This is a genomic window from Thiorhodococcus minor (assembly GCF_010820565.1).
Classification (GTDB): domain Bacteria; phylum Pseudomonadota; class Gammaproteobacteria; order Chromatiales; family Chromatiaceae; genus Thiorhodococcus; species Thiorhodococcus minor.
The window spans coordinates 1-51,830 of record NZ_JAAIJQ010000040.1 but is presented as its reverse complement, the minus strand read 5'-3'; the positions used below and the strand labels follow the sequence as shown (position 1 = coordinate 51,830).

Genomic DNA, 51,830 nt, shown 5'->3' with positions numbered 1-51,830 from the left:
GGTGATGAACGCGCTTTTTCGGGGGCGGGCCGGTGGCCCCGGGGGAAGTGGACGTTGTGGGGGGCGGCAGGGGCCTGGGGGGGGGGGGGGGCCCCCCGCCGGGGGGGGGGGGGGTCGGGGGGGGGGCCCCGCCCCCACGTCGCTTCGCCTGAAGGATGCGCGGCGTCTACTCAACCGACTGGGCGGTCCGATGATCAAGGCCGTCTCGGCCTGCTGCTGCGTCTTCTCGGCCAACGTCTCGATCAGCCCCAGCAACTGCTCGACGAGAGGCGTGCGCTCCGTGGCGGGGATGTCAGGCAGGTCGATCACAGCAGGGCTATTCGAGACAAGTCAGGGCAAGGAAGCAGGGTGTCTAACGCCATGGTAACGCACCACCACCCCGCGACCGCCACGACTTATTGAGAAGTTACCGAAACATGACTTTAACCGCTGATCAATGAAGTGGTTTTCCGAAGATCGGTTCTGGAGCTTCAGCCTAGTTGGAAAGCTGAGATGGCGCTTGCACTTTGCCGCTTCGGGCGCTTAAACGAACGGCCATGAGCCGCTCCGCGAGCCTTGAGCCGGGGTCGCGGAGCTGGCGCCCAGACCTAGCTCCCTGCCAGCCGCACCCCGACTAGAGCCCGCGCATCCACGCCGGGCGCAGCGCCGCCGTCTCCGGCCGCGCGATCGCGGTCCGGACCTGATGGAGCAAGCGCGCCTTGTCCGCTCCCAGGGTCCCTTTCAGCACCAGCCAGTTGGAGGCGTGATCCGCGCGGAAGATGGTGCGCCGCAGCTCCAGCGCGGCTAGGAACGTCTCCATTTCCGCGAGGAGCCCGGCTTGCGACAGCGCCCGCCAGTCCGGCCACTGTTCCCGGAAGCGCGCGCCGCCGTCCGCGAGCATCACGACCAGCGTCGAGAGGTATTCCGGCTGGGTCGCGTTGATGAGCCGCGCCGAATTTTCCGCGTGCGGCTGGCTCAGCGCCTCTCCACCCAGCCCGTTGAGGATCATGACCGAGCGGCGAATGCCCGCCGCGCCGAGCTTGTCGAGGGCCGCTTGGGTCGACGCGAAGGTCTCCCCCTTGTTGACCCGGGCCAATACGCTGTCATCTCCAGATTCCGCGCCGAGGTAGACGCGCTCGAGACCCGCATCGCGCAGCGCGCGCAGCTCATCGACCGACTTGCGCCCAAGGTTTCGCGCCAAGCAGTAGCTGGATACACGCCGCACGGCGGGCAAGTGCCGCCGGATCGCTTCCAGGTAGACCATGAGGCGGCGCGTCGGCAGGACCAGGGCGTCGCCATCGGCCAGGAAGACGCGCCGGGCGGAGTCGCCAAGCCGCGCGCCGCAGCGCCGGATGCCTTCCAGCACCTCGGCCTCGCCGCGGGCACGGAAGCGCTTCTGCGGCGGGCTGTACATCTCGCAGAAGCTGCACTTGCTCCAGGAGCAGCCGTCCGTCACGGGGAGGATGAGCGAATCCGCCTCGCTCGGCGGACGGTAGACGGGCTCGATGTAGCGAATGGGCAGATCGTCGCTCAGGGTGGAGTCCTCCGGGAGACAGGCAAGAAAGTCGGTTGGTGGCAGCGGCGTTTCGAGGTGCTCAGGCGCCGTCGCGCCGGAGCGACGCTCGCACGGAGCCTGTGCAGGCCCTGCGCGCTCGGGCAATGGAGCCCGTGGATTGCATTGTGAATGGTGCGGACGGCCCAACGCTAGATGCCAGGCAGCGGCCGATGCCGCGAAGTACGGATTCACACCTGATTCTTGGAGGTCTCGCTATGGAATACGATCGTTCCTTTGCACTCGTCGAGGCGGTCATTCTCGTCGGACTCTTCTTCTGGCTCCGTTACATCAACTCCCTGGGCTCAGGCGGCAAGGCGCGTGAAGAGGTTGAGCAGCGCGCCGACGCGAGCCGCGAGCCCTGACCCGGCCCGCTGGGGGTGTCGGCCTCCAGGCCGGCACGGGTGTTGAGCTGGAGACCCACACTCCCAGGCGCCCAACTTAAGGCGGCCGGAGTGCCCTCGATGGGCTCCGGCCGTTTCATTTCGGCGGCTGGCCTCAGCGCAGGCCCATCATCCGAGTTCCGGCGCTGTGAAAGTATTCCGAGCACACCAGGAAACTGCATTCCCAGGCTGGAGCGCCTGCCCGAGCGCAGATCAGGCGCCACGGCCAAATGCGCTGCCTGAATCAGCATGATCTGGCGTCTTCCGGCCTCGGGCCTCCTGCGTCGGCCCGGCTTCAGATAAGGATTCACGCGCAAAGTCTCCGTTTCGTCATCCGGCCGTCGGCCGAGTGACGCCAGCGGGGTCTATATTTGGCTGAGAGCGGCCCGCGCGCCATCTTTTCGGCGCCACCGCCTTTTCGGTGCTCGGACTCATCGCCACAGAACGACAAGCAGACAGTCTTCTCATGGAATTCAAAGACTATTACCAGCTCATGGGCGTCAAGCGTGATGCCACGCAAGACGAGATCAAGCGCGCCTATCGCAAGCTGGCACGCAAGTATCACCCGGATGTCAGCAAGGAGCCGGATGCCGAGGCACGCTTCAAGGAGGTCGGAGAGGCCTATGAGGTCCTGAAGGACCCGGAGAAGCGCACCGCCTACGACCAGCTCGGCGCCAACTGGAAGGCCGGTCAGGACTTCCACCCGCCGCCGGACTGGGATCAAGGCTTCGAGTTCCACGGCGGCGGCTTCACCGGCGCGGACGCGGACCATTTCAGCGACTTCTTCGAGAGCCTGTTCGGACGCGGCGGCTTCGGCGGCGCCCGTGCCGGGCACGCCAGGCGCGAGTTTTACGCCCGCGGCGAGGACGCCCACGCCAAGGTCCTCATCGACGTCGAGGATGCCTATCGCGGCACCACCCGACCCCTGACCTTGAGGCATACCGAGCTCGGCGCCGACGGCAGGCCGCACCTCAAGGAGCGCACGCTCAACGTCTCCATCCCCAAGGGCGTCCGTCAAGGGCAGCACATCCGGCTCGCCAAGCAAGGCGGCGCGGGGATCGGCAAGGGAGCTGCGGGCGACCTCTACCTCGAGGTCGAGTTTCGCCCACATCCGCTCTACAGCGTCGAGGGCAAGGACCTCTACCTCAACCTGCCCGTGGCGCCCTGGGAGGCCGCCCTAGGTGCCACCCTGAAGGTGCCGACACCGGACGGGACGGTGGACTTGAAGCTACCGCCCGGGTCCTCCGGCGGCCGCAAGCTGCGGCTGAGGGGGCGCGGGCTGCCGGCGAAGGAGCCTGGCGATCTCTACGTGGTGCTGCAGATCGCCCTGCCGAAGGCCGACTCGGAGGCCGCGAAGAAGGCGTACGCAGACTTCGAGCAGGCGCTCGCGTTCAATCCGCGCGCACACTTGGGGATTTGAGCCATGAAGACGACGGACATGATGAGCCTGCTCGCGGGGGAAGTGCTCGATGAAGACATCGAGCTGTCTCTGAGCGAGCTTTGCCGCGCCTGCCAGCTCCCGGCGGAGCGCATCTTCGAGCTGGTCGAGGAAGGCGTCGTCGACCCGCTGGGCCGCGATCCCCGGCAGTGGCGCTTCCAGGCCTTCAGCATCCGGCGCGTGCGCTGCGCGCATCGGCTGGAGCAGGACTTGGGCGTCAACGCCGCCGGGGCGGCACTGGCGCTCGATCTGCTCGAAGAGCTCGAGCGGCTCCACGTGCGGCTGCAGCGTCTGGAGAGCTGAGGCGATTCCCAAGAGTCTCGTGCCGAGCGCGATTCGATCAGGCGTCGCCGGGCGGAGATCGCGTGGTAGGGCCGCCCCGGCGCGACGAAGCCGGCTCCGACCGCCCAGTCGCGGCGCGGCGCCGCTCCCACGGATCGAGCACAGACTTCGGCGTCTTCTCCGGGGTGATGGCTCCCGGCGCTCGCCTGCCGGTGTCGGCCGGCATCACTCCGCGCTGCCCCTGAAGCGCGGCCGGCTGAGGACGGGTGCCCTCAGCACCTCGCTCAAGGTCGTGAGCGGACGATGGCCCGCGCCACGGCCTTACACGTACACTAGGATCCATGAATCCCGTGGATCACCTACCGGATGCGGTCCTCGTCATCGACCTGGCTCGGAGCCGCATCCTCGACGCCAACCCCGCCGCCGCGTCCCTGCTCGCCCGTCCTCTCGACGACATCAAGGGGCTGGCGCTCGCCGCCCTCGACCCGGAAGGAGACGCCGCAAGCACCTGGGAGGCCGCGCTCGCAGCGCGTCAGGGTGAAACCCTGCGCTTCCAGACCACCTTGAGCGCTGGCCAGGGAGGTCGAGTCCGGGTCGAGCTGCATGCGCGCTGCGAGCACACCTCGGCCGGACGGCACCTCTTCTGCGTCGCACGCACCCAGAGCCGGCAGCCCAATCCCGAGCCGCGCATCCATGGCGTCATACATGACGCGAACATCGGCTACTACCGCATCCATCGCCGCAACCGCCAAGAGCGCTGGCTGCGCGTCGCCCTCGAGAGCATGCGCGACGCCTTCGTCCTCATCGAGAGCGAGAACGACCGCGTGATCGAATGGAATCCGGCCGCCGAGCGCCTCTTCGGCTATTCGCGCGAGGAGGCGCTCGGCCAGCGCCTGCACCACTTGATCGGCCCACAAGCTGACAGAGGCTTCGCGCGCAAGGGCCTCGCCGCCTTCGCCATGACCGGCCAGGGGCCGCGCGTCGGCCGAACGCTGGAGCTCGACTGTCTGCACAAGGACGGGCACCGCTTTCCGATCGAGCTCTCGGTCTCCGCCATGGAGCTACAAGGGCGCTGGTGCGGCGTCGGCATCGCCCGTGATATCAGCGAGCGCAAGCGCTTCGAGCACCAGCTGCGTTTGCAGGCCCTGGTCCTCGATCAGGTCCAAGACGAGGTCACGGTGACGGATCTCGACGGCATTATCGGCTACGTCAATCAGACCCAGGTCGAGACGCTGGGCATCTTGCCCGAGACCCTCATCGGCAAGCACATCACCATCTACGGCGATAGCCCAGCGGCCGATGCCACCCAGGCAGAGATCGCCGAGGCGACCCGCTCTCAGGGGCATTGGAGCGGAATCGTCATGCATCGGCGCGGGGACGGCTCGCAGATCGCCGTCGAGCTGCGCACCCGATTGGTCAGGGACGACAATGGCCATCCCGTCGCCATGGTCGGCGTCGGCACGGACGTCACCGAGCGACGCCGCGCCGAGGCTGCCCTGCAGATCAGCGAAGAGCGCTATCGCGTCGCCTTCGAGACCAGCTTGGACGCCATCGCCATCAATCGGCTCGACGATGGCCGCTATATCGACGTCAATCGCGCCTTCCTCGAGACCACGGGATACAGCCGCGACGAGCTGCTCGGCCATTCGTCGCTGAAGCTCAATATCTGGGTCGACCCCGAGGATCGCCGCCACATGGTGGAGCGCCTGCGGACAGATGGCTCCTACCGCAGTCTGGAGGCCCGCTTCCGCTGCAAGGATGGCCGCATCATCTGGGGAATCATGTCGGCCAACATCATCGCGCTGGGAGGCATCCCTTGCCTCCTATCGGCGACGCGCGATATCACCCAGCAGAAGACCGAGGCCGAGGAGCTGGCACGCTACCGCAAGCACCTGGAGGAGCTGGTCGCGGAGCGCACGCAGCAACTGGTCGTGGCCAAGGAGGCGGCGGAGGCAGCCAATGTCGCCAAGAGCGCCTTCCTCGCCAATGTCTCCCACGAGATCCGCACCCCATTGAATGCCATCACCGGCATGGTGCATCTGCTCAAGCGCTCGCGCTTGAGCGCCGAGCAATCCACGCGCCTGGATCAGATCGAGCGTGCCGGTAGGCACCTCCTGGAGATCATCAGCACGGTGCTCGACCTGTCGAAGATCGAGGCGAACCGTTTCACGCTGGAAGAGGTCCCTGTCGACATCAACGCCGCCATCGACAATGTCGTGGGCCTGATCCGCGATCGGGCCGAGGCCAAGGGCCTGCGGCTCCGCGTCGAGGCACCCCGCCTCCCAGAGCCCCTGATCGGCGACCCCACGCGCCTGCGGCAAGCGCTGCTCAACTACGCCAGCAACGCGGTCAAGTTCACGGACGCCGGCACCATCACGCTCCGGGCCATCGTCGAGGACGCCTCGGAGCAGAGTCTCATCGTCCGCTTCGAGGTCGACGACACCGGCATCGGCATTGCCGCCGAGGTCATCCCCAAGCTGTTCTCGGCCTTCGAGCAAGCGGACAGCTCGACGACGCGCAAGTATGGCGGCACCGGGCTGGGACTCGCCATCACCAAGAAGCTGGCGCAATTGATGGGCGGCGATGTCGGGGTGTCGAGCCGGCCGGGCCAGGGCAGCCGCTTCTGGCTCACCGTCCGACTGCGCAAGACCGACACGGCCGCGGGTCTCCAATGCCTGGTCGCCGCAGACGCCGTCGAGACACTGCTTGCCGAGCACTGCGGCGGACGCCGTCTGCTGCTAGCGGAGGACGAGCCCATCAATCGCGAGGTCCTTCTCGCGCTCCTTGGCGAGCTGGGGCTGGAGATCAGCGTTGCCGAGGACGGCGTCGAGGCCGTCGCGCATGCGAAAGACAGGGACTTCGACATCATCCTCATGGACATGCAGATGCCCCGCATGGACGGGCTCGACGCAACGCTCGAGATCCGCGCCCTGCCCAAAGGCGCCAGCGTGCCCATCATCGCCTTCACGGCCAACGCCTTCGCCGAGGACAAGGCGCGCTGCCTGTCCGCCGGGATGAACGACTTCCTCAGCAAGCCCGTCGAGCCCAACGCCCTGTTCGAGACCCTGCTGCGCTGGATGGGACCACGGCAGCACTGATGGGCGCTTCGCGCCGCCATGACGCGACACAGTCCACACAAATCCGTAGGCTTACGCGGTAGACTGTAACGACGGGCGCCATAGGGATGCAGGATCGAGGAGGAGTCGTTCGCGGTGAGCAGGTATTGGAGGCATCTCGACCGATGAGCCTTCCGAGTCCGAAACGCCCAGGCCGACGCGGGTCCAGCCTGCGGCGCGGCCGTGCACGGACGGCGCCGAGGCCGGCCTGCGGCATCCGTCTTCAACGACTTTCGATCCGATAGAGAGCCCGTGTCCAAAGCGAGCTACAGCGCATCCTTGTCGAGCAGCCTCGCCCCAGATCGGCGTACGCAGCAGCGTCTGAGCGTCGAGGTTCCCGTCGCCGTCACCGTTCGCAGCCTCGACCTGCGCCTCAGGGGCGTCACCAAGGACCTGTCCTGGGGCGGATTGCTCGTCAATCTTGCCGAGCCCCTTCCCGAGGGGACGCGCGCCCTGCGGGTCACGCTTCCTTGGAAACGCGACGAGCGCATCAACGCGATCGCCCAAGTGCTGCGGACCAAGCGCCTGCAAGACGGTCGCACACTGGTCGCCTTGCGCTTCATGACGCTGTCACCGCGCAGCCATATGCGCTTGGAGCAGCTGCTCCAAGCACTCAGCACCTCCGCGCCCGAGGAGCGCGAAGCCGGCTTGGTCCGCGAGCTCGAGGTCAGCGTCAACGACCTCGACGAGCTGCGCGACATGATGGAAACCATCGCGACCGGCCGCTATACCTGCACCGTCTTCGAGGCCTACACCAAGGATCAGAGCCTCTGCTTCGTCCTCGCGGGCACCGAGGAATGGACCGGCATTCGCCTGCGCGCCAGGGTCGTCGACGTCAAGCCGACCGCCTTGTCCGGCTATCTCGACGTACCCCTGTATTCCGCAACCCTGCAGTTCGAGCATCCCAAGGAATCCCTGGCGAAGCTCATCGACTACATCATCGGCCAGCTGCCCGAGCCCAGCCAGGCGTCGACCATGGTCGAGTGGTCGCAAATGGTGCACTCGCAGCTCATCAAGCCGCTGAAGGTGTCCACGGAGCCGGCCCCGCGCCCGCTCTCCAAGCGGCCGGTCAGGAGCGTCCTGCACTCGGTGCTCGAGACCGACTTTCCCGAGGCGCTCAACTACCTCCTGCTCGGCTGGGGCGATGTCGATGCCTTCGAAATGATGTTCCGCGAGCTGACCATGGGCGACCGCTTCCAGCTCGGCGGCTGGCCAGCCGACGCCTGGGAGGAGCTGATGCTCCTGCAAGACATCCACGACCACGTCTTTGGCGTCACCGGCGAGCGCCACAAGTTCAGCCTCTTCTGACGCCCAGCACCGCTCGGCCGCACGCCGCTTTCTGGCTCCCAAGCCCCAGCGTCGCGCAGTGGGAGCGCGGCCCCGGCGCGACGGAGCCCGCTCCGAGCCTGAGGTATCGCCACAAGAGCGGCCTGGACAGCGAGCCGCACGGCGAGACGGCTGGGACTCCTAGCCGGGCTCCACGCTGGAAAGCCGCATTAGACCACTGAACCTCATGTCTTTAATCTGGGGATACCACACCTGAAAAGAGCTGTTGAACCGCAAAGCAAGCTAAGAGCGCAAAGGATTTCAATGCGTTGCGGAGTGGATCTTACTCACCTAACGGGTGACATGGATGCATTGAGCAACCCTCTGTTTTACTTAGCGTCCTTTGCGCCTCTGCGGTTCGAATTGCCGGATCTAGGCACAGGCTCCGAGCCCTCCCAGTCGCGTCGGTGCGCCGCAGCCACAGGGCCAAGGAGGTGTCGGCCAGAGCCCGTCCGGGCTCAGCGGGCTGACCTCAAAGCCCGGCCGGCCGTCCGCCGGCTCCAGCGCGCCGTGCTGTTTGGCCAGGAAGAGTCGTTCCCCAGCGGCCGAGTAGGCGCGCACAATAGTGCGCGCCACACAGGCCTCTTCGCCGTAGGAGACTTGGTAGACATGGGTGTGCCCTTTGCGTCCGAGCGTGTCGGCCATATCTGCCCCCCTAGGGCGACCCGCAGCGGAAGCCTGAGACGGCTCGCGCTCGGGCGAGCTGCGCATCCGCAGCGATCGACTGGATTGAGCCCTGGATTTCAGGGCCGTGCGACCTGAGCACCCTTTGCGCCGGGCTGGAGCAGCTGAGGTGGATCGCGACTCACCAGCTCGCCAGGCCAGCGCGGCATGCCGCACCCAGCTCCGATCTCGCCACGGCTGCGGAGGACGCTCATGCTGGGAGTGTCGGCCTCCAGGCCGACACCTGATGGCGCTCGCGCTCAAGACTCCCGGGACCGCCAGGTCCCGCAGTTCGAGCGAAACCAAATCGGGGCGTGAGCGCCCCATCCACCAGCAAGCCTAGCCGGCGAAGATCGCGTGAAACCTGACGCTGTTGACACCTCAGCCCCCGCCCGCGTCCGTTGGCGCCATGGGCTCCTTGTCAAGCGCTCGGCACCCGCTGTCGGCTCCAACAGAGCCAGATCCAAAATCAGGCCAGAGATTGCGAATGGCAACGAGCACAGGGCCACGATGAGCGAGCGATTCCGGGCTTGGCCCAGAGGCGACCGCCGATGAGTCGAGGGTCCCCTGACAGGCCGCCGCGGGTCGGCCGGATTCCCCGGCGCTCGCTCTCGCTCAGGCTCAGCGGCACCTTCATCGCGCTCCTGATCGCGGCCGCCATTCCCGTCGGCTATCTGTTCGACCGCGGCCGCACAGAGGCGATCTCGCACAGCCACCTCGAGCACATGGAGCGTCAGGCAGAGCGAGCGGCCGACGAGGTGACGGGCATGATCGAGCGCCTTCGCAGCGACGTGCGCTTCCTGGCCGGAACGCCACCCATTCGAGGAATCCGGCGCGCACTCGACGGCGGAGGCATCGATCTGCAGGGGAGCTCGTCGCTACAACAGTGGCAAGAGCGGCTGCACCAGCTCTTCCTCGCCTTTGCCAAGGCGAAGCCGCACTACGTCAGGCTTTGCTTCGTCGACATCCGCGACCAAGGCGTCGAGCTGGCCCGGGTCGAGCGGGATCCAGACGCCCGTGACGAGCGGCCGGACGACTGCGTTCAGCCCGCCCTCGATCTGCCGCACGGCCCGGCTTCTCCGATGCAAGCCGACAAGGTCTACCTGTCTCGCCTGAGCCCCCGGCAAGCCCCTGGCCAAGCGCATACCCCCGTGACCTCTTTGCTCGTCGCCGCCACGCCGATCCAGGGGCCAGGGGGCAGGCGCCTCGGGGCCTTGCTCGTGGAGATGGACTTACATCAGGCGCTCGCGCGCGCCTGTGCGACCGCGGACGCCGCCGAGTCGCTCTATGTCCTCGACGAGAACGACCACCTCCTCCTGCATCCTGACGCACAGCGTCCCCTCCCCGCCAACCTCGACACCGGGGAGCCACGCAAAGTCGTCGTCATGCGCCCCTGGGACCCTCAGGACCCGCAGCTGCAGCTGCGTTTCGTCGTGACCGACGCCAGCCATCGGCCCGAGCAGATGGAGGGATTCATCCGCCGCGACAGCGTCCTCGGCATGGCCGCCCTGCTCGCCTTGGCCATCGGACTCGTCATCTGGACGGTCCACCGCGAAACCGCCTCTCTGCGAACCTTGGCCGTGGCCGCACAAGACATCGCCGACGGCGACTACAGCGCGCCCTTGCCGCTTACCGACAGCGGCGAGGTAGGGAGCCTCGCTCGGGCCTTCCGCGACATGGCCTCGGAAGTGCAAAAGCGCGAGCGCGCGCTCGCCGAGCTCAATCGCGACCTCGAGCAGCGCGTGCGGGAGCGCACTACCGAGCTAAAGCGGCAGCATGATCTTCAAGGATCGATCCTGGAGAATGTCGCCGACGGCATCCTGGTGACGGACGCGCGCGGCCGCTTCCTGCTCTGGAATGCCCGTGCGATTCAGCTCATCGGCGCGCCCCCCGTCGACATGGCTGCGGAGGAGTGGGCATCCAGCTACGGCATCTTCAAGGACGAGTCCGGCGAGCTGCTGACCACCGAGGCGCTTCCGCTGATGCGTGCCATCAGAGGCGAGTCCAGCGACAACCTGGAGCTCTTCCTCCGTCATCCCGAGCAGGCGCAAGGACGCTGGATCGAGGTGACCGCGCGACCGCTGCGGGATGCCGCGGGTGCCACCACGGGCGCCGTCGCCATCCTCGTCGACAGCACGGAGAAGAGGCGCCTCCATGAGCGACTGCAAGCGCATCGCAAGAAGCTGATCGAGATCGGGCGCCTCATGCTGGGCTCCGAGATCGCCTCCATGACGGCCCATCAGCTCAGCCAGCCGCTCGCGGCCATCAGCAACTATGCGACGGCGGCCGTGCGGATGTACGAGAACGGCAATCTGAGCGCGGAGGACCTGCAGGCGGCACTGACACGCATCGAGCAGCTCTCCAACGACTGTGGCACCATCTTGGACCGGCTCAGAGAGCGGATTCGCCGCCGCGAGCCCGAGCAGGTGCTTTTCAATGTCGGCACGGCCGTGAGCGCCTGTCTGGACTCGCTGCGAGACCGTCTACTCATCCAGGGGGTTGCCGTGCAACAAGCCGGCTCAGGCGGCACGCTGCCCGAGATTCTGGGCGATCCCATCGCCCTCGAGCATGCCTTGGTACAGCTCGTCTCAAACGCGCTGGATGCCATGGAAGAGCGCCCGAATGGCCAGCACAAGCTAAGCGTCAAGACCGACTTTGCGCGGGAATCCGACAGCATCATGATCGAGATCGGCGACACCGGCCCCGGCATCGACAGCGCCATCGCGGGTCGACTCTTCGAGGCCTGGGAGACCAGCAAGCCAGACGCACTGGGCATCGGTCTATCGGTTGCGCAGACCATCGTCGCGACCTTCGGCGGTGAGATTCGCACCCAGCCCGCAGCGGCTGGCGGCGCAGTCTTCCGGGTTGCGCTGCCCGTGACCCGAGGACAGCAGGCGTGAGCGCGGCCCCCATCGCCTACGTCGTCGACGACGAGCCGGATGTGCGCCAATCGCTGGCGCTGCTGCTGCGCTCCGTGGCCATCGACGTCGAAGCCTACGCCAGCGCCCGCGACTTCCTCGCCAGCTTCGGCGGGGCCAAGGGCCGGCCAGCCGTGCTGCTGCTCGACGTGCGCATGAGCGAGATGAGCGGCATGACGCTGCTGGAATGCCTTCGCGTCGAGCACCCCTGGCTGCCCGTCATCATGATCACAGGGCACGGCGACATCGACATGGCCGTCAAGGCCATGAAGCTCGGCGCCAAAGACTTCGTCACCAAGCCCTTCAAGGGCCAAGACATGCTCGACCGCGTCCAGGAAGCCCTACGCGACTCTCCGAGCCGCGAGGACGCCGCCGTCGCGCCGCAGACAAAGGGACCCGACGCGCGCCTCGATACCCTGACGGCCCGCGAGCGCGAAGTCTTCGACCGCTTGGTCGCCGGCGACGCCAACAAGACCATCGCCTATGATCTCGGGATCAGCATCCGAACCGTCGAATCGCATCGCGCCAACATCATGGGCAAGCTCAACGCCAAGAGCCTGGTCGACCTCGTCCTGGTCTCGCTGGAGCGCTAGCATCGCCAGCGCGACTCCATGCCGCGCACCCAAGCTCGGCCCTCCGCCATCACACCGGCAAATCGGCTGTAGGCTGGACGAGCGCGAGCGAAGTCCACCGAGCCTTGCGCTGGCATCGGGCGCGGCCGAGCTGGCCGAGCGCATCCAGGCCACCGGCGCGAGCGACTCGCGAAGCAGTCACCTACCGGCTATCCGAGCAAGCGGAACCTGATAATCGGCGGATGCTCTGGTTGTCGGCCTTGGCGAGCAAGAGCGAAGCGCGGTCTGCAAAGCTGCCGCAAGACGATCATGGTGAAATGACCCGCATGACAGACCAAGCCACCCCACCCTCCAGGCCAGCCAAGAGCCGCTGGCGCGGCTGGGCCGTCAACATCCTCCTCATCGCGCTCGTCTTCGGCGGCGTTCAATGGTGGAAGGCCCGCCCCCTGGCGCATGGCCAGGCACCCGCCCTCGCGGGGATGGATCTCGCGGGACAGCGCCTGGATCTGCGCGACTATCGGGGTGAGCCCGTCCTCGTCCATTTTTGGGCGAGCTGGTGCCCCGTGTGCCGCCTCGTCGACGGCGCGGTCGCCTCCATCGCGGAAGATCACCCCGTCATCACCGTCGCGCTCCAATCCGGCGGGCCGCCCGAGATCCGCGCCTTCCTACGAGAAGCCGGCCTCGACCTGCCCGTCATCCCGGATGCCTACGGCGAGGTTTCCAGCCGCTGGGGCGTCGCAGGCGTGCCGGCCACCTTCGTGATCGACGGCGATGGCCAGATTCGTTACGCAACCGTCGGCGCCAGCACCGGGCCCGGGCTGCGCCTGCGCTTGTGGATGGCGAACCGGGCCGATTAGGCAACCAAGGGTGGACGAGCGCGAACGAAGTCCACCAAGCCTCACGCCGACGTCGACGGACTGCGCCGCGCTTGTCCGCCCACAGGAGACGCCAGACCAATCCGATGCGCGAAACCCAGGCTTGCGAGGCCGCTCGACACCAGGGCGCCCTCCCCGTTCGACCGCCTCCAGCATCTCTCGGTCCGCGCTGTGCCCGCTCGTTCCCGCGCTCCGGCGTGCGCATGCAGTCCGCCCCCTCCAAAGATCGCATCTTGCCGTCGATTGGGCCAACGCAGGAGGCCCAACAATCAGCGCCTTAGGCCGACCGCCATATTGGGCTTCGTACCTCAGCCCAACCTACGCAGAATTTCTTCACAGTCTCTGGAGCGTCGGAGGCAGAGCGGGAGGTAACAACCTGCCGCCTCTTGTTGGACTTCGTATCTCGACCCAACCTCGCGCTGCCGGAGCCGAGCGCAGCAACAGACGGCTCAACCTCACTTCTTGCTCGGGTCGACCGAGCCGCCGTGCCGGCCGTCAGCGGCCCGGCCGCCACACGACGGTGCTCTCGGCAAGGGACCGAATGTACTAATCTGTAAAGTGAAGAGTCCCTTATCGCAGGAGGCAAACGGGAATCCGCATTGCTCAGCGCGAGGTTATCGGTAGCAGCAGAGCTGAGCATGCGCGGCGCAGGCTGCATGACCGAATTGGGGCGTTGAGGGTTGGAGCGTCAGGCGTCTCCTATCGGTTGGGCAAGCGCAGTCCACCCTGGCCGGGGTGGTGACTGGGGCCGAACGTCACGACCGCCCTGGATCGCCCAAGCCCAGTCATCAGCGATCACGCCCTTATTCGGAGCCTCGAGCCATGACCCAAATTGGTGAAAGCGCTTTGGATGGATCCCCAGACGGCCGCCAGAATACAGCACCCGAGCAGCGCCGCTTTAGGCGTGTGCCGTTCGAGTGCATCACAGCCATCTACCCGTCGCAGGAACTGCGCTCGAAGAACAAGCCAACGGTCAATATGGGTTATACCCTCAATATCAGCGAAGCCGGCGCAGCCATCCGCACCTTTCGTCCAGCCGCCGCGGGCGCTCGGGTCACACTCGAGATGCGCTTCGACGCTGACGGCACACCAGTGCTGGTCCAGGGCATGGTCGTCTGGTCGAGCGAGATCGACTCCTTTCGACACAGCCATCTCGGCGTTCAGTTCGTTCCGCCCGGAGACTATGCACGTGGCCGCATCCAAGAGGTGCTATCTGCGTAAGGCGCCGCAGCCTCTTGCACGCTCATCAGGAAGTGTCCGTCAACTGCTTCCCGCTTTTCTGATCGCGAAGCTCCGGCTTCGTGACCTCGGCGACGAAGCTCTGCGTCAGGACGCCGACCACTTTCGGCCCCTTCACCGGACCGAAAACAGCGCTTACCCTCAGACGCGCGAAGCGGAGCCTCGTCTCCTGAGTGGCCCAACTGGAGCTGCGTCACCAGAGGCCCAAATCGGAAAACAAAACATGGAAAGCTCCTTAGGCAACATCACAGGCCGAAGGCTGAGAAACATGGCACACTCGGCATCGGGCGTGAGCCGTTGCGCCGCATCGCAATCATGAATGCGCACCCCGGACCGAGGGCCATGATGAAGGTGTCGAACCTCGCAACCTCCGGAGCACCGCGTTGAACAGCGGCAGGGCGAAGCTCGATCAGCTGCTTTCGAGGCCCGACATCACCGAGATCATGATCAACGGCCAACGAACCTTTATCGAGGTCCAAGGCAAAAAGCAGCAATCGGACCTCGTGTTCTCGGAGCAGGATCTCGCGGAGATCGTCGAGGCGCTGTTCACCAAGAGCGGCAAGGCCGTCTCACCACGCTTCCCCTTTGCCGATATTACGCTCCCGGACGGGGCACGCATCAATGTGATCATCCCGCCCCTGTCCCGCTACGGGACCGCGATCACCATCCGAAAATTTTCCCAAGATCTGCAGGGCCTGGATGACCTCATCGCGGCCGGCAGCATGAGCCGGAAGATGGCCGATTTCCTAGTCGCCTGCCTGAAAGGCCGCCTGAATATCCTCTTCAGCGGGGGGACGGGTACCGGCAAGACGACCACGATGGAGATGTTGTCCAGGTACATCGACGAGCGCGAGCGCATCATCACCATCGAGGACACCGCCGAGCTCAAGCTGCATCACGACGACTGGGTCGCCCTGGAGACGCGGCGCGGGGATGAGGATGGCCGGGGGGAAGTGACGCTACAGGATCTGATCAAGAACGCCCTGCGGATGCGCCCCGATCGCATCATCATCGGCGAGATCCGCGGCGAGGAGGCGCTGGACTATCTGCAGACCATGGCGACCGGGCATCGCGGGACACTCGCCGTCGTTCACGGCAGCTCGCCAAGGGAGATCATGGCCCGCCTGGAGACGATGATCCTCACATCCGGCATCGACCTGCCTCATGTCCAGATTCGGCAGATGCTCGGGACCTTCATCGATATCATCGTACAGCAGGAGCGTTTTCCGGACGGGGTCAGGAGAATAACCCACATCACAGAGGTGGCTGGGGTGCGACAACAGGACGTCGAGCTTCGGGATCTTTTCCTCTATCAAGGCTCGGAGGTCAGAGATAGTCCAACTGGCAGCTTCAAGACAGCTATTAGCAGCTTTCCTCGGTTCTATAGCGATTTTGTGCGATGTGGTTTACTTTCCGAGAACTTCTTCGCAAACTGACCTCTCATCATCAAAAGACGAGCACTGGCACCTCGGCTCGCACGCCGAAGTTTATTCCTCCCGTGCCACCCAACGTAACTTCTTTACAGCCGGGTCGGAAATACATAGTCTTCTGTGTTGCCCCTCCCGCCTCGAACGTCGCAGGAACCATCTGTCCCTCGTCATTCTTCATCTGAAGATCGAAATGCTGAACAAAAGAATTCCACCGCACCTCTCCGTCAGCGCTACTTGAGCTCCAGACAGTCACGGGATCTGTGCTCCAGTCCTCCATTTCCCACGGAGCCGTATTATCGATGCCGTCCACCCCTTCAGAGTCGGGATTCTTATCAAACATCCAAAGAACCTCAACCTGCACGGCACCGTACAACGGCGCACAGTGCCCAGTGAACTTACAATTCTCAATCACAGGCATCGTCCAAACTATCGGCTTATCCGGCCAACCATCTGCATCAGTATCAAGATTGCAGTTGCTTTGCCAACGCTCAAACAAATCAGAAAACACGTTTTGATCTTGCCCATTCTTTACCTGCATATCCTCCCCGACGTAAAGCTCCCAAGGATTGCCGCTGCTAGTATCGCTGCAAATTCTATCGACAAAAGTGCCATAGCCAGTAAAACCACCTTGATCATTGGCTTTCGCGCCGCTGCACACGTCACTCGACCCAGGGGTGTTCCCTGGCTGAAGATAGTCTGTCCAGCCGCCGCTCTGATCCGTCTCCGGGATCAACCGGCCAACATGGCAACCGACATCGATCGTTTCCTGGCACATCGCGATAGGAACGTCCACTTCGTCTGGCGCGATTTTTCCCGCGAAACCGATATAAGCCACAGCAGTAGCCCGCCCCTGATAGGAATCTAGCTTCGCAAATAAGCCGAACAAGCTTGGATTCAAGCGTGAAGCCTGAACGCGCACGGCGTTAATGTCGTCAGTGTCGCTATTCAAATCGTCCAGATCCTCACCAGGGGGATCGAAAAGCGGACGAAACTTTCCGTTTGTGTCGCTCAAAGAGGACGGCGAGGTGGTAGCATTTGGAGTGAAAAAGCCCCCCCTCTTGATCTCGTTAGCTTCGTCGGTACTTTCGTCGGGCACTTGCTGAAAGGCCCAATGTCCGCGTTCGACCGTAATCGTCGCGCCCGCGTCGGCCAAGTTGTCTTCAGCAAGGGAGCGCGCCGCGTTGTCGGCCGATGTGATGCCCGAGCCGCATTGATCATCCGTGTGATTCAGTAGTCCATCATCGCAATAAAGCATCCTTGCGCCTTCCAAAGCAGCCGCATCGACGGACCGCTGAAGAGCCGCCTGCCACATCAGCACATTACCCATATCAACCGCAAAGGCTCCCATCGCGAGCAATGGGACGATCACCAGAATGAAGTGAACAAGTGAGGCGCCCCGTTGTTGACGCTTGTGCAGACGAACGGTCATGATCGCTCCCTCACCGATATCAATCTACCAACGCACGCATGCCAGTTTGTGCCCGCAAACTCATTTCTTCCCGCAATGAACTAGAGAGTAAGAAATCCGGTATCGCAACGAACTGAAAGGGACAATCAATGGTGGCAATTACTCGATCACCTACCTCGGGATCGGAGTCTGATACACCGCAGCAACAGTCATTCTGCACAGCGTCACAGTCGTTACCATTGGCACAAACGTATGCGGCCCTACCCCATGGGATGGATGAGGCTAGAACAGCGTTGACTGAGTCTTTCCAATCAGCGTTTCCACTAATAGCTTCGCGGGCGCCTACCCTGCTCGCCTCGAGAACAATGCTCTTATCGGAGTAAGCAACACCAAGCTCGACGAATATAAGTGCAAAAAAGATCAACCACGGTGCCAGCAACGTAAACTCGACGATCTCGTTTCCGCGCTGTTTCTTTCTTGATGAATGGGCTTTCACGCACCACCTCACTAAAGATCCGCCTCTGTACTGACACCCCAGACCTCGCCATCCGCGTCTCTATAACCCACTCCCGCAGTGAGGCTCGGGCTCACCAGACCGATGAGGCTGGTCAAGGTGAAATAACGGTGCTCGTTTCTTAGCTTCAGAGAAGTCGTGGCAGACGAAATGTTGCGCCATATCCGGTCTGGACTTGTGCCTTCAGGTGCGTCTGCCGGGGACAATGCAACAGCAGGGGAATCGAACTCTCCATTGCGAGGGTTAATTGTCAATAGAGAAAAATAGTCGATCGTGGAATCAATTAGCTGCTCATGGACTGCGATCTGCTGTCTCGGATTATTAGGTTTCCAAGCCCCAGCATCGTTATGGTAGTAGTTGTCAGGATCGATCCAAAACAACGTCCCCTGCCGTGCAGCGTAACGGGCCCCTTGATTCAGAATCTGCTGATCGAACATCAGCACGGAGACGTCGATGATTATGAAACAAAAGAGCAAAAACGGGAAAATCAATAAGGCGAATGCGACAAGCTCATTACCTTGCTGACGCTTCCGCCGCCCAGCCCATCGCTTCAGCCGCGCTTCCGATCGTCTTATGTGCATCATGATTGTGCCTCAGAAAGGCTGATCATCCCTAAAGATGCCACATGATGTGGCTAGCAGTCTTTGAAGCAAGATACTCGGTAGCGACGCAGCAACTCGGCAAGCATCACACCCACGTCATCACGGCCCCGCATGCCCCTGCAAAATCGCAACCCGACGCTCGTTCTCATCGGCCAAGGCGTAGAACTGGGGAGAAAGCCGCTTGGCCTCGGCGAAATAGCGACGCGCCGTGTCCAATCTACCCTCCATCATGGCAATATAGCCTATGTCATTATAGGCCTTAGGAAGCTCTTCGACTTTTGAAAGCGCCTCGACGGCCTGCTCGTATCGTTTCTGGCGGGCATAGACCAGGGCAAGATTGCGCCAGGCGCGCTCATAGCGGGGATCGAGCAGCAGAGCTTTCCGATAAGCGGCAATGGCCTGCTTCCAGTTGCCCTCGAGATAGCGCGAATACCCGAGATTGTTGTGCAGGGACGCGACCCTTGGTGTCGCGGCGAGGGCCTTCTCGTAGTGGGCTTGGGCACTGGCGAAGTCGCGGTCCAGGTCCGCGATGACGCCGAGCGCGTTGTGAGCCTCGGCCAGTCCGGGCTCCAGGCTCACGGCCTTCGCCAGATTCTGTTTGGCCTCCTCGTACTTGCGCTGCTTGAGGAGTAGGACCCCGAGACCGGCCAGCGCCTGCGGGCGGTTAGGATCGATCTGCAATGACCAGCGATACCCCATTTCGGCGAGTGCCGCCTTGCCGCGCACGGCATGAATGCGCCCGATCTTCTCCAGTGCCTCCGCGCTGCCCTCATCCAGCTCCAGGACGTGGATGTAGTGGAACAGCGCCTTGTCCAAGTCGCCGTCGAGGGCGGCGATGTCGCCACGCCGCATCGCCTCCGCCGCCGACCCGGAAGGCAGCTCGGTACCGAAGGCGACCTTGGACTTGCCCTCGTAGAGCACGTCGTAGAGCCCCTCGGAAGGCCCGTCGGCCTTGTCGCCGCCGAGCGACGCGCAGCCGCTGAGCAAGAGACCAACCGGAAGGGCCAGGGCCAGCAGCCAGCGGAAGGAATTCGGTGACCGTCGCCGCATTGGTGGTCCTCACTGAGCGGTTGAAGATTGAGTGCTAGTTTCCGAAGTCACCGAGCACACTTGCCTTAAACGCACGGATGGCGCCCAAGATCGCCGGACCGAGCACCACGAGCAGGAAGCTCGGCATGATGCAGAGCACCAGCGGGAAGATCATGAGGGTGCCGACCCGTGCCGCCTTCTCCTGGGCTCGCTGGAGGCGCTTGTCGCGCAGCTCGTCGGCGTAGATCCGCAGGGTCTCGGCGATGCTGGTGCCGAAGCGCATGCTCTGCAGCAGCATGGCGACCAGGGTTTGGATGTCCTCCAGCCCGGTGCGCTCTTCGAGATCCCGGAGGGCCGCGCGGTTGTCCATGCCCGCCCGCGTCTGCATGGAGAAGAGCGACAGCTCCTCGGCGAGGTCCGGGTGTGTAATGGTGATCTCGCTCGAGACACGCTGGATTCCGGCGCTCAGCCCTAGGCCAGCCTCGGAGCAGACGACCAGCAGGTCCATGGCATCCGGCAGCCCCTTGCGCAAGCGATCCTGCCGGCGCTGGGCGCGCCTACGCAGGATCAGGTCGGGAATCAGGTAGCCCAGGAGACCGGCGAGCAGCAGGTAAAGCAGCAGGTCCTCCAGCGCCATGGTGCGGCCCGTGAGCTTGAGGGTGGCGAAAAGGACTGTCGGGACGAGCAAGGTCGCGAGGAGCTTGAGCCCGTAGAACACCCGGATGGTGCCATCCTCGTTGTAGCCGGCGTAGCGCAGGATCTCTTGCGTGGAGCCGCGCTTGGAGGCGCTTCGGGGCATGAAGATGCCGCCAAGGGCCGCAATCAAGCCAGGGCTGGATTCCTTGGGCGCGGGCATTCCAGGCACTTGCTTGACGGATTCGACCCGCCTGCGCAGCGGATTCCAGGTACCACTGGCGACGAAGTAGAGCGCAAGCGCCAGAATGAAGACGGCCACGCCGATGAGCACGGAGTAGAAGGTCTGCAGCCCTGCGGGGTCAGTTCCGAAGAGCTCTTGCAGCACGGGGAGATTCAGCAGCCAGTCGAACATCACCAGTCTCGCTCAGACATCGACCTTGGTGACGGCGCGCAGCCAGATCACCCCGATCACGAGAAGAACGAAGGCGTAGGCCACGAACCGGCGGCCCTCCGGATCTTCGGTGAGCATGGGGATGAACTCGGGATTGATGAGCGTCAGCGCCCCGACCATGAAGAACGGCAGGAGGGAGAGAATCCAGGCCGCGAGCCGTCCCTCGGCGGTGAGCGTGCGCAGGCTGCGCTGAAAGCGGAAGCGCGTGCGCATCATCTCCGCCAGCTTGTCCAGCAGCTCCGCGAGATTGCCCCCAGTTTCGCGCTGAATCATGACCGAGGTCACCATGGCCATAACCATCACGCTGGGTACCCGCTCGAGCAGACCTAGCATGGCGCTGCGGGCGTCGCCACCATAGTTGATCTCGGTGAAGACGATGCCGAACTCCTTGCCGGCGGGCTCCTTCATCTCCTGTGAGACCAGTTTCAGCGCTTCCGTGAAGGGCAGACCGGCGCGCATGGCGCGGGCCATGATGGTCAGCGCATCGCCGAACTGCTCCTCGAAGCGGTTGAGCCGCTTGGCGCGCTTGCGCTGCATCCAAAACAGCGGCGAGCTGCCGGCGATTAGCGCAAAGACGGGAGCAGCCAGCCCCCAGCCGAACAAGTAGACGGCAAGCGCACCACCGGCCACCAGGAAAGCCAGGCAGACCATCACCAGGCGATGCGGATACTGCTCCGAGCCGGCTTGGTCGAGCAGCGTCTGCAAGCGGTCCATCCCCGGCAGCTCCAGCAACCGCAGCTCGAGTGGCGACAGATTCTTGATGTACCGCTCGCGCACCAGCGACACATGGCGCTCCGCGCGCGTGTCGGTCGAGAGGTTCCTGATCCGCTCACGCAGGCGCTTACGCGACTGGCTGCTGCTGCCCATCAGGGGTCGCACGAAGGACTGGCTGAGCAGCAGGCCGACGATGAACACCATCAGCAGGAAGATATCCTGGTCAGACATGAAAAGCTCCCTGCGCTATTTGGTGTAGCCTGGGTCGAAGACGCTGACTTCCAAGTCCAGACCGCGCCGGTTCAGCTGATCGAAGAACTTGGGCACCACGCCGGTCGCCATGAAATGGCCGCGGACGCTGCCGTCGCGGTCGACGCCCTCGCGCTCGAAGCGGAAGATCTCGGACATGGTGATGATGTCCCCTTCCATGCCATCGAGCTCTTGGACGCTGACGATGCGGCGGCGTCCGTCTTCCTGGCGCTCGAGCTGCACGACGACGTCGAGCGCCGAGGCGATCTGAGCGCGGACCGAGCGGCTCGGCAGGTTGACGCCAGACATGGCGACCATGCTTTCGATTCTGGTCAGACCATCGCGGGGCGAATTGGCGTGAATGGTGGTGAGGGAGCCGTCGTGGCCGGTGTTCATCGCCTGCAGCATGTCCAGCGCCTCGGCGCCGCGCACCTCGCCGACCACGATCCGGTCCGGGCGCATACGCAGGCTGTTCCGGACCAGCTCGCGCTGGCTCACCTCGCCGCGGCCTTCGATGTTGGGCGGGCGTGTCTCCAGACGAATGACGTGCGGCTGCTGCAGCTGCAGCTCGGCGGAGTCCTCGATGGTGATCACGCGCTCTTCCGGCGGGATGAAGCCGGACAAGGCGTTGAGCAGGGTGGTCTTACCGGTTCCCGTGCCGCCGGAGATCAGCACGTTGAGGCGTCCCTTGACGATCGTCCTGAGCAGGGTCGTGATGGTCGGCGTCAATGCGCCAAGCTCGACGAGGCGCTGAACGGTCAAGCGCTCGGCGGGAAAACGGCGGATGGACATCACAGGCCCGTTGAGGGCCAGCGGCGGGATGATGGCATTGACGCGGGAGCCGTCCTGGAGCCGCGCATCGACCATGGGCGAGGACTCGTCGATGCGCCGCCCGACGCGCGAGACGACGCGGTCGATGATGGTCATGAGGTGGCGCTCGCTATCGAAACGGGCGCTGGAGAGCTCGAGCCTGCCGTTGCGCTCGACATAGATCTGGTCGGGTCCGTTCACCAGGATGTCGGAAATGCCGTGATCGGCGAGCAGACCCTCGAGCGGACCGAGACCCAGGATCTCGCTCTCGATCTCCTTGACGATCCGCTGCCGCGTCAGCGCATTGAACGGCAGGGACTGCTGCGTCATCAGACGCTCGCAGACGTCCTGGATCTGGCTGCGCGCCTCCTTCTCCTCCATGCTGGCCAGCAGCGAGAGATCCATCATCTTCACGACCCGCTGCAGGAGGTCTTGCTTGACTTCTTGCTCGTTCAGGGACAGGCCAGCGCCAAGACGCCCGCCGAGTCCGCGCCGGTGCAGCGGATTGTCTTGTCCAAGCTCGTTGCTGCTGCGTTCGGAAAAAAGCGGGGAGCGGGCTTGAGTCGGATCCATGGGTCAAGTACCTGGTTAGTGAGCGCGCGGCAGCCAAGCGAGCGGCCCGCGTCGGGGCGGCGTTGAGCCGGGCTTGTCGACTTGCGCGAACGACTCCTCGAGCGCTAACAGAGATTTGCAGAACGGCGAGCGCGGTGCGTGCTGGAGCAGCGGTATACCTAGATTGATGCTCTGGGAAACATTGGCGTAGTCGTTCGGAAGCCCCTCGACCCGCACCCCTGGAAGAGCGCCACTGAAGTCCTTGAGGGTCAATTCGCCACGTTTCTGATAGCGGTTGACGATCACCAGAAGCCGATCCGGCGTGATCCCCAGCACACCGTCGAGGACACCCACGAGCCGCTTGATCTCTTGCAAGTGGGCGACGGTCTGCTGCACCACCAACATGACGCGGTCGGAGCGGTCGAGCACGGCAGCGCTTGCCTGATCGATGCGCCTTGGCAGGTCGATGACCAGGTCCTCGAAGGCCTCGTCGAGCACCCCGAACAACTTGGCAACGCGCTCTTCGTGGATGTCATCGGGAAGGACGAGACCCTCGGCCGCGGCCGAGAGCAGATAGAGACCGCTGGGGTGCTTCTGGGTATAGCCTTGCAGGGCCGACTCATCGAGCGAATCGACCATCTCCAGCGCGCGGACCAGACCGCTGCGCGATTGGAGGTTGAAATAGGTGCAGAGGCTGCCGAACTGCATCTCGAAGTCGAGCAGTACGACACGGCGGTCCCGACGCTCCGCGAGGATGTGGGCATAATTGGCGGCGCAAATGCTCGCGCCGCTGCCGCCCTTGCCGTTCATGAAGGTGGTTACGCGCGCCGAGAGTCCGCCGTGGCGGTCATGCTCTTCCGTCGCGAGCCGATCCAACGCCGGAATCAGCTCGTCGCCTGTCGGTGGAAGGGTGAAGAAGTCCCGCCCCCCCAGCCGCATGGCCATCCGCAACAGCTCCGTATCGCCCGGAGGTCCAACCACCAGCAGAGGTTTGCCCGACGGCGTCTCCTTCGGGAAGCAGGCACTGAGCATGCCGCGCCAGTCCTTGTCGAGCACAAGCACCACGGCATTGAACGCGCTCTCAAGCTCCGAGATGGACTTGTCTTCGCCGTTACCGATGGCGCGGGCGGTCACCAGGAACTGACGCTGATTGGATAGCAGGGCCTCGAGCTCAGAGAAGGCTAAATTTGGGCGTCCGGCGAGCAAGATTTTTAATGGGTGACGCATATCGATCCAACAATCCATTCATGGGTGGGGCGGCGTCGATCACAGATCAGTCCGGCTTCCCGCTGGAGGGTGGACAAGCGCAGAGACTGTGAAAGTATTCCGGGCGCACCGCGAAGACCGCATCTTGCCGTAGGTTGGGCCGACGCAGGAGGCCGAACAATCAGCGCCTTAGGCCGACCGCCATGTTGAGCTTCGTACCTCAGCCCAACCTACGCAGAATTTCTTCACAGTCTCGCAGCTCAGTCCACCAACGCCGGCACGGGATTCAGTGGACTTGGCGATCGCTCGTCCACCCTAAAGAGTCCGACTGCCGATCAAGGCCGGTGGCGCCTTTCAGCCGTCCCGTTCCAGTGGCGGATGCTCCCGGCGCTGGCGACTCAGAAGAACGCTCGACCTCAGTTACCGACGTTGATGCTGAGCGTGTCATCCACTGCATTGAAATCACCGACATCGCGCCGATAGGCCTGCAAGGCCGTCATCGCCTTCACACCACTCAGTCCCGGCGCATTGCTGGCAGGGTCAGCGGTTTGCATAGAGAGGCTCTGACGAACGGACTCGCCGAACTGGGGTGAATATCCCTCCCCTCCATCCGTGGCACAGCCAACCATGAGCAGGGTAGCAGAACAACAGAGAAAGAAAGGCGTCATCAAGCTGCGGCCACCTTTGGCGATCATAGCCTTCCCCCGTTTCAGAGATCGTGACCGAAGTAACCTTCACTGCCGCTGGTGTCGGGACTCATCCCGCCACCCGTGCAGGTGAACGCGGTGCGCTGGCTGCGGTCCTTGCAGGACTCGAGCCGCCCCATGAGATAGAACTCCAAGTCGTCGGGCTCGACGAAATCGTCGGTGGGCAGACGGACGTAATCAGGACTGTAAGATCGCGCGAGTCGCGGCGTGACGAAGATCATAAGCTCCGTCTGTCCCTTGACGAACTCTTGACTGCGGAACAGCGTTCCCAGGACGGGGACGTCGCCGAGTCCGGGAAACTTATCGACGTTCTCGCGCAGCCGCTCGCTAATGAGGCCGGCGATGGCGATGGTCTCTCCCGTCGTCACCTCGACCGTCGCATTGGCGCTTCGCTTGGTCAATGCGGGAACGAAGAAGCTCGCACTGGTACCAGTGCCAACCGTGACGGCGTTCTCCGAAGTCAGCTCGGAGACCGTGACGTTGACTTTCACGCTGATCAGCCCCGAGTCCAGTACGACGGGGATGAACTGCAAACCCACTCCATAGTCCTTGTATTCGATGGTGGTATTGCCGTTGTCTTGGGGGACGGGAATCGGAAATTCGCCACCAGCGAGAAAATTGGCCTCTTGGCCGCTCAATGTGGTCAGGTTCGGCTCTGCCAAGATCTTGGCGAGTCCGTTGTTCTTGGCGGCATCGATCACGACACTCAGCAGGTAATCGCTGCCCAAGGAATTCAAGAAGAGCGCGCGGTCCTGAGAGCTGAAAGCAGGAATGCCTACCGACCAGTTGTCGTCCACTGGGATGGTGGTACCAGTACCGCCCGTTCCGATCCGAATCGCTTGGTCGCCGCCGAATAAGCCGGTGAAGTTGATGTCGAGCCGCTTGACCAGGCTCCGGGTGATCTCCGCAACCCTGACCTCAAGCATCACCTGCTGCGAGCCGCCGACCTGCAGCAGATTGAGCACGGCCGCGCCATTGCTGAAGCTGCTGGCCAGTTGCTGCGCGGCGGCGGCCTTTTCGGGACTCGAAACGGTGCCGCTCAGCACCAGACTGCCCTGCGCCGAGCGCACCGCGACCTGCTCTCCGGGCATCACTTCATAGAGGCGGCTCTTGAGCAGCGCCAGGTCGGGCGTCACTTCCAGGACGATCGGCCGACCGATCAGCTTGCTGTCCGCCCCCCAAAGAATCATGTTGGTAACGCCCAGATCCTTGCCGACAACGTAGATCTGGGCACTCTTCCCGCCGCCGCCCGGATCGATGACGATGATGTCCGCAATGTCTTGATCGGCGACCGAGACTTGCTCGATCTTGGGCAAGTTGGAGGTCAGTTTGACCACACGCGACTGGCTCAACGCCACTGTGACCAAATCGCGGTCGGAAGTATCGGCGACCGGCGTCACGCGATTCGCGGCGCGAGCCGAGTACGGAGTGGACGGAAGCAGCACCGCCATCATCAGGCCAATGCATGCGAATAAGGTGATTCCCCGCAGGCTACCGAGAGAGCGGCAGCGCTTCGTCCTTTGCCTCTCGGTACGCTGTTTGTGATGCCCTTGTTTCATGATTGGCTCGTCCTAACTCCTTCGGAAACTCTGGCGATGCCGCGATGGCCGCTACCGCAACCGGCGTCTCGCCGGAAAAGGCCCTGGCAGAAAGATAGCCCAGCTCTTAAGGCTTGGCCGACTGCAACGGCACTCCGCTGTGCTCAGCGACGCAGCTCCGCGTCCCGCGCGAAATCAAGTCCGGTGAACTCGCGCTGCTTGTGCAGTCGTCGAATGACGAGCACGGTCTCTGGCTCGTAAGGTGCTTTCGCCTGATTCGACGCAACGGCTGGAGGTGCGGGTGGTGGCTGAACGGATTCTTCCTGTTCGGTTTCGGCGACAGTCGGCGGCGCTTCGCGGTTATCCTCCATGGGGTTGCGCAGGGTGAACTGGACCTTTCCCTCATTCGTCGCTTCCGCGATCTCTTCAGCCTGGTTGGGATCCACTTGCAGGGTCACCGCCCGCACCAGCACCGGGTCGTTCTTATCCTGGGAGGCGGTCTGATCGACGGCCAGCACCTTGAGATTGCGGAGCATGGTTTCCGTCCTGGCCCCGCCCGAGCCCCCCTTGATCGAGATCAGATCCACCCGGTTGCCCGGGAGCATGAATCCCGCAACGCCAATGACATCATTGACCCGGACGGTGATCGCACGCTTGCCCTCAGGGACAACAGCAGCCAATGCACTACCGCCCAGATGCTCGACCACGCGCCCCTCGATGAGCGGCTCGCCTTTGAAAAGAGTAGTAGCCGCGACACGGCCAATGACCTGCTGAGGATCTCGAAAGACCTTTTCAGGCAAGGCAGCCGCCGGCAGCCCGACCATCTTGATCAGGGTGGCATCGATCTGAGTGCCAAAGGGAATATCGGCGGCCGCGGCCACCACGTCCACCACCTCGACCTTGGCGCTGGCCAGCCGCCCCTCCATCCAGCGGTTGGCGGCAACCATCGCAAGCCAGGCGAGCCCGACCGAGACCAATAGAACCAGGATGCCACGCAGATTCATTCCGAGTCTCCTTGAGTGCGGTCTCCAACCGCCGCGCTTGGGGTCACGAAATAGTTCTCCCAGGCCCAGCGCAAGGCCGTCTCATCAATGGCCTGAGATCCCTGATAGCGGCTGAAGTCTAGCGCCAATCCAAGCAGATCGCGTGGATGGCAGGGCAGCAGAGGTACCCCTCTTGGCCCATACAGCTCTGCGATCAGGAAACTCACCAAATCGGCATTCCAGGGAACCGAGCTTTTCTCGCACTCCTGGCGAAAAATCGCCTCGTATTCTTTGCGCGTGCTCGGTACGAATGCGATCTTGTAGCCGAGCCGCCGGAGAAAGGCGTCGTCCGCCAAACTGAGCGGGTCTAGGTTGGTCGAGAATACCAGCACCTGGTCGAACGGTACGGTGAAATGCTGCCCACCCTTGAGGGTGAGATGATCGACGCGCTCTTCGAGCGGGATGATCCAACGGTTGAAGAGCGCCGCGGGCGACACCCGCTGACGCCCTAAGTCGTCGAGCAACAGCAGGCCATTGTTGGCGCGCAGTTGAAGGGGGGCACGATAGAGTCGCGTCGATTCCTCATAATTGAGGTCGAGCATATCGATCGTCAGCTCGCCGCCGGCAATGACGGTGGGTCGCCTGCACAGGGCATAGCGCCCATCAAAGCCTTCGCTGAGCATCGCCGAAGCTGGCTCACCGCGCTCGACGATCTCATGCACGCCCGGATCGAGACAGCGAATGGTGCTCTCACCGACCGCGATCGCATGGGGAACTAAGATGGGTGGGCCGAGCAGCCGGTTGAGGCGCCGCGCAATGAAGCTCTTGCCGGTCCCAGCGGGGCCATAGACGAACAGGGGTCGTCCCGAGTTGACGCCAGGACCCAGTCGGTCCAAGAGATCGCTGCTAATGACGGTATCCGCGAATGCCGCGCGCACCGTATCGCGGAACAGCCGACGCCGCGCCCCGGACTGGAATCGGACGATGCGTGCGTAGTCTTCCAACAGCACTGGCGCAGGACCGACATAGCCGTCCCGCAGCAAGGCATTCTCGGCCGCGAGCCTGCCGCGCTCGGTGAGGCTGAAGCGCAGAAAGACGCTTCCCGCCACGGCGCCTGCCACCTCGACCCGTCCGGATCTGCGCAGAAAACCCAGTATCTCCTCGATCAGCCCCCCACTCATGCCCATCCGGCTGGCGAGCATGCTCAGATCCAGCGTTCCAGACTGGGCGAGGTGTTTCGAGACGAGATCGGCGAGGAAGGCTTCCGAGAGACCTGTCTCAGGGAGAACGGCAGGACGCGGAGCAATCTCTGCGAGCATCTCTAGGGATGCATCCGTTGGAACTTCGCCGACCTTCAAAGAATTCGCTCCAACTTATCAATCCTTAGATGACAGTCGTCGGCCTACGGGAGTCAAAGAAGCCAACACCTCGAGTCCACGAAGACACCCCTCAAGCGCAGAAATCGTCGCATTGCGCCTCTAATCGAACAAGCCTTAGCGTGACCACAAGAAGAGGATCGCCGTCGAAATCGCAATTGGCACCGCCATGGGCAACTGCTCACGCAGCACCTCGCCGGGCTCCGGGGGGAAGTATTGAAAACGGCGTGTTGAAGAAAACGCGCTCACCATACGGCGGTAACGCCCCCAAGGCCAAACGGCCCCTCGGCGCAAGCCAGCATCCAGCATGATCAACAGGGCCACCGCACCCGCGGCGATCACTGTCACGAGCAATGCACCGGGAACCGCCGTAGGGCCAAGCATGACGGATACGGCTGCGAACAATTTGACGTCGCCGGCGCCCAAGTGGCCGACCAGGTATACCGGAAAAAGGATGCCGAATGCCAAACCAAGCCCCGCTAGCCCCATCATCAGCCCCCACGCACCGCCCACCCCGAGCTGCGCGACGAACCCGAAAAACGCCACGATGATCACGATCGCATTCGGGATCCGAAGGGTTCGGAAATCACTCCACGCTGCAATCAAGAGAACTGTCAACTGAGCCCAAAAAAGTGAAGCCGGATAAGGCTGCAGAGACTCAATCATCCTAAGAAGAGGCCGCGCACACAGAATACTATAAGGCGGAGTTGATCGATTTGACCCAACACTCCAGTTAGACTAAGGGTTCAGCGGTCATCCGCAGCATGCCCCGGATGTACTCTGATAGTCCGTCGTTGGCGCGGCAGATACGCGGCGTCTGAGCCTAAGCATCGCCGCCGGCCAGATCTATTCGGGTCAAAGCGCCCAACGGCTCCTGTACTCTCAAGATCTTACTCTCTGTAAGTCGATGAACAAGGCCTTCGTTATCCTGCATCAAGCGGATGCCTGATGCGCACCGCTTACGCCAGCTGAAACATCGAGCTCAGCGCGCGAGGGAATTTGCCGCATTTCGTTAAGCACAACGAAATAGCCGCGTCGAAGATCAATTGGCCCGGTTTCCCGACCTGCGGCCACGTAAGAATATCCGCAGGCCCAGACTCGACTTTGACCGTATTCTCTCACCAGCAGCCCTTTTTAGGATCATAGTGCTACGAAGCGCCAGAGATTTACCGAGGGGTCAAATTTCCGCGTTTGTGTGCCTTGACCGCCTCTAAGTTTCCGCCTTCGCTGAATTCCAAGCACTTAGCTCACCGCGAGAGTCCCAACAATTGCCAAAGTCGAGCCGGACACTTCTGACCTAAAAAGGGTGCGACCCGACCGTCAAGCGACGTTCACGACACCAAAGCATGCCATTCAGACTAGAACCCATTCCTAATTAGAGAAGGCGTTGCCGCTCGCATCGGCAACCTCGTCCCCTGCGCTTTCAATCGCACCGCCGATGTCGTCAAGCGTACCACTTACTTGGTCAGTCAAAACGCCCCATGCAAGGAGGGCGGCGATCGCCACAAGCGCTGCGATCAGTGGCCAAGAAACAACCTCATTTCCCTCATCGTCCCGCCAAAACTTCTTCAAAACGCTAAGAATTTTCATCTCGAGTAGTCCTCCAAACAACACGAAATTCAGTTAACTGTCCCGCAGGTCCCTCGCCCGCCCCAACGACCCGCACACAGAGTAGACATCAGGCCCCGCCGCCACGCAATTCAGTAAAAGTACTCATGCGCAAAAATAGACAAGAAAAACAGAAATTTAACGTCGGGTGTAAAGACACCGACGGCTACCAAAGGTAGCCTCGAAGCCAGGCAATGGGACACGTCGCGCGCCGATCGCCAACGCTGGCGCGGGATTCGGTGGACTTCGCTCTCGGGCGGAGACCTGATCCTTTCAGACTACCTACTACAGCTGGTTGCCAGCCGCTTCCATTGCGTCCCCGATCGCTTGCAGGGTGCCCGACGGCTGCTCGCGTAAAGTCCCCCAAGCAAGTAGGGCTGCAATCGCCACTATCGCAGCAACGAAAGGGAACGAGACGATCTCACTGCCTCGGTCCTCCTGCCAACACTTCCTAAGCAGATCACGGACTGTCATAGCCATCGTAAAGCCTCCGAGCTCCCGAAAAATTCAGCAAACATGGCGCCGATCATCGATTGGCCAGGCCTCCCGCTGCAGGGTGGACAAGCTCAGCGCAGTCCACCAACGCCGGCGCGGGATTCGGTGGACTTCGCTCTCGCTCGTCCGCCCTACCGGTCCAACTGACGATCAAGGCCGCGAACATCAGCAGCCTATCGAAGGCCACGGGACGAAAATTCCGTCTCTGTCACATAACGGGAATGCACGCTTTAGTTGTAACATCGTTCCTCGCGACGGCACATACGCTCTTGAGTTTAGCTCAACCATTGCTAGACTCGGCTCGCTGGCTCCCGGACTTCAATCGCGATCGACGGCGGCGACACGGAGAGGCGCCCCTCATAGTAGAGGCGCTGGGTCGCCGAGCGTCGATCATCGATTGGCCCGGCGTCCCGCAGTAGGGTGGACAAGCTCAGCGCAGTCCACCAATGCCGGCCTGGGATTCGGTGGACTTCGCTCTCGCTCGTCCACCCTACCGGTCCAACTGACGATCAAGGCCGGTCGCCGAATTCGATGGAGCCTCGCTAAAGCTGCTTGAGCACGCGCTGCAAAGGTAAGGGATCTTGTATTGTGAGGGAGCTCCAAGTCGTGCAAACGCGATCTAGCCCTTTCTTGGCTCTTTCCCGCGGCCTTGCGGTTCTCTTTGCGTCTGCGCTGCTCATCACCACATTTGCCGCCTCCGCCGCTCAGCCCCTCTTCCAACAGCTCCTGCTGACCGAGGATGCAGACATTTTGCTCGAGTGGGGAAAGCGCTACCTGCACGGCGTACTTGCGCCGCAAGAGATCGACCGCGCCATTGAGCTTTACTGTGCGGCGGCGCGCCTTGGCAGCACAGAAGCAAGTTATCGGCTGGGCGAGATCTACTCGCGCACGCTGACAGGGAAGACGGACGAAGTGCTCGCGGCTGGCTGGCTCACGCAAGCGTCCGTCGCCGGGTCTTCCTCCGCCGCGCGCCTGCTCTCGCAGTGGGACCTGACCCAAGTCGACGTCGCGGTCGAGCCGGCATGCGTGCTGAGTCCAGCGATGATCGACCGCAAGGTCCCACGGGCTTCTCCATCGGCCACGAAGACGCTGATCGCCAGCCAATCCAAACCGTTGCCAGCCGTCAAGGGCCCAAGAAGCCCAGCCCGCCGCGATGTCGAGCGGCTGGTCCACGAAATCGCTCCCACCTATCGCCTGAATCCGGCGCTCGTGCTGGCGGTCATTCAAGTCGAATCGAACTTCAACGCAAAGGCGAAGTCGCCGAAGCAGGCGCAAGGACTGATGCAGCTCATCCCGGCGACAGCCAAACGCTTCGGTGTCGCGGACCCATGGGATCCGCGCCAGAACCTCCGCGGCGGCATGGCCTATCTGCGCTGGCTGCTCGATCACTTCGACGGGGATCTGCGCCTCGCCCTCGCGGGCTACAACGCCGGCGAGAACGCCGTGCGCAAGCACGGCGGCGTCCCCCCTTACAAAGAGACGCGCAACTACGTTCGCCGCGTCGCCCGCGCACTCGGCATCTCCGAAGCCGAGCTGGGAGCCGTGCCGACGGGCGTGACAGCTGGCACTGCGCAGCATCGCCCAAGCGGACCCAGCCCCGGCTGGGAGCGCCGCTTCTTTGGGCCTGATACATCGGGCTAGTCTCGATCTTTGGGCCTCCTGCGCCGGCTCCAGCAATCCGAGAATGTTGTGCATCCCCCAGCTCACCCCAGCTAGAGCCGGAACATTGAGGGCCAGGATGTCACCGACTCAGCTGACGGACATAAGCATCCGACGTCTCACTTGGGCCTTGGGGCTCGGGCTCGTTATTGGTCTATCGGCCTTTCTAGCGGTGGGGGAGCGAACAGGGTCTTCTTGGCTCCGCGGGGATTTCCCGGCCTTCTATGCAGCGGCCGAGATCGTCTGGAGCGGACAAGGCGCTGCGCTCTACGACCATGCCCTGCAGCGAGAAATCGAGAATCTTCATTGGCCGGAATTCAACGGCGACTTCTATGCCTTCGCCTACCCGCCGTTCTTCGCACTGCTCATCTCGCCCCTCGCCGCGCTCCCGCCACTGACCGCCAAGGCACTCAGCACTGCACTGCTTTTCGCCGCAGTTGTGGCAGCCATGCTGCTGATGCGGCCTTTCGCGCCTTTCTTTCGCCAGCAGACCTCCTTCGCGCTCCTCTATCTCCTGACCCTCGCTCCCCTCGAAATCTCGCTCTTCGGGGCGCAGAACACGGCGCTCTCCATCCTGTTTCTCGCGCTGAGCGAGCACGGCCGGCGAAGCGGCCGACATTGGATGACCGGCATGGGCGCAGCCCTGTTGCTCTATAAGCCCCAGTTCGGCGTACCGCTCTTCCTGTATCTGCTTGCGCGAGGGCAACGGGGCGAGCTGCGGGCCTGGGGAGTGACCGCGCTGGCGCTCTATCTGCTGGGCATCCCGGTGCTCGGCGCTGCCTGGCCGTTCGTCTGGGCCGAGGCGGCCACCGCCTTCGGCGGATTCAATTTCGCCATCAACGACCACAACATGATCACGCTGGCCGGACTGATCTACTGGCTCTCAGAGCAGCTCACTGGTGACGGTGCCAGTGGGCTAGCCTGGGCCTATGTGCTATCGACCCTTCTACTGCTGACGACCGCATTCCTCGTCCGTCGCGATCCGCGGCAGCTCGTCCTCGTCCCGTCGCTCATCCTGCTGCTTTCCCCGCAGACGCTCTTTTACGATCTGGGAATCGCCGTCTTCTTCCTGATGCGGCAGCTGCGCCCGAATTGCAGCCGCGACATGGCACTCCTTGCCGCAATCTGGCTCTACTGCGCCGTCGCCTTCGTGCTCCGCGAGCCCGCCGCCTTCCCATTCTTCGCCCCCGCACTCATCGCGATCCTTTGGGCTCAGGCGCACCGAGCAGCAAACGAAACAATGTCCTCACCGACTGACGCCCGGTCGACAGAGGCCCGCTTCGGCTCTAGGCGCTCCCGGGGCACGCGATGAAGGCTCGCACCAAACTGCTGCAGCGGGTGCTGCGACTTCTACTCCTGCTCGCGGCTCTATCGGGCCTCTGCGCCATCATCTTCGTCGCGGCTGGCCTGAGCTGGCTCGCTCGGATGGATCCCACCCGCGACATCAGCCTTGGCGAGCCGCTGCGGATCTTTTCCGCAGACGGCATGCTCATGGGGGAGCTCGGCATCCAGCGGCGCAGCTCCGTCGAGATCGCGGATATTCCGCAACAGCTCATCCAGGCCTTTCTCGCCGCCGAAGACAGCCGCTTCTTCGAGCACCAGGGGATCGACACGCGCGGACTCGCCCGCGCGGCCTGGCGCTATTTGAGATCGGGAGAGCCGCGCGAGGGCGGGAGCACCATCAGCATGCAGCTTGCTCGCAATCTGTTGCTGGGACCCGAAAAGACCTTAGAACGGAAGCTTGCCGAAATGCTGCTGGCCGTCCATCTGGAGCAGAACTTCAGCAAGGAAGAGATCCTCAACCTCTATCTGAACCGCATCTTCTTCGGCCACCGTGCTTATGGGGTCGCGGCCGCGGCAGAGGTCTACTACGGCAAGCCCCTCGCGGAGCTCAGTTTGGCGGAGGCGGCGACACTGGCCGGAATCCCGAAGGCCCCCTCCACCGCCAACCCCGTGACCAGCGCGCACCGCGCCTTGGCGCGCCGCAATCATGTGCTATCGCGGATGTCGGAGCTGGGCTTCATCGACCGGACTGACTACCAAGCCGCCATCAAGACGCCCAACACGGCGCGTTTGCACAGCTCGACTCCGGAGCTGGAGGCCGGTCATCCGACGGAGATGGCGCGCCGCATGGTTTTCGATCGCTTCGGCGATGCGGCCTACCAAGACGGCTATCGAGTCATCACGACCATCGACAGCAAGCTGCAGCATCTCGCGCAGAAGGCCGTGAGAGAGGCTTTGCTCGCCTATGACCGCCGCCATGGCTATCGCGGCCCGGAAGGTCATCTCGAGCAGGGAAACATGAATGACGCGGCAGCTCGCGAAGAGGCACTGTCCACCATGACACAGGTCCCTGGGCTGGAGGCGGCATTGGTCCTGAAGGCGGACACCCAAAGCGCAGGGCTCGCCCTCTCCGACGGTCGACATGCGACCCTCGGGCTCGGCGGCATGCGCTGGGCAGGGCGCTACCGCAGCGCGGATCGTCGCGGCCCGACGCCGCGCCGGGTCGATCAAGTGCTCAGCGTGGGCGATCTGGTGCGGCTGCGTCGCGGTCCGGACGATAGCTGGGAGCTAGCGCAGAAGCCGGCCGCGGAAGCCGCGCTCGTCGCCCTGGACCCCAGGAATGGCGCCATTCTCGCGCTCGCGGGCGGCTACGACTTTGGGACAAGCCAATTCAATCGTGCAGCAGATGGACGCCGGCAGACAGGCTCCGCTTTCAAGCCCTTCATCTACGCCACCGCGCTGACGCAGGGCTGGACACCCGCCAGTCTCGTCCGGGACTCGCGCGCAGCGATCCCCGCCGAGAATAGGGCTTGGAGGCCGAGCAATTTCGACCATCGCGCATTGGGGCCGATCCGTCTGCGTCCGGCGTTGGTGAAATCTCGCAATTTGGCGACGATCGACCTGCTCGGTCGCGTCGGGATCGAAGAGACCCGGGCCTTGGCGAGCCGCATGGGATTCGCGCGATCCGAGCTGCCTGCAGGCCTGTCACTGGCGCTGGGCGCGGGCTCGACCTCCCCGCTGCGAATGGCTGGCGCCTACGCCGTCTTTGCCAATGGTGGGTTCCGCGTAAAGCCCCACCTGATCAGGCGAATCGAGAACCTCGATGGCACCAGGCTGTTTCCAAAGGCGCACCCTCGAGCATGCAGCGATTGCTGGCTCAGCAAGGACCTTTTCCAGCGCCCGCTACCCGATACCGCGAGCCCCCCGGCCGCCCCACGGATCCTTGACCCTCCCGTCGCCTACCAGATGCACTCCATGCTCCAAGACGTGATCGCTGCAGGTACAGGTCGCCGTGCCAGGGCGCTCGGCCGAGCCGACTTGGCTGGCAAGACCGGAACCACGAACGAGGTTCGCGATGCCTGGTTCTGCGGCTATCAGGCCACGCTCACCGCCGTCGCCTGGATGGGGTTCGACACCCCTGCCCCACTCGGCCGTGGCGAGACCGGCGGCCAATCCGCGCTGCAGCTCTGGAGCGCCTTCATGGGACCGGCACTCTCAGGCATTCCAGAAGCGCAGCCATCCGTGCCTGATGGCATGGTCAGGGTCTCCATCGACCCAAGAAACGGGACCCTTGTCTCTGGCAACGACAGGACTGGGATCCTCGAATGGGTACGACAAGAAGACCTCGCATCCTTGCAGAGCCAGACGATCGTCCATGGCTCATTGATCGATGACAGCCAGTCGCCGGGCAGCTTGACGCCATCCATCATCGAGGAAGTCTATTGAGCCGCCTGATCGCCATTGAGCGTGATGGTTCGAGCTTCTCTCGGCAGCTCGCACACCAATCGTTTTCATCTATCAAGTCTTGTTACGGAGCAAAGGCATGAGCCGGACAGCTAAATTGACACTTGACCGGTAGGGTGGACGAGCCAGAGCGAAGTCCACCGAATCCCGCGCCGATGTTGGTGGCCCGCGCTGCGCTGGCCCACCCTCGAAAGACGACTGGCCGAAACGATGACCGCCGCCACATGCGGTCGATCGCGCACAGATCCATTTCCGCTCTCCAAACATCGATACTCAATGGCAACATGAATAGGGACAGCTGAAATGACACCCAGCACGGAAGGCCGCCGGCTACCTTGGCTGATGCTGACCCTGATTGCGCTCCTGTTTGCCGCAATCTCTCTGGCACATGGCTATCGAAAGCAGGCCGAGGACCCGTTCGCGTTCCTCAGCACGGATGACGCCATGCGTATGGTGCAGGTGCTGGATTTGAGGGACGGCGCCGGCTGGTACGACCTGACGCAGCGGCGCCTAGCCCCGCCTGATGGTGTGGTAATGCATTGGTCGCGCCTACCCGATTTGCCGCTCCTCGCCGTACTCGTGGTCGCGGAGCCGCTCGTCGGGCGCGAGGAAGCCGTCCGATTGGCGACATTGGTCGTCCCGCCAGTCTTGGGCTTGCTCTTTTTCGCCGCCTTCGTCTGGGCGGCCGCACCGCTGATCGAGCGACGTCGACTGCCAGTCGCAGGACTTGTCTGCATCACCTTGTTCTTGCCCCAGCTCAGCTTCCAGCCTGGCGCTGTCGACCACCATGGCTGGCATCTCATCTTTGCCATGATCGGCGCGGGCGCGGTGCTACGCGCAGCCAATGGGCGGATAGCCGACAGAGTCCTGGCTGCAGCCGGCGCCGCCGGGGCAATGGGACTTTGGGTGGGGACGGAAGCCGTACCCATCGTGTTCTTCGTTAGCGCTGCGCTTTCGCTGCATTGGCTCGTTGGCCACCAGAAGGCCGCCCGCAATCTGCTGATTTACGCAGGTGCAGTGACCCTGACCTCATTCCTTCTGTATCCGTTGGCGATTCCGCCGTCCAACTGGGCCTCTCGGGACTGCGACACCTTCTCGCTTGTCAGCCTAGGCCTGGCATTGGCGCTCCTCATCTTTTCAGTCAGCCTCGCCACCCTGGATCGACGACTTGCGTTCCACGGCATACTGCCCCGCCTCTCCTGCGCCGGGCTGATCGGCGCAGCCCTAGTCGCTTTGCTCCTTACCGTTTATCCGAATTGCTTGGCAGGACCATACGGGCCGCTGTCGCCCGAAACCGTCAGGCTCGTGAGTCTGATCAGCGAATCGAGGCCGCTAGCTTGGGTGATCAGCAACGCGCCCGCCCGGGCGGCATTTGTCTCCGCACTACCCGTCATCGCTTTGGGAATAGCACTGTCGCGGATATCGCGCGGGGATCCGGACAAACACCTTCTCTGGCTCAGCCTACTCACCCTCATCTTGGGCAGCAGTGCCATGCTCTTCTGGCAGATCCGCATGGGATCACTAGCCAACGCCTACTCAGGAATCGCCGTCTGCTGGTGGTTAGCTCAAGTCTGGAAACGGGCGCAATCGATTCGCTATTTGGTGGACCGTTTTTTCCTCAGGCTCGCTGCCCTACTCGCCGTACCCGCCCTTCCGTTCGTGTCCTTCCTCGCGGTAGCGGCGATGACGGACCAAACTGCCGACGAAGGTCCGCATCGCTGCGATCTAGCCAGCGCGGTGCAGCTGCTCAACAGTCCACCATTCAGTGAGTCCACACCCCTACTCATCGCCAGTCACGTCAACATTGGCCCAGCCCTGCTGCTGTTCACGCCGCATCAGGTGATCGCTGCGCCTTACCACCGGAATTCAGTAGGGCTGAAAGCGATTCGCGAGATCTTCAGCGGTGACGAAGCGCAAGCCCGCCGAACAGCCGCGTCTTTGGGAGTCGATCTCGTCTATATCTGCGGCGGTAAGTCGCGATTTGAGACTGCTGGAGCAGATTCAAGCCTACCTACTTTCTACGATCGGCTGGAGTCCGGCGATGTGGCGCCCTGGTTGACCGAGATCCGCCTGCCGAACGCGGAAGACAGGACTCGTTTCTACCGCATCAATATCGCGCGCTTGCAGCACTCGCAAGGTCGGTAGGATCGCTCTAGCAGCGTGCCACGCGCTAGGGCTCTTTCGTTCGCGAAACGGTCGGTGCAGTCCGACAATTGACCAAACGAACACTGAATCATGAAATGGCAACGGTTGAGCGCCAACTTTTCTCTAGCCCTCTTGATCTGTGCGGCCTTCATCCTCTTCATCGCTGCGCAGGTCCCGGAAAACACCCTTCTGAAGTATCCGGGACTCGTCAATCTGTGGCTGGTCATCGAGCAGGACCCGGCATGGCTGATCATTGCCGGCTCGCTTGGTCTTGCGCTTACTCCCTTACTCCGCGTTGGGCGCTTGGTCGAACGGCTGGACAAGTTCCGATCATGGGCCACAGCACGCCAGCATCCGGTGACGCTGCTCGCGATCGCGGTGTCCCTCATCGCAGCGATCGGTGTCGACTGGGTCTATCACCGATTTGCCCTCTCGCTCGATGAGTTCCTCCTCGTCTGGCAAGCGAAAGTCTTCCTTGCCGGCCACCTCATCGCGCCGATTCCAGAGGGATGGAGCACCCTGGCTCGCGCACTCCAACCGATCTTCATGTACTACGATTTCGTCAACGGATTCTGGAGTCCGGCTTATCGTCCGTTGTCGGCCGGTATCTACGCCCTCTTCGATCTAGCTCACCTCGGACCCTGGTCGAACGCGCTCCTCGCCGGCGGCTCGGTCGCCCTGACCGCAGCCATCGCGCGCCGCACCTGGCCGCAGGAGTCGACTGCACCCGGCTTTACAGCTCTATTCGTCGCCACCTCCCCGCAGCTTCTCATCACGGCCATGACGCCCTACGCCATGACCGGACACCTCTTCCTCAACTTGCTCTGGTTATGGCTCTTTCTCGCCGACACCCGTAACAAGCACCTTCTCGCTGGCCTGGTCGGTCTGCTCGCGTGTGGGCTTCACCAGATCTACGTCCACCCCCTTTTCATCGCACCCTTCATGACGTCGCTACTCTGGCAGAAACGCTGGAGGCTCGCGGCTGGCTATGCCGCCTGGTACGCGGCGGTGCTGTTACTCTGGATCTACTGGCGAGATCTCGCGACCTTCTTAGCCCAGGGCGATTCCTTCGGCTTATCAGACACTTTGAACACCGTATCCGCCAGTGGCTCAAGCCTGTTTCGCCAAGTCTTCACACTGGCTGACGGCCCCAATGCCGGAGAAACAATCGCTATCCTTTTCAATCTAGCTCGCTTCGTTGCCTGGCAGAATCCCTTGACAGTATTGCTCGCTGTCGTCGGGTGGCTCGGGCTGGGACGTGCGCCCCATCTCATCCGAATGCTCTCCTGGAGCCTCGTCTTAACAGTCCTCGCGCATGTCATACTCATGCCGTTACAGGGGCACGGCTGGGGCTACCGTTATCTCCATGTGCACCTTGGCTCCTTGGCATTGATCGGCGCCTGGGGCTGGCTGCGTCTGCGAGACACAATGCCTGATCGTGACCGAATTTCCTTCAAGAACGCCGGAGCCGTCCTCGCGCTAGCCACCTTGCTCGTCGCCGTCCCTCTGCGTGCTTGGCAGACCGAGACCTTCGTCCGACCCTTCGCCACGGCCGACCGCGCCATTCAAGGCCGCTCGGAAGACATCGTAGTCATCGACGCCAGTGATATCTGGTTCGGGGTAGACCTTGTCCGTAATGATCCGTTCTTGCGAAATCATCCGAGGATTCTTGTCGCGCAACGCATCCAGCGCGAATCTCTCGAGGCAGTCTGCGCCGACTCACGTTGGGTACTCATCGACTATCCTTCCGTTGCACGTTTCGGATTGCGCCAGATGCCCGAGCCACAGCACACAGGAGCACAAACACCCATGACGCTGCGAGCGCAGCTCGCACAAGCGGGGTGTGATTCAGTAACGGGGATCGCAGACTCGGCGCCCCCCGATTGCGAGGCGATCTCCTGTCTCCGCCCATAAGTAGCAAAGAGTTGCGACGATGCCGAGAACATTGAATGCGCCATCCGCAGCACCAGTGGACCATTCGATGATGGCGTCAAAGCGCTTTCTCTCCACCGCAGAGTCTTGCGTCGAAGTCGGCTCGCTCGAAGGTCAAACCCCACTAACCCTCCTTCTGTGCCTTTCTCGGCTCGGAGCCATTGATGGCCGCCGGAATCCGATCGACACTTCACCTCCATCTTGCGCCGAGCAAGCCCCACAAAGCTCGCATAGGGCGGGGAATCCTCGGTATCGCACAAACGCGATCCCAGCGCCTAGCGGAAGTTTGGACTGACGCGATGGCCTCCAACGAAACCCTAACGGGACTTACGCCGAGGGATTCCAGGGCTTCCTGCTCAGGCCATACTTTCGTCAAAATAGGTGTCCCCATAGATCTGCCAGCCAAGCCACAAACGCGCCCCACCGCGAAGCGTCATGCTGGCATCGACGTCTCCATCATCATGCCGTGCCTGAACGAAGCCGCGACGCTTCCTTGGTGCATTGAGCGCGCGGCGCAGGCGCTCGATGCGCTTTCGACGAAAAGCGGGCTGTCCGGCGAGATCATCGTCGCGGACAACGGCAGTACGGATGGTAGCCAGAGGATCGCTAAACAGCGCGGGGCACGCGTCATTACCATCGAACAGCGCGGCTATGGGGCGGCATTGCGCGGAGGAATGTCAGCGGCGCGCGGCACCTATCTCGTCATGGGAGACAGCGACTGCTCCTACGACTTCACCGAGGCCGTTCCCATGGTCGAGCGGCTCATGGCCGGAGCAGATCTCTGCATGGGCTCCCGCTTTCGCGGCGAGATCAAGCCCAAGGCGATGCCCGTCTTGAATCGCCACCTGGGCAATCCGCTGCTCTCCGGTATCTTTCGACTCTTCTATCGGCTGCCTGTGAGCGATGCCCACTGCGGACTGCGCGCACTCACCAAGACGACCTTCGAACGGCTGCGACTCGACGCGGACGGGATGGAGTTCGCCACCGAGATGGTGCTCAAGGCATCCTTGCTCGACTGCCGTTACGCCGAAACGCCAGTCACTCTATCGCCCGACCAGCGCGGCCGAAAACCCCACCTTCGACCATGGCGTGACGGCTGGCGGCACTTACGTTACATGCTGATGCTGTCGCCGCTCTGGCTCTTCTTCGGGCCATCCATTCTCTTTTCCCTCCTCGCGGTTCTCATCATCACTCCGTTGCTCCTGAAACCCGACGGCAGCATGATTACCATTGTCGGCCTCCCGTTCGGTGACCACTGGATGATCCTTGCCTCGGCCTTCTTGATCGTGGCCTTTCAAACCGCCTTGTTTGGCTTTGCCGCGACCATTCATGGTGTCCGGGAGGGCTATCGTCGCATCACGTCTGGCGTTCGAAGAGTGCTCATGACCGCGCGCCTAGAGCATTTCATCGTCGCCGCCTCGATCCTCATCCTGACCGGTTGCATGATTTTCATGAGTGTCTTAACGCAGTGGGCCGACCAGGGCTACGGCGAATTGTCCGCTATCCGCCCCATCACAGCTGCCTCCACCCTCGGGGTACTCGGGCTGCAATCCTTCTTCGGAGGCTTCTTGCTGTCTATCATTGCCGGAAACCGCGCACATCCTGCCGACTTGATGGCCATTTCAAACAGCCACAAGCACCGCCAAGACGGGAGAGCACTCGAGTCCTAGATATCCGCAAATTTCACGCGCGCCTTCTATCGACCGTTTTCCACAGGCCTCGAAGCCCCCGAGAGATCGCGCCTCCCCCAAGGTAGCGCAGCGTTCCTCCCGAAAGTTCGGACCATAGCCAAACACCCCGTCACGCACCAAATGCCTGCAATGCGGATCCTGACAGTCTCCCACTTCTTTGATGACCACGGCGGGGGCATCGAACGAGTCGCCGCTCACCTCTCGGAGGAGTTTCACGCACTCGGACACGCCTCGATCTGGGCCGCAGCCTCTCGCGATCAAACACCCCCGACAAACGGCGTCACCCGAATCTCCCTCCCCTACTTCGACCCGTTGGAAAAAGCGTCTGGATTACCGATGCCCATTCCTAGCCTGACTGGCTTACGGCGCTTGCTGAGAGCCGTCCGAGATGTGGATCAGATCGTGATTCACGATGCCCTCTACGTCACCTCCATCGTAACGCTCGTTGCCGCAAAATGGATGCGGAAGCCGGTCCTGTTGATTCAACACATCGGTGATATTCTCTTTCCGAGCCAATTTCTACGCACGCTCATCGCGCTAGCGAACCGCTTGGTCACCCACAACATGCTGCGCGCAGTAGACAGGGTCGTGTATATCAGCGCAACGACTCAAGAGGCGTTCTCTGGAGTAAAAACCCGACATCCAAGCAGGGTCATCTACAATGGCGTCGACACGGCTGTCTTCAATCGCAAACGCCGCGCTGAGAGAGACGACATCCGCACATCGCTCGGCGTCAACGAGGATCGGAGACTCGTCCTCTTTGTTGGGCGCTTTGTGACCAAGAAGGGCCTCGAAATCATTGAGAGGCTCGCCCGACAAAGATCCGACCTCGAGTTCATATTGGCCGGATCGGGTGTGATCGAACCCGAAACATGGAGACTTCACAACGTTCGCGTCGTGCGCAATCGAACCGGCAGGTCGCTCGCAGAACTGTATTGTGCCGCCAATCTCCTGCTGCTCCCAAGCGTTGGTGAAGGCTACCCGCTCGTAATTCAGGAGGCGATGGCCTGTGGATTACCCGTCATCTGCGGTGAAGCCTCGGCCAACGCCGATCCAGACGCGAGTCGTTGGCTTATCGGAGTTCCAATATCCCTCGCCGATATCTCAACCACTGCCTGTCGGATCTCACACGCCATCGATAACATGCACTTTTCCCAACAGGATGCGAGCCAGCTCGCCACTTATGCTAGGGAGCGTTATCAGTGGTCGTCGACGGCGCACCAGATTCTTGCTGAGATTCATGATCGATAGCATTCTGTCTCCATTCAACCGCGACCAAAATTCGCCTCCGAAGATGCCGAAGGAATGAAATAAGCCGTACCAATAAAAACGCAATAAATGACGGCTTCTTTCGCGCACGCCATCTACGAAAGACCTCTGTCTCCCCCGCATAGATCGCGCCGAGATCTTCAGTCAGCCCTGTTTGGCCGAACGACCGTTTTCCACCTCCGCAAGTAACAAGCCGTTCATTCAGGAACAGGCACTTATGTTCGGCAGCGACGCGCAGAAAGAATGCGTAGTCCTCTGCATGACGCATATTTTCAGGAAAGCATTCGCACCTCATCGCGACACTGCGACGCATAACAACAGTCGGCGTGATAAGCCAATTGCGAAAAAGCATCGCCCACTCCCTGACGGGAAAGATTTCCACTTTTTTGTGCAATCCCAGGACATTCGAGCCGCAGGCAATCAGATCAAGATCAGGATCGCGCTCCAAAATCGCCATCTGTTTCTCGATTTTGCCCGCGAGCCAGATATCATCGTCGTCCAAGAAGGCCACCCATTCGCTCCGAGCGGCACGAATACCTGCATTCCTAGCTGCCGATGGTCCGCGGCTATCTTGCCGTATCCCGACGATCCGTGGCCTGTAGATAGTTTTTGACATCTCCTTTAGAACCGCTACCGTGTCGTCAGTACATCCGTCATCAACCACAATGATCTCATCCACCGCACTCGTTTGCTTCAGAACTGACTGAATTGCCTTCTTAAGCGTACTTGAGCGATTATGCGTGGGAATGATAACGCTGATCGAACCTGCTGCCATGGAACTATAGTGGTGGATTACGTTTCTCTGTGGTCGGAAATATCGACGTACCGTATTTCGATCTACGACCCGTCATGAAAGCAAGACGAATGCAGCTTTGGTGCACGTCATTGTAGATACAGACGCATCGCGCGAGACTAAACTTGGTTCTCTTGAGTTTCTCAACTGCAAGACTAAACGCCTAACGACCTGTCTGGATGCCTCCTGTCGCGCGTCTGCAACGAGACTGCGTAATCGGCTATCGCCGTGCAGGTCATGCCATTTACCGCTGATCAAGACGCTCAGAACGTCTGCCGAGTTGACGTGAGTCTTGGCGTCCGAAACGTCCGAACAGCTACTAAGAAATTCGCGACAGCGGAACCACTCATGAGAACAGGGCTGCGTTGCTTTCCTAGCTCTATCGTACAGACCACCGCGACGGCTGCCGCAAAATCCACCGAATCAGATCACCAATGTAATACGACAAGCGAGCCGGCAATAGCCTTAGCAAAAAGATGGTCGTGAGTCGGAGTTTATCTAACAACTGGACGCGCAGCGGCACGACAATTCCTAGATCTCTATTTATACGGAAAATATCCGCAGCAACGCTTCGCGCAGAATCGAAGCGAAATGAAACGCCTCCGATAGGCGTGCTAGATATTTTTGTGGGAAAGAATTCAGGGGTCGTCTCTCGTAGAACTCTCAGCAAGAAGTGAGAATCGGATGCAATCGGAAAACGTAAATCGAAAGGAGGTGCACACAAGAATAGACTTCTATGGTGGAAAATAGCCCCGTGCGGTGGCAGCGCTGGCCGTCCTATCTGCCATTGACCTTCATAGTCCTCCCAAGGCCCACCCAGAGTTTCCAGTTCCACTCGCTGGTCAGCGCTCAGAAGTGTTTGAATGCCGTAAGCTACACGAACTCGTGTGTCCAAATCCCCCAGTCGCCTTATGCAAGTGTCTAATGTATCTGGCGCACGCAATTGGTCGCCAGCACCGAGAAAAAGCAGCCACTCCCCTTTAGCGACGGCGCAGGCTTTGTTCCAGGCATCATATATACCCAGGTCTGGCTCGCTGACCCAGAAAGACACAAGGTCCGCATGTGCCTTAATCAAGTTAACCGTATTATCAGTGGATGCGCCATCGATGACAATCCACTCGAAGTCGTCGGTCCTCTGCTCACGGATAGACCTGATCGTATAAGGCAACTGATCTGCTGCATTGTGGGTCGCAGTTATGATGCTGAGCGTAGGAGTAGACATTTCGCTTGTCCTGACTTTTCCGAACTCGACGGCGTTTTTCGCCTGGATTCATAATGTTCAGATTCTAGTGTTCCGTCCGTAAAGCGCGCCGACCGGTGGACCAGTGATTTGGAGAATCTGCAACGATACGCTCGTAAGTTTCAAGATAGCGTCCTGCCACAACTGGGTATGCGAAACGCCGTAACGCCTCTGCGCGTGCCTGTTCGCGGAGTCCAGCATGGCGCTGCGCATCGACCAAAACCCAACGGATGCCTTCGGCCAGATCTTCTGTATCGTAAGGTCTTGCCAGCCAGCCTGTTTGCTGGTGGGTGACAATGTCGGGTAGGCCGCCAGTGTCGAACGCGATAACGGGCGTTCCACATGCAAGCGCCTCTACCCCTGTATTCGGCAGATTGTCTTGACGCGACGGAATCACCATCGCGTCCGCGGCGCAGTAGGTGGCACGGAGGCTGAGGTCATCGCTCAGTCTCCCCAGATAGTGCACGGGGAATCCTAGATCCGGCGCGGTTTCTGGCTCCCCCTGCCCCATCACGAGCAACCCAAGGTCTGGGACCTGCCCTCGCAGCAGTGCCAGCGCCTCGGCCAGCAGATCGAAGCCCTTGCGCGGGTCGACGGCACCATCGTAGGCGCCGAATAGCAGCAGAGGCACCCGCGGGGGCAGACCGAGCAGGTGGCGAGCAGTCCCTGAATCGATCGGACTCCAAACCTCCGTGTCCAAGGCGTTTGGGATCACCTCGACCGGCCAGGTGCTCATCAGCGCGCTCTGGCTCACGCAATCTGCCAGCCAGCGGCTCGGTGCGACAATCTGGATCGGGTGTTTCCAATGGCGACGCTTACGATTCCAGGTCCGACGATTCAGGTCGAAGCCCGACTCATCCGCCGGGCGATTGTCGCGACGGTAGCCGGCGCGCCAGCGGTCGTCCGTCGCATAGTGCTCGGCGCCGCAGAAGGCCCACATATCGTGCAGGGTCCATACCAGCGGCTGGCGGATCCGTGCGACCTCGGCAACCGAGAGCATCAGTGATCCCATCCAGTGCAGATGCACCACATCCGCATCTGAGCGCGCAATCCTGCCCAGCCAAGGCGAAGGCAAGACGGCCGTAGAGTGAAGAACCGGGTTGGCTGTCTTCATCAGCCGCATCAGCACTGGATCGAGCTCGGCGCGCCCTAGATGCGCCAGCTTCTCCAGCTTGTTTGACATACCCCGAACGGTCGGATCACCAGAGGCAGCACGCATCACGCGCATCTGCGAATCAACGCCCACCGTATGCAGCGCGCGATGGATGCGATAGGCCGCTCGCGCCGCCCCGCCGAGGACATCAGATTCGCTCAAGTGCCAGATCTTCATTCGCTAAGCCCCGCGCGGCGCCCTAACGTCTTCATCTGGGAGTGGAATTGCCCCAATAGATTGAGCAGCGGGCCAACGCCGCGTGCGATGCGGTCACGGCGTACAAGGGCGGCAACGTCGATCTCACCGTGCTTGCGAAATATCAGGACATGCGCGGCCCCAGGTACTGCTCCGACGTAGCTCAGGGCGGGAGAGGCCAAGACGTAACGGAATGTGTGCCTGAGATAGAAAGTCCCGGGCAAATGACACTGAATACAGGGATAAAAACAGTTCGCGAAGAGGACGAGCCCCCCCTGCCGCGTAGCGTCAATGCAGCGCTGGGCCAGCGCGATCGGCTGCTCGACATGCTCGAGCACGTCCTGCGCGATAACGACGTCGTAACCGTCCGATGACAGGACATCATGGAATCGGATCTCGCTCCGATACCCCAGCCGCCGTCGAAAGAAGTCTGACGGAAAGGGCTCGATGAGGTCGATCTGACTCCGACCTGGAAGCCGATCGACGATCTGTCGCGCGAGTGCGCCTGAGCCTCCACCGTAATCGGCGATCCGCAATCTGGCTTGATCGTCACACGCATCCTTCAGAAAGGCTGCGATCGCCTGTCGATGTCGCACCGACGTCGGATCCGTATCCGCGAAAAGCCCGTTGAGCACCCATACCGGGTGTGCATAGAAATCAGCGATCCGCTGAGAACCGAGGGGACGACGGTTATCGAGGCCCATCTCGGCCCACACCCGATCCATCTCGGCCCAGAGTTGTTGAATGCTCAGACCCTGGCCGTAACCAAACCGCGCGAGATAGGCATTCAGCTCGACCGCAGTGTCCACCGCCTCAGCCCCGATCAACATCGCCGCGCCGAGGAAGCAGGTTGACAAGTGCAGACATTGCCTTGCTCCCAGCGAGCGACAACCGTCCTAGGCGACCGCAAAAGTGATGCGCAAAAACGAAGTCGTCCGCTCGTAAGTCCTGCTTCACCTCATTCGGATGCACGAGCGAACCGAGCGCATGGTGCGGAAACATGCAGCCTCTCCCTGATCCACGCGTGTGCGTTGCCTCGTCGGAGAAGCCAATGTTGGTGACCAGATTGACGTTCGGCGTCGCCGTGAGACCGCCGCGATACCAAACGCTCGCAGTCCAGGGATAAGCCCAGGAATCGATCTCGCCACGCGCGACACGGTCGAAAATCGCCTGCCAATAACGGCGCTCCCTTGCATTCGGGAGCCGATCTCGCCAAGCCGCGGAGCCTTGCCATTCCGGCCAGAAGTGCAACTCCCCATCGTAGAGACGCCAGGCCCGCCGCCATGAAGCCCAACCCCAGCAGTGGTTGTACTTAGAGAAATAGTAGGAAGCGTCGCCGCGCCGACGCCCCCGTTGGAAATTGTCCCCGGTAATGACGGAGACCCGCGCGTCCTCGGCGTAACGGGCCAGCAGCGCATCGCAGAAAAGGAAGAAATCCGGGTGCGGCAGACAGTCATCCTCCAGCACGATGCCCGCTTCTTCTTCCCCGAAGAACCAGTCGAGCGCATCGGACACTGCACGTTTGCAACCTAGATTGGAATCACGAAACCGAGTGTAGACCTGGCACGGCCAGTCAACGCCCGTAGCGATCTGCCGCACTTTCTCGCAGCGATCCAGCTCGCCTATTCGATCCGCACGCGGGCCGTCAGCAGCGACGTACAGCCGTGCTGGACGAGCGGCGCGGATGGCCTCAAAAACCGCTGAGGTTTGATTAGGACGGCTGAATACGAGGAAAAGCACAGCAGCCTTCCCTGCGTTGCCCGATGCACTCACGTCAACGCTCAACCGGGCTGTTTGAAGAGCGAACTAGCACGCATAAAGCCCCCGAAATCAGGACGCACGAAGGTCACGCCGATCCTTCTCCTTCATTTGCGGCATTTGGCAGGAGCGCCAAAAGATCGTCTTGACCACAACCTTGTTATGGATCTTAATCAAAGAGCATGAACGACCAAAGGTATATCTATTCACTTATGCGGAACATCATGTTTCTTAAAAAAGATAGTATTAACGCATTTTGCATAGATGCTATATCCACACTCTCTCATGAACTCAGCCAGATCACTTTCAAATAGAGTATGGAGACTGCTCTCCAGCGATTCTACGAGAACGTATTTTGGACGAAATCGCTGCCAATCGTTCGACTTCAAAACTTCCAGATCAAATCCCTCCACATCAATCGTAAGAAAATCGATCACCCTATTTTCAGGCAAACATCGCTCCAATATGCTTGAAAGCGGTTCTGTCTTGACTCTCTTTACGTCCAGAATCTTGCATTTGTTGTTACATCTAACCCTATGCTGAGAAAGCTCGTAGGAAAAGCCGTTCAGCGCCGGCTCGGTGAAAACAAAGAAGTCCAACCATCTCGAATCCAATGCAACCCCGAGCTCCAAATTGGTATCTCGTGGGCGGAGCTTTCTAAAGGCATCCATACTTCCAGGCGCAGCATCGACATTTATTCCAGACCAACCTCGCCGATAAAAAAGATAGGTGTTCGAAAAGCGTTTCGGATGGTGGGCACCAACGTCAACGTAGAAACCGGAACTCTGCCTCTCAAAGATCCGTTGAAGAATTCGATCTTCTCCCTCTTGAGCCCAGCTTGTTGCTTGCCAAGGATCCCAATCAAAAAAGCACAGAATCCTTCTAATAAGATGAAGCAAAACAACAGGCGCAAGTTTCCGAAGACTACTTACGAGCACAGCACGCATATTGGGTCACTGAAAAAACTCGCAGCAAATTGAAAGAACGAGCTTTCATAAAAAATAGGAATCGGGTCTCCTTCTGAAAAACATCGAAAAACATAGCAGCTAATCCGTACGAACATACGGTTGCCAAGGCTGCACCTGTTGCGCCAGCCCGAGGAATCAGCCACAGATTCAAGAGCACGTTCGTCAAGGCACCCAGTGCTGTTCGCTGAAGACTCAGAACCTGCCTATTCTCAGCCAAGAACCACTTTCCACTTGCCACCCCGAGGAAAACGAAGACAGCCGCCCAAATATGTAGCGCGAGGATTCCGCCGGCACTCGAATATTCAGGGCCAAATAGGAAGATGACGATTGGAGTTGCGGCAAGTGTCATCAATAGCGCAACCGATGCAGCTAACCAAACCATCATATCAAATAGCTGCTGCAAGCGCAGATGATACTCTTCGTCACTGCGTCTCTTAGCGTCAAGTATTGCCGGAAAAACAGAAGAGGCTATGGCGAGCGGGATGAAGTACCATAATTCACTGATACGTACGGCTGCCGAATAAATCCCGACTGCGTCATCGTTCAACATTGCCCCCAGCATCACCTGGTCGATCTTCATATAAATCATGACTGCAACTCCTGAAAAGGCCAGCGGCCAACTATTTCGGAGAAGCTTACGCGCCCAGGCGATGCGAAATCTCCAACGGTCGGTGGTTACTCTAGTTCGACGGTAGACAAATACCAAGACCAAGGCGGTAAGCGCAGCTTCAACGACGAGCAAGCCGACGAAAGCGATCAAGGGCGCACCCACGAGAATCAAGCCTACACGCACGCCCGCCGCGGTTAGAAGAACCACAGCGTCCCCCCAAACAGCATATTTCGACTCCACGCGCGAATCGAACCAGTAGCGGATTGGGTCGACGGCCTTAAAAAGTAGGCTGAAACCGATCAGCGCGACCATGGTCTTCATCAATGGGTCATCTGGCCGCGTAAACGCGACCACGCTGACCGCAAGCAGCAGCGCCAGGAGACCACCCATGACTTGAAGAGCGGCCCCCGTACCGAGCAGTTCGGAAGCCCGATCAGGCTCTCGGACCAGATCGCGCACCAAGATACCTGGCAACCCCATGGTCGCAATCGGGCCGAACAACGCAACAAAGGCGATCGCATAGCTCAACTTCCCGAACTGCTCCGGTCCGAGATAGCGTGCAACCCAGACGCCCACAAGCAGCCCAACACCCATCCGGACCGCCTTGTCGAAGAACAACCAGCCCATGTTCCCAAGGATCTTTAACAAGCCGGGACGCTGGCTGAGACGGACGCGAAGTTGGCTAGGCAGATAGCGGATCAATAGGTTCGACACGGGATTAGTCGGCGCGGGCTTGGGTGGACTTCGCTCTCGAGACTGTAAAGATATTCCGTGTAGGTTGAGCTGAGGCACGAAGCCCAACATCGCGGCCGGCTAAGGCGCTGATTCTTTGGCCCCCTGCGTCCGCCCAATGGACGGCAAGACATGATCTTTGCGGTGCGCTCGGAGTACTTTCACAGTCTCTCTCGCTCGTCCACCCTACAGGGCTCTGCCCTTCCGTTGCTACGGATCGGTACAAGTTTCCGAGAGTCGGCCGGTATTTGATCGGCCTTGCGGAAATCGCTAAGGGCCGCCGCGGTCAGTCTGGCAGCCGCCCTGGGTGCGGCGGCTCAATGCCGCTCATCAAGGTCGAAAATCTCCTCGACCGTGGACGCGCTCAGCACTCGAACCCCCCAAGCCTCGAGCTGGCTTGGGCTGGCCCGCCGCAAGCGCTCCATCACTTCGGGCGACAGCGCGCCAAAACGCTGCTCGATTTGCATACCCAAGAGTCTGGCGAGCCCCTGTTCGATGCCTTGCTCGATGCCTTGATCGATGCCTCTCTCGATACCTTGCTGCAGACCTTGCTGCAAGCCTTGGTCGATGAAGCGTTCGGCGAATCCGCTCATGAGATCGGCCTCCTCTGCATACTGTTCTCGGTAACGTCGCTGCTCCTCGTCGTCGAGGGCCGCGTAGATGTCGATGAAGTCGAGATATTTGAGCCGCCGCTCGGGGTCTGCCTCAAGGTTGACCAACCCACGCACGGCGCTGGCATAGACTTCGAGCTTCTCTTCAGGATCATAGGCCATGTTCGGCAGATTCAGACGCGCGACCAGGTTCGAGCTGTCGAAATAGTCCCGCGCCCGAAGGCCGAAGGCCGAAGAGCGGCCAGGATTAGGTAACGAAACTCGAGGTAGGAATTCGCATCGCCGCCAAGACGCAGCGCTTGGGCATAGGTGCCGCGATGCAGGAAGATGACGACCGGGACGACGCGGTCGGTACCCATCAGCTCAGCCAAGTCCAGACAGTAATGCGCCAGGCGATGGATGGAGAAGTGGGTCGGATCCGTCTCTTCCTCGATGACGAACAGCAGTGCTGCACGTCGTCCGTCCGGCCAGTCGACCAGCAACGGGGTGTCCAGTTCGCGGAAGCGATCGCCAAGGCGCTCCTTGAGCTGCTCCTGTCGCACCGGGACGATCCGCACGTCTTGATCGAGGGCGCCTGATTCGGAAGCGGCGGCGAACGCTGAGCCTGGCCACCGTCCCTGATGGATTTTCCCCTTTAAATAGTCATTTTGCATGAGGGAGAGGGGTGGGCCTCCCT

General features: G+C 61.6%; 41 protein-coding genes and 1 pseudogene. 17 read left to right on the top strand and 25 right to left on the bottom strand.

Annotated features, from left to right (window positions below):
* Positions 1–613: 613 nt before the first annotated feature.
* On the bottom strand, positions 614–1,639 hold the full coding sequence (locus G3446_RS14300; RefSeq protein WP_245232506.1) for a radical SAM protein: 1,026 nt from the start codon (positions 1,637–1,639) through the stop codon (positions 614–616).
* 110 nt (positions 1,640–1,749) lie between these two features.
* Here G3446_RS14300 and G3446_RS14295 point away from each other — a divergent pair, with 110 nt between their 5' ends.
* From G3446_RS14295 to G3446_RS14275, 5 genes are all read left to right on the top strand, one after another.
* On the top strand, positions 1,750–1,896 hold the full coding sequence (locus G3446_RS14295) for a hypothetical protein (RefSeq protein ID WP_164453507.1): 147 nt from the start codon (positions 1,750–1,752) through the stop codon (positions 1,894–1,896).
* A gap of 484 nt (positions 1,897–2,380) precedes the next feature.
* A complete protein-coding gene (locus tag G3446_RS14290; protein WP_164453506.1) occupies positions 2,381–3,334 on the top strand; it encodes a DnaJ C-terminal domain-containing protein in 954 nt (317 codons plus the stop codon).
* Positions 3,335–3,337: 3 nt separating this feature from the next.
* Positions 3,338–3,655, top strand: a complete 318-nt coding sequence (locus G3446_RS14285; protein ID WP_209262422.1) for a chaperone modulator CbpM — start codon at positions 3,338–3,340, stop codon at positions 3,653–3,655.
* A 329-nt stretch (positions 3,656–3,984) separates the two neighbouring features.
* The gene (locus G3446_RS14280) at positions 3,985–6,732 is read left to right on the top strand and encodes a PAS domain S-box protein (protein ID WP_164453505.1); all 2,748 of its coding nucleotides are present in this window, start codon (positions 3,985–3,987) and stop codon (positions 6,730–6,732) included.
* A gap of 270 nt (positions 6,733–7,002) precedes the next feature.
* Positions 7,003–8,058, top strand: a complete 1,056-nt coding sequence (locus G3446_RS14275; RefSeq protein WP_164453504.1) for a PilZ domain-containing protein — start codon at positions 7,003–7,005, stop codon at positions 8,056–8,058.
* Positions 8,059–8,448: 390 nt separating this feature from the next.
* Here the strand turns inward: G3446_RS14275 and G3446_RS14270 are convergent, their stop codons facing one another.
* Positions 8,449–8,721 carry a hypothetical protein gene (locus G3446_RS14270; protein ID WP_164453503.1) on the bottom strand — a complete coding sequence of 91 codons (273 nt, stop codon included), beginning with the start codon at positions 8,719–8,721 and terminating at the stop codon, positions 8,449–8,451.
* Positions 8,722–9,290: 569 nt separating this feature from the next.
* Here G3446_RS14270 and G3446_RS14265 point away from each other — a divergent pair.
* From G3446_RS14265 to G3446_RS14245, 5 genes are all read left to right on the top strand, one after another.
* Positions 9,291–11,639, top strand: coding sequence for an ATP-binding protein (locus tag G3446_RS14265; RefSeq protein ID WP_164453502.1), 2,349 nt, complete (start codon positions 9,291–9,293; stop codon positions 11,637–11,639).
* Positions 11,636–12,250: a response regulator gene (locus G3446_RS28970; protein WP_164453501.1), complete on the top strand. Its 615-nt coding sequence runs from the start codon at positions 11,636–11,638 to the stop codon at positions 12,248–12,250. The genes G3446_RS14265 and G3446_RS28970 overlap by 4 nt, the downstream gene beginning before the upstream one ends.
* A gap of 296 nt (positions 12,251–12,546) precedes the next feature.
* Entirely contained in the window at positions 12,547–13,086 is a 540-nt protein-coding gene (locus G3446_RS14255; protein ID WP_245232504.1) for a protein disulfide oxidoreductase, read from the top strand.
* 840 nt (positions 13,087–13,926) lie between these two features.
* Positions 13,927–14,325, top strand: coding sequence for a PilZ domain-containing protein (locus tag G3446_RS14250; protein ID WP_164453500.1), 399 nt, complete (start codon positions 13,927–13,929; stop codon positions 14,323–14,325).
* A gap of 401 nt (positions 14,326–14,726) precedes the next feature.
* Entirely contained in the window at positions 14,727–15,779 is a 1,053-nt protein-coding gene (locus tag G3446_RS14245) for a TadA family conjugal transfer-associated ATPase (RefSeq protein ID WP_164453499.1), read from the top strand.
* Between the two features lie 10 nt (positions 15,780–15,789).
* Here G3446_RS14245 and G3446_RS14240 read toward each other — a convergent pair whose 3' ends face one another.
* From G3446_RS14240 to G3446_RS14175, 14 genes are all read right to left on the bottom strand, one after another.
* Entirely contained in the window at positions 15,790–17,202 is a 1,413-nt protein-coding gene (locus G3446_RS14240; RefSeq protein WP_164453498.1) for a TadG family pilus assembly protein, read from the bottom strand.
* Positions 17,203–17,221: 19 nt separating this feature from the next.
* On the bottom strand, positions 17,222–17,677 hold the full coding sequence (locus G3446_RS29185; RefSeq protein WP_164453497.1) for a TadE/TadG family type IV pilus assembly protein: 456 nt from the start codon (positions 17,675–17,677) through the stop codon (positions 17,222–17,224).
* An 11-nt stretch (positions 17,678–17,688) separates the two neighbouring features.
* Complete coding sequence (locus G3446_RS14230; RefSeq protein ID WP_164453496.1) at positions 17,689–18,279, bottom strand: TadE/TadG family type IV pilus assembly protein; 591 nt, start codon at positions 18,277–18,279, stop codon at positions 17,689–17,691.
* Positions 18,280–18,396: 117 nt separating this feature from the next.
* Positions 18,397–19,347: a tetratricopeptide repeat protein gene (locus tag G3446_RS14225; protein ID WP_164453495.1), complete on the bottom strand. Its 951-nt coding sequence runs from the start codon at positions 19,345–19,347 to the stop codon at positions 18,397–18,399.
* A 34-nt stretch (positions 19,348–19,381) separates the two neighbouring features.
* Positions 19,382–20,374: a type II secretion system F family protein gene (locus G3446_RS14220; protein WP_164453494.1), complete on the bottom strand. Its 993-nt coding sequence runs from the start codon at positions 20,372–20,374 to the stop codon at positions 19,382–19,384.
* A gap of 12 nt (positions 20,375–20,386) precedes the next feature.
* Positions 20,387–21,358, bottom strand: coding sequence for a type II secretion system F family protein (locus G3446_RS14215; protein ID WP_164453493.1), 972 nt, complete (start codon positions 21,356–21,358; stop codon positions 20,387–20,389).
* Between the two features lie 15 nt (positions 21,359–21,373).
* Positions 21,374–22,759 (bottom strand): TadA family conjugal transfer-associated ATPase, encoded by a 1,386-nt coding sequence (locus G3446_RS14210; protein WP_164453492.1) that lies wholly within the window; start codon positions 22,757–22,759, stop codon positions 21,374–21,376.
* Positions 22,760–22,774: 15 nt separating this feature from the next.
* Complete coding sequence (locus G3446_RS14205; protein WP_164453491.1) at positions 22,775–23,965, bottom strand: CpaE/TadZ family protein; 1,191 nt, start codon at positions 23,963–23,965, stop codon at positions 22,775–22,777.
* A gap of 395 nt (positions 23,966–24,360) precedes the next feature.
* A complete protein-coding gene (locus G3446_RS14200; protein WP_164453490.1) occupies positions 24,361–24,639 on the bottom strand; it encodes a hypothetical protein in 279 nt (92 codons plus the stop codon).
* 14 nt (positions 24,640–24,653) lie between these two features.
* Positions 24,654–26,102 (bottom strand): type II and III secretion system protein family protein, encoded by a 1,449-nt coding sequence (locus G3446_RS14195; RefSeq protein ID WP_280818828.1) that lies wholly within the window; start codon positions 26,100–26,102, stop codon positions 24,654–24,656.
* 251 nt (positions 26,103–26,353) lie between these two features.
* Positions 26,354–27,193 carry a Flp pilus assembly protein CpaB gene (gene cpaB / locus G3446_RS14190; RefSeq protein ID WP_164453488.1) on the bottom strand — a complete coding sequence of 280 codons (840 nt, stop codon included), beginning with the start codon at positions 27,191–27,193 and terminating at the stop codon, positions 26,354–26,356.
* Positions 27,190–28,491 (bottom strand): P-loop NTPase family protein, encoded by a 1,302-nt coding sequence (locus G3446_RS14185; RefSeq protein ID WP_164453487.1) that lies wholly within the window; start codon positions 28,489–28,491, stop codon positions 27,190–27,192. Before G3446_RS14185 ends, cpaB begins: the two co-directional genes overlap by 4 nt.
* A 174-nt stretch (positions 28,492–28,665) precedes the next feature.
* Entirely contained in the window at positions 28,666–29,214 is a 549-nt protein-coding gene (locus G3446_RS14180) for an A24 family peptidase (RefSeq protein WP_164453486.1), read from the bottom strand.
* A 705-nt stretch (positions 29,215–29,919) separates the two neighbouring features.
* Complete coding sequence (locus G3446_RS14175) at positions 29,920–30,138, bottom strand: hypothetical protein (protein WP_164453485.1); 219 nt, start codon at positions 30,136–30,138, stop codon at positions 29,920–29,922.
* 1,143 nt (positions 30,139–31,281) lie between these two features.
* Here G3446_RS14175 and G3446_RS28080 point away from each other — a divergent pair.
* The 7 genes from G3446_RS28080 to G3446_RS14140 all read left to right on the top strand — a co-directional run bounded on the left by G3446_RS28080 (position 31,282) and on the right by G3446_RS14140 (position 43,076).
* Positions 31,282–32,292, top strand: coding sequence for a lytic transglycosylase domain-containing protein (locus G3446_RS28080; RefSeq protein ID WP_164453484.1), 1,011 nt, complete (start codon positions 31,282–31,284; stop codon positions 32,290–32,292).
* Positions 32,293–32,389: 97 nt separating this feature from the next.
* Entirely contained in the window at positions 32,390–33,622 is a 1,233-nt protein-coding gene (locus G3446_RS14165; protein WP_164453483.1) for a glycosyltransferase family 87 protein, read from the top strand.
* Positions 33,619–36,039, top strand: coding sequence for a penicillin-binding protein 1A (locus G3446_RS14160; protein WP_164453482.1), 2,421 nt, complete (start codon positions 33,619–33,621; stop codon positions 36,037–36,039). The genes G3446_RS14165 and G3446_RS14160 overlap by 4 nt, the downstream gene beginning before the upstream one ends.
* A gap of 360 nt (positions 36,040–36,399) precedes the next feature.
* A complete protein-coding gene (locus tag G3446_RS14155; RefSeq protein ID WP_164453481.1) occupies positions 36,400–38,202 on the top strand; it encodes a hypothetical protein in 1,803 nt (600 codons plus the stop codon).
* Positions 38,203–38,292: 90 nt separating this feature from the next.
* Entirely contained in the window at positions 38,293–40,116 is a 1,824-nt protein-coding gene (locus G3446_RS14150; RefSeq protein ID WP_164453480.1) for a type 1 periplasmic-binding domain-containing protein, read from the top strand.
* A 317-nt stretch (positions 40,117–40,433) separates the two neighbouring features.
* Entirely contained in the window at positions 40,434–41,804 is a 1,371-nt protein-coding gene (locus G3446_RS14145) for a glycosyltransferase family 2 protein (protein WP_164453479.1), read from the top strand.
* Between the two features lie 150 nt (positions 41,805–41,954).
* Positions 41,955–43,076, top strand: a complete 1,122-nt coding sequence (locus tag G3446_RS14140; protein WP_164453478.1) for a glycosyltransferase family 4 protein — start codon at positions 41,955–41,957, stop codon at positions 43,074–43,076.
* Here G3446_RS14140 and G3446_RS14135 read toward each other — a convergent pair.
* The 9 genes and pseudogenes from G3446_RS14135 to G3446_RS28070 all read right to left on the bottom strand — a co-directional run.
* Entirely contained in the window at positions 43,012–43,869 is an 858-nt protein-coding gene (locus tag G3446_RS14135; protein ID WP_164453477.1) for a glycosyltransferase family 2 protein, read from the bottom strand. The genes G3446_RS14140 and G3446_RS14135 overlap by 65 nt on opposite strands.
* A 397-nt stretch (positions 43,870–44,266) precedes the next feature.
* Positions 44,267–45,109: a glycosyltransferase family 2 protein gene (locus G3446_RS29180; protein ID WP_164453476.1), complete on the bottom strand. Its 843-nt coding sequence runs from the start codon at positions 45,107–45,109 to the stop codon at positions 44,267–44,269.
* 64 nt (positions 45,110–45,173) lie between these two features.
* Entirely contained in the window at positions 45,174–46,457 is a 1,284-nt protein-coding gene (locus G3446_RS14125) for a glycosyltransferase family 4 protein (protein ID WP_164453475.1), read from the bottom strand.
* Positions 46,454–47,305, bottom strand: a complete 852-nt coding sequence (locus G3446_RS14120; RefSeq protein ID WP_164453474.1) for a class I SAM-dependent methyltransferase — start codon at positions 47,303–47,305, stop codon at positions 46,454–46,456. The genes G3446_RS14125 and G3446_RS14120 overlap by 4 nt, the downstream gene beginning before the upstream one ends.
* Entirely contained in the window at positions 47,289–48,248 is a 960-nt protein-coding gene (locus tag G3446_RS14115; RefSeq protein ID WP_164453473.1) for a glycosyltransferase family 2 protein, read from the bottom strand. Before G3446_RS14115 ends, G3446_RS14120 begins: the two co-directional genes overlap by 17 nt.
* A gap of 191 nt (positions 48,249–48,439) precedes the next feature.
* Positions 48,440–49,180 carry an FkbM family methyltransferase gene (locus tag G3446_RS29175; protein ID WP_164453472.1) on the bottom strand — a complete coding sequence of 247 codons (741 nt, stop codon included), beginning with the start codon at positions 49,178–49,180 and terminating at the stop codon, positions 48,440–48,442.
* Positions 49,158–50,525 (bottom strand): flippase, encoded by a 1,368-nt coding sequence (locus G3446_RS14105; RefSeq protein WP_209262420.1) that lies wholly within the window; start codon positions 50,523–50,525, stop codon positions 49,158–49,160. The genes G3446_RS29175 and G3446_RS14105 overlap by 23 nt, the downstream gene beginning before the upstream one ends.
* Positions 50,526–50,860: 335 nt before the next feature.
* Positions 50,861–51,316: a DUF4351 domain-containing protein gene (locus G3446_RS28075; protein WP_245232503.1), complete on the bottom strand. Its 456-nt coding sequence runs from the start codon at positions 51,314–51,316 to the stop codon at positions 50,861–50,863.
* 11 nt (positions 51,317–51,327) lie between these two features.
* Positions 51,328–51,830: pseudogene (locus tag G3446_RS28070) on the bottom strand (hypothetical protein); the annotation flags it as partial.

What these genes read in the sequence shown, in the direction of transcription:
- G3446_RS14225 (WP_164453495.1), bottom strand. Translation starts at nt 19,347, where the DNA reads ATGCGGCGACGGTCACCGAATTCCTTCCGCTGGCTGCTGGCCCTGGCC.
- G3446_RS14125 (WP_164453475.1), bottom strand. Translation starts at nt 46,457, where the DNA reads ATGAAGATCTGGCACTTGAGCGAATCTGATGTCCTCGGCGGGGCGGCG.
- G3446_RS14270 (WP_164453503.1), bottom strand. Translation starts at nt 8,721, where the DNA reads ATGGCCGACACGCTCGGACGCAAAGGGCACACCCATGTCTACCAAGTC.
- G3446_RS14180 (WP_164453486.1), bottom strand. Translation starts at nt 29,214, where the DNA reads ATGATTGAGTCTCTGCAGCCTTATCCGGCTTCACTTTTTTGGGCTCAG.
- G3446_RS14195 (WP_280818828.1), bottom strand. Translation starts at nt 26,102, where the DNA reads ATGGCGGTGCTGCTTCCGTCCACTCCGTACTCGGCTCGCGCCGCGAAT.
- G3446_RS14135 (WP_164453477.1), bottom strand. Translation starts at nt 43,869, where the DNA reads ATGGCAGCAGGTTCGATCAGCGTTATCATTCCCACGCATAATCGCTCA.
- G3446_RS14185 (WP_164453487.1), bottom strand. Translation starts at nt 28,491, where the DNA reads ATGCTCGCAGAGATTGCTCCGCGTCCTGCCGTTCTCCCTGAGACAGGT.
- G3446_RS29175 (WP_164453472.1), bottom strand. Translation starts at nt 49,180, where the DNA reads ATGCGTGCTGTGCTCGTAAGTAGTCTTCGGAAACTTGCGCCTGTTGTT.
- G3446_RS14290 (WP_164453506.1), top strand. Translation starts at nt 2,381, where the DNA reads ATGGAATTCAAAGACTATTACCAGCTCATGGGCGTCAAGCGTGATGCC.
- G3446_RS14230 (WP_164453496.1), bottom strand. Translation starts at nt 18,279, where the DNA reads ATGATGCACATAAGACGATCGGAAGCGCGGCTGAAGCGATGGGCTGGG.
- G3446_RS14165 (WP_164453483.1), top strand. Translation starts at nt 32,390, where the DNA reads ATGTCACCGACTCAGCTGACGGACATAAGCATCCGACGTCTCACTTGG.
- G3446_RS14205 (WP_164453491.1), bottom strand. Translation starts at nt 23,965, where the DNA reads ATGCGTCACCCATTAAAAATCTTGCTCGCCGGACGCCCAAATTTAGCC.
- G3446_RS14240 (WP_164453498.1), bottom strand. Translation starts at nt 17,202, where the DNA reads ATGACCGTTCGTCTGCACAAGCGTCAACAACGGGGCGCCTCACTTGTT.
- G3446_RS14160 (WP_164453482.1), top strand. Translation starts at nt 33,619, where the DNA reads ATGAAGGCTCGCACCAAACTGCTGCAGCGGGTGCTGCGACTTCTACTC.
- G3446_RS14255 (WP_245232504.1), top strand. Translation starts at nt 12,547, where the DNA reads ATGACCCGCATGACAGACCAAGCCACCCCACCCTCCAGGCCAGCCAAG.
- G3446_RS14250 (WP_164453500.1), top strand. Translation starts at nt 13,927, where the DNA reads ATGACCCAAATTGGTGAAAGCGCTTTGGATGGATCCCCAGACGGCCGC.
- G3446_RS14215 (WP_164453493.1), bottom strand. Translation starts at nt 21,358, where the DNA reads ATGTCTGACCAGGATATCTTCCTGCTGATGGTGTTCATCGTCGGCCTG.
- G3446_RS29180 (WP_164453476.1), bottom strand. Translation starts at nt 45,109, where the DNA reads ATGTCTACTCCTACGCTCAGCATCATAACTGCGACCCACAATGCAGCA.
- G3446_RS14265 (WP_164453502.1), top strand. Translation starts at nt 9,291, where the DNA reads ATGAGTCGAGGGTCCCCTGACAGGCCGCCGCGGGTCGGCCGGATTCCC.
- G3446_RS14155 (WP_164453481.1), top strand. Translation starts at nt 36,400, where the DNA reads ATGCTGACCCTGATTGCGCTCCTGTTTGCCGCAATCTCTCTGGCACAT.
- G3446_RS28075 (WP_245232503.1), bottom strand. Translation starts at nt 51,316, where the DNA reads ATGGCCTATGATCCTGAAGAGAAGCTCGAAGTCTATGCCAGCGCCGTG.
- cpaB (WP_164453488.1), bottom strand. Translation starts at nt 27,193, where the DNA reads ATGAATCTGCGTGGCATCCTGGTTCTATTGGTCTCGGTCGGGCTCGCC.
- G3446_RS14175 (WP_164453485.1), bottom strand. Translation starts at nt 30,138, where the DNA reads ATGAAAATTCTTAGCGTTTTGAAGAAGTTTTGGCGGGACGATGAGGGA.
- G3446_RS14285 (WP_209262422.1), top strand. Translation starts at nt 3,338, where the DNA reads ATGAAGACGACGGACATGATGAGCCTGCTCGCGGGGGAAGTGCTCGAT.
- G3446_RS14210 (WP_164453492.1), bottom strand. Translation starts at nt 22,759, where the DNA reads ATGGATCCGACTCAAGCCCGCTCCCCGCTTTTTTCCGAACGCAGCAGC.
- G3446_RS14145 (WP_164453479.1), top strand. Translation starts at nt 40,434, where the DNA reads ATGGCCTCCAACGAAACCCTAACGGGACTTACGCCGAGGGATTCCAGG.
- G3446_RS14200 (WP_164453490.1), bottom strand. Translation starts at nt 24,639, where the DNA reads ATGATCGCCAAAGGTGGCCGCAGCTTGATGACGCCTTTCTTTCTCTGT.
- G3446_RS14140 (WP_164453478.1), top strand. Translation starts at nt 41,955, where the DNA reads ATGCGGATCCTGACAGTCTCCCACTTCTTTGATGACCACGGCGGGGGC.
- G3446_RS14150 (WP_164453480.1), top strand. Translation starts at nt 38,293, where the DNA reads ATGAAATGGCAACGGTTGAGCGCCAACTTTTCTCTAGCCCTCTTGATC.
- G3446_RS14295 (WP_164453507.1), top strand. Translation starts at nt 1,750, where the DNA reads ATGGAATACGATCGTTCCTTTGCACTCGTCGAGGCGGTCATTCTCGTC.
- G3446_RS14220 (WP_164453494.1), bottom strand. Translation starts at nt 20,374, where the DNA reads ATGTTCGACTGGCTGCTGAATCTCCCCGTGCTGCAAGAGCTCTTCGGA.
- G3446_RS14120 (WP_164453474.1), bottom strand. Translation starts at nt 47,305, where the DNA reads ATGTTGATCGGGGCTGAGGCGGTGGACACTGCGGTCGAGCTGAATGCC.